Below are 56,880 nucleotides of genomic sequence, written 5' to 3' on the forward strand. Positions count from 1 at the left end.
GCATGGCCCCGGTGTGGGTCGGCTGATGAATGCCCTGGCGGCGCGGGATGCCGCCAATGTGCGCCTCTACAAGCATGACGCGGTGGAAGTGCTGGAGCAGGAGATTCCGCCCGGCACACTCGCCGAAGCACGTGTCTGGTTTCCCGATCCCTGGCACAAAAAGCGCCACAACAAGCGCCGCATCATTCAGCCGGAGTTCGTCGCCCTGCTAGCCACGCGCATGGCGCCCAACGGCCTGCTGCATCTGGCTACCGATTGGGAGCCTTACGCACAGCACATGCTAGAGGTGATGGAAGCGGCGCCGGATTGGCGCAATGCGGTGGCTCCGGGCCAATACGCCGAAAAGCCGGACTGGCGCATCGAGACGCATTTCGAGCGGCGCGGCCTGAAGCTCGGTCATGGCGTGTGGGACCTGCTTTACCGGAAGGTCTGAGCTTTAGAGCCAGTAATGCGGCAACGGTTCACCAGCTCGCCCGCGCAGACGCTTATACTTTCGCGTCAAACAGGGACGAGTCATAGCGTGAAGCATTCACTGCCCCGCCGTATCCAGCTTTGGCCAGCCCCCGACAGGGACGTTCGATAGTGGCACTCGCCCTCACCCCCGAAATGATCCTGGTACTCGGGCTGGTGTGTTTCACCATGCTCATGCTGGTGCTGGAATGGATTCGCGCCGACATGGTGGCGCTGCTAGTGGTGGTGGTGATCGGCCTGACCGGCCTGATTCCTTCGGACCGTGTATTCAACGGCTTCGCCGGTAACGCCGTGATCGCGATCATCGCGATCATGATCATGGGCGCCGGACTCGACCGCGCCGGCGTGCTCGCCCTGACCGCACAATTCGTGATGCGCATGGCGCGCGGCAAGGAGTCGCGCCTCGGGGTGGTAATCAACGCGGTCACCAGCCTGTTTAGCGCGGTGATCCCCAGCCAGGCACTGGCCGCACTGATGATTCCGGTGACCAGCCGTCTCTCCGCGCGCACCGGCGTGCCGATTTCGCGACTGTTGTTGCCGATGGCGTTCTGCATCCTCACGGCGACCAACACCACGCTGATCGCGAACTCGCCGCTGATCGTGTTGAACGACCTGATCGCCAGCGCCAACGCCAACCTGCCACCGGGCGCGCAGACGGTGCCCAAGTTCGGCCTGTTCAGCGTAACGCCGGTCGGTCTCGCACTGGCGATCACGGGTGTGCTGTTCTTCTATCTGTTCACCAACAAGCTGTTGCCCGAGCGCGAAGACGAACGTCAAAAAGTCACGCCGGGCCGTACCGAAAGCTACTTTGCGGAAACCTACGGCATCGTCGGTGAAACCGCCGAGCTCACCGTCACCGCCGAAAGTCCGCTGGTTGGCATGAGCATCGGCGAAGTGGAGCAGCTGCATGGCGCACCACTGATCCTGGCGATCAAGAGCGGTAACGACGCACGCATGGCGCCGCCTGCGGATCAGGTGATTTGGGTCGGTTCGGTACTCGGCGTGCTGGGTCCGCGCGAAGAACTCAACCGGTTTGCCAACAACCAGCTATGCAAGGTTTCACCGCGCATGCGGCAGCTGGGTGAACTGTTCAATCCGACACGTGCGGGTATTTCCGAAGCGGTGATTCCGCCGAGTTCGCGCTTCCTCAAGCAATCCGTTGGCGACCTGCGTCTGCGCAAGCGCTACGGCATTTCCGTATTGGCCGTTACGCGCGGCGATCATATTTATCGCGACGACTTGCGCACGGTGAGCCTGCGCACCGGCGACACGCTGGTGTTGCATTCCAGCTGGCGCGCGCTGCAGGAAGTGTCCGAGGACAAAGATCTCGTCGTTGTCACCGACATTCCGCGCGAAGAGCAGCGCCCCAACAAGGTCTGGCAGGCAGTGGGCTTCTTTCTGCTCGCAAAGGGACTGGCGCTGTTCACCAATCTCGACCTTTCCATCGCCATGATGACCGGCGCCATCGGCATGCTGCTGAGCGGCGTGCTGAATATGGACGAGGCATACAAAGCGGTGAACTGGAAAACGATCTTCGTTACTGCCTGCCTGATTCCGCTGGGCTGGTCGATGGATTCCACCGGCACCGCTGCGTGGTTGGCGCAGGAAGTGTTGCTGCACTTGGGACATGCTTCGCCATGGATTTTGCAAACGTCGCTGGCCGTGCTCACGCTGTGCTTCTCGCAGGTGATGTCGAACGTGGGCGCCACAGTGATGATGGTGCCGGTGGCCATCAGCGTGGCCGTTGCCACAGGCGGCAATCCTTCGGCGTACGCGCTGATCGTCGCAGTGTCCTCATCCAACACCTTCCTGCTGAGCTCAGGCCATCCTGCCCTGATGATGGTGACCGGCCCCGGCGACTATCGCGCCAAGGATTTTCTACGTGCGGGCTTGCCGCTGACCTTTATCGTGCTGGTGATTACGCTGGTTGCCATTAACCTCATGTTTCGTTAATTCCCCTTATGTTTCATTAATTGCCCGTCCACGCCGAGCGAATCTTCTATGACCACTCATCCGCGCGAACCTCGTCTTGCCATCATCGGGCTCGGCTATGTCGGCCTACCGCTTGCGGCGGAATTCGGTCGATTGTTCGATACGCTCGGTTACGACATCGATGTAGCACGCGTGGACGCTTTGCGGCGCGGTGCGGATGACAATCAGGAAACCTCGGCCGACGAACTGGTCGCTGCACAACATCTGCGCTTCACCACAGACGTAGATGCATTACGGGATCGCAACGTGTTCATCATCACCGTGCCCACACCGGTGGACGAGCACAAACGCCCCGATTTCACGCCGTTGATCCGCGCCAGCCAGATGGTCGGCAGCGTGCTTCACAAGGATGACGTGGTGATCTACGAGTCCACCGTATATCCCGGCGCTACCGAGGAAATCTGCGTGCCCGAGTTGGAACGCGCATCGGGCTTGCGCTTCAATATCGATTTCACGGTGGGCTACAGCCCCGAACGCATCAATCCCGGCGATAGGCAACGTCGGCTCACGACTATTCCGAAGATCACGTCCGGCTCCACACCGGAGACGGCGGATTTCGTCGATGCGTTGTACACACGCATCATCACCGCTGGCACGCACAAGGCACCGAGCCTGAAGGTGGCGGAGGCGGCGAAGGTGATCGAAAACACGCAGCGCGATGCCAACATCGCGCTGATCAACGAATTCGCGCTGATCTTCCATCGGCTCGGCATCGACACGCAGGATGTGCTCGCCGCCGCCGGCACCAAATGGAACTTCCTGCCGTTCAGGCCTGGCCTGGTCGGTGGACATTGCATCGGCGTCGATCCGTACTACCTCATCCAGAAGGCGCAATCGACCGGTTACTACCCGGACATTCTGCTTGCCTGCCGCCGCATCAACGATGCGATGGGTCAGCATGTGGCGAGCGAAGTGATCAAGCTGATGGTGGGACAAGGTCACGCAATTCGTGGCTGCCGTGTGCTGGTGCTGGGCCTGACCTTCAAGGAAAACTGCCCCGACCTGCGCAATACGCGCGTTGTCGATCTTGTACGCGAACTGGAAAGCTACGGCGCATCGGTCGACGTGCACGATCCATGGGCCGATGCAGACGAGGCGCACAAGAGCTACGGTTTGACGTTGCTGCCCAACGTCGAGGCGAATGGCAGTTATGCCGCCGTCGTACTCGCGGTCGCGCACGAACAATTCAATCATGGCGGCAGTTACGACACGCGTGCATTCGCCATGCCTAACGGCGTCGTGTACGACATCAAGGGCGTGCTGCCGAAAGAGCAAGTCCACGGTCGTCTTTAAGACTTCTCCTGAAGGAGAAGGAAAAGAGGCGAATCAGATATCGAGCAGCACGTCGCCGTGTTCGACGCGCACGGGCACGGTGCGCAGGCTTTCACCACGACACGGACCGCCGTTGCATTCGCCGTTGTCGATGTTGAAGGACGCGCCATGCGCCGCACAAACCAGCATGCCGCGCGAGATCAGGAATTTGCCCGGCGCCCAATCCAGGCGACGACCGGCATGTGGACAGATGTTCAGCCATGCATTCACGCGCTCGCCCTGGCGTAGCAGGATCACGCTTTCCTCGCCATAAGGCAGCGTCACATCCAGCGCCATCGCTTCGCCGTCATGCATTTCGTCGAGCCGACATAAACGGCGGGGAGCGGTTGCTGTATCCATCGGCACTTGCCTCGCGGGCCCGAAGGCCTCATTGTTTCACGCGTAAGTCATTGATTTTAACACACGGATTTTTAACATGCGCATCGTACTTCCGCTGATGCATCGCCGCCGCCATCCGCTCGCCCAGGCGCTTTCCCTGGTGTTGGGTTTGTTCGTCATCGCCATTTTGATGGTGTTCGGGCTGGTCGTTGCCGGTGTGCTGATGGTCGGCGGTGCGCTGTGGCTGGTGTGGCGGCAGTGGAAGCGCGCCCATCTCACGAGCCCTTCGCGCAAGACGAGTCAACCCGACGTGCTGGAAGGCGAATACGTCGTTATCCGCAGTTCCCGTCCGGTCGCCCATTAAGCGCAAGATCCGGATGGTTAACGGACCCTACCGATCCTAAGCTGAAGGCATTCGCTATCGGATGCCGCCATGTCTGATCTATCCGCCAACCTCGATCATTCGCTGGAACGCGTCCGCGCGCTGATCGAACGCGCCGACGAAGCCCCCACCCTGGATGCCCTGGCCGACGTCGTGCGGCTCAGCCCTAGCCATCTGCAACGTGCGTTTCGCCGCCGCTATGGCATGAGCCCGGCCGAATACCATCGCGCCCGCCGTTTTGGCCAACTGAAAACGGCGTTGCGCAAAGGCGCCGCTGTGAGCGACGCCGTCTACGACGCAGGCTTCGGTTCCGGCAGCCGCGTATACGAACACAGCGATCGCCTGCTTGGCATGACACCCGCCAGTTACCGCGCAGGCGGTGCCGGTGCCAGCATTCGCTACACCACGACCGATACACCGCTGGGCCGTCTGCTGGTGGCCGCGACCACGCGCGGCATCTGCTCGGTGACGCTGGGCGCGGACGATGCCGAGTTGGAGACACGACTCGCCAACGAGTTCCCCAAAGCCACGCGCGAACGCGTGGATGCGGGCCGGGAGGAATGGCTCGACGCAGTGATTGCGCGCATCGCCAGCGAATTAGGTTGGAGCGATGCTGAAGCTCCCGCATTGCCACCGATCGACGTGGCCGCTACCGCCTTCCAATGGCGCGTGTGGCAAGCGCTCACGCGGATTCCTGCCGGCGAAACGCGCAGCTATAGCGAAGTGGCAGCCGAATTGGGCAGCCCGAAAGCGGCGCGGGCGATCGGGAATGCCTGTGGCAGCAACCGGCTGGCGCTGATCGTGCCCTGCCATCGCGTAGTACGTGAAGATGGCTCGCCCGGGGGCTGGCGCTGGGGGGTGGAGCGCAAGCGCGAACTGCTTGCCCGCGAGCATGGGCAGCTTGTCGATCCGCCACGGCAAGTCCGCGCAGCGCGCGCATGAGCCATTCTGCTGGCGACCATCGCCGCCAGCACTATCTTGACGGCGCCTCAAACCTGTCTTGCAAAAGACTCGCTACTGCATGCAGCCGCCCTCATCTATGTTGCATATACCCGTAGACTATGCCGCGTCTCCTCATGCGACACACTGTCAATCATTGAGCCGTTATGTCGACGCAGGTCGGGATGACGAGCCATTCCGCCCAAACCGTCATTGGCTTCTTCATGACCGATTCGTCCGCCACGCCTGTTGCAACGTTGCCACCCCCCATAGCGAACACGCGCGTGTTTATTCCGCTCAGCCTGTTCGCGCTGTACATCATCTGGGGCTCGACCTATCTCGGCATTCGCTTTGCGCTGGAAAGCTATCCGCCGTTCTTGCTTGCGGGTATGCGCTTCCTGTGCGCCGGCGTGCTGTTGTTCGGCTATTTGTGTTTACGCGGCACACCACTGCCGACGCGGCTGCAGTGGCGCAACGCCGCGTTCACCGGCATCTTGCTGCTGGGCTTCGGCAACGGACTGGTGTGCTTTGCCGAGCAGCACGTGAGTTCGGGTATCTCAGCGGTTGCAGTGGCCAGCGTACCGTTGTTTGCCGCGTTGTTTTCCGGTTTGTACGGCGCATGGCCGAATCGACGTGAAAACATAGGACTGGTGATCGGCTTCATCGGCGTGATCGTGCTTAACCTCGGCAGCAATCTGTCCGGCTCGCGATTGGGTGCGGCGGCCTTGCTGATGGCTTCGTGTTGTTGGGCCTTCGGCTCGATATGGAGCAAACACCAGGACATGCCTGCCGGTCCAATGAACACTGCCGCGCAGATGCTCTGCGCTGGCATCGCACTGCTTGTCGTCGGCTTCGGCGGCGGTGAACAGCTGCCGGTGCATCCGACCCTGCGCGCTACGCTGGCCATCGGTTATCTCGTCGTGTTCGGTTCGCTTATTGCGTTCAGTGCTTACCTTTATGTGCTGAAGCATGCACGCCCGGTACTGGCGACCAGCTATGCCTATGTGAATCCGTCCGTGGCAGTGCTGTTCGGCGTGTTGCTCGCGGGCGAACATGTCGGGCCATTCGATCTCACCGGCATGGCGATCATTGTGCTTGGCGTGATCACCATCACTGTAGTGCGGCAGCGGCAGACGCGCTAAGAAACGGTAGCCTTATCTGATCCATAAGAAACAGGAGCGCAAGCGAATGCCTGCGCTCCTGCCAACGCATTACAGCTCACGCAACGCCGTCGTAACCGGCAATCGCGCGGCTCGCACGGCGGGGAACAATCCGCCGACGAAACCGATGGCAAGTGCCCACTTCAAACCTTCCCACAGCAGCTCTGGCGTCACTTTGAAGGTAAACGCGAGCTGCCCGGTGGAGCCGGTTGCCAAAGTGGAAGCCGTCCAGCCATTGAAGATGAGCCAAGCCAGCAAGCCGCCGACGAGCCCGCCAAGCAGGGCCAGCAGCATGGTTTCCAACATCACGGCCACCACGACCGGTACACCGCGAAAACCGATCGCGCGCAATGTGGCAATTTCCCGAGCGCGTGCAGCGACGGCTGCGAACATCGTGTTGAGCGCACCGAAGATGGCACCGATCGCCATGATCGAACCCACGGTGATGCCCATGATGCGCATCACCTTGCTCATCCCTTCGGATTGCTTGCTGAAGTAGTTGAGCGTGGTGTCCACATCCACTTGCAGACGCGGATCGCCAGTCAGCGCGGCCTTGAACGCATCCATGGCTTTGGCGTCGGTGAGCTTGGCAAACACCGAAGTACGGCTGCTGCCGCGACGATAGGTTTCCGCCACGACGCCTGCATCGCCCCAAATTTCCGAGTCGTACGCATCGCCGGAGGCAAACACACCAACTACGCTCCAGGTTTGCGTGCCGAGTTTTACTTCATGCCCTGGCTCCAGACCCACGAACTGCCGCTGCGCACCCTGCCCTACCACCAGCTCGCGCATGCCGGGTTTGAACGCGCGGCCCGCGATGATCTTGACGTTGGGGCGCAATGCCCACGCCTGATCGTCGACGCCGCGCACCTGCACGCTGCCTTCATCGCCCGGCGCACCACGTTTCACGGGCAGATTGGCCGCCACGACGATCTCACCCGATGCGATCGGCTTGCCCTGCTTATCGTGCGCGATGCCGGGCTCTTGCTCGATGACCAGGATGCTGTCGCGCGTCAGCACCGAACTGACCTCGCTGGCCGAACCGCCGCGCAACACGATCGCGGTATCGTCACTGCCGGTCTTACGCAGGGTTTCGCTATAGCCCTCGCCCATCGCCAACAGCGCCACCAACACACCCACTACGCCAGCGATGCCGATGACGACCACGGACGAGGAACCCAGGCGCTGCCTGAGGGTGCTGACGCCCACGCCGGTCACCGACGCGGCCTGCCGACCACGCCGGCTAAGTGCCATCCATACTGCGAACACCACTACCAGTACCAGCACTGCATACCATGGCAATTGCACCCACACGTACAGTGTGACGACCAGGATCGCCAACACGAGAAGATTGAAAAGAAAGGTCATGATCTCGACTCCTGTCACCGGCCAGCCAGCGCATCGACAATGTTCAGGCGCATGGCCCGCCATGCGGGAATAGCACCTACCACCACACCTATCGCCAGCATCAACACGATGCCCAGCAACCAGCTGTTCGCGCCTACCGTGGGCAGATTCAGCATGCCGCCGCTGTTGGCGCTGACGCCGGGAATCAACACCGTCGCCAAACCGATACCGATCACGCCACCCAGCAACACAAGCAGCACGGATTCGGCCAATACCATCGCCAGCACACCACGATCGGAAAAGCCCAGCGTTTTCAGCACGGCCAATTCCGATGTGCGTTCGCGTACCGCCTGCATCATCGTGTTGCCCGTCAACAGCAGCAACGTGAAGAACACTGCGCCCATGATCGAACCGACGATCAGGCCGATATCGGCCAACTGCTTCATCCAGGACGCTGTCGCTGCCGCTTCGGTCTGCGTGCGGGTTTCATGGTCGGAATTGGCCGATACGGCATCGATGGCCCTCGCCACCTGGTCCGCCTGATTCACGTCGTTGACGCGCGTGACGTACCAGCCCACCTGGCCATTGTTGTAGCCCTTCAATACGGCATCGTCGAAATACTTCCAGTGCATCAGGATGATCTGGCCGTAAAAACTCACACTCTGTTCCATGGGATGCAGAACCCCAACGATGTTGAACGTCCAGTTCTTGCTGCCGTTCTGCTGCGGAAAGATGTTCGATTGCAGCGGAATCTGGTCGCCGATTTTCCAGTGGTATTTCTCCATCAGCTTTTCGCCGACCAGGATGCCGGTGCGCGTGTTCGAGAACGCTTTGCGCGCGTCGTCGCTAACCGCCACCTCTGGATACTGGTCGATGTAGCTATCGCTAACGGCGAAGGTGAACACCTGATTGTGCGGATCCTGATACGCCCCGCCGAACCAGTTGGCATAGGCCACCGATTTGACGCCGGGCACAGTGGCGATCTTCTCGCCCAAGCCCTGCGGCAAGGTATCGATAAACGACAACTTGGAGCCCGTCTGCAAACGTTGCGCGCCGTTGGCGCTTTTGCCCGCCTGATCGAACGACATGCGCACTGCGTCAAGCATGCCGAATAGCAGAAATGCCGCCGCGATCGATACCAGCGTGAGCAGCGTGCGGGTCTTGCGCCGAAACAGCGCAGCCCAAATGAGATGGAAGTATTTCATCACCGTCTCCTCAGGCGATCGCCTGTTCGACCAGAGTGCCCTTGTCCAGATGCAGCGTGTGGTTGGCGTACTCGGCAGCCTTCGGATCATGCGTGACCATCACGATGGTCTTGCCATGCTCGCGATTGAGCTGACGCAGCAGTCCCAGCACTTCTTCGGCCGATTGACGATCCAGGTCACCGGTCGGCTCGTCGCACACCAGCAAGTTGGGATCTGAAACGATGGCGCGCGCGATCGCCACGCGTTGCTGCTGACCACCGGAGAGTTCGGTCGGCTTGTGCGACGCGCGGTCGGCCAATCCAACCAGCTGCAATGCAATGGATGCATTCTTGCGACGCTGCGAACCGGACAACTTGGTCAGAAGCAGCGGCAGCTCGACATTTTTCTGTGCGCTCAACATCGGCATCAGATTGTAGAACTGGAACACGAAGCCCACGTTCGATGCGCGCCAGCGCGCCAAGGCACCCGCGCCGAATTGATCGATGCGTTGTCCGGCAACCGTGATGCTTCCGCCTGTAGGCGTATCGAGGCCACCGACAAGATTCAACAAGGTCGTTTTGCCCGAACCAGAAGGTCCCATCAGCGCAAGGAAATCACCTTCGGCAATGTCGAGATTGATGTGATGCAGTACTTCGACTTTTTGTTTACCGCGCTCGTAGACTTTGGAAAGATCGCGGATCTCAATCAACGTACCCATAGCTACAGCCTCCAGAGTGGAACCAAATAAGGGCCGGCGCATCAGCAGCGCGAGCCGGTTTTCTGTCGTGGTTACTGGGTTTGTACGCTTACGTCCGAACCGTCATGCAAGTCTTCCGGTGGCGACACCACCACGTTATCCCCAGCGTTGACTGACGCGGGGATCAGACGCAGATCGCCAAAATCCTGCGCCGCGGGCTGCACCGACTGGCGATGAGCCTTGCCATCCGTAACGATGAAAACGCTGTCGCCGCCGTCACGTTTGACTATGGCCTTGGCCGGCACCAAAACGCCCTTCGTTGCTCGCGCGGCGGCGACAGGCTTCGCTTCCAGAAACGAGACGCGAACACCCATGTCAGGCACAATGCGCGCATCTTTTTGTTCCATCGCCACACGCACTTTTACCGTGGCCTTGCCGCGATCGGCAGCCGGTACGATCGCGATGACATGTGCGGGGATCTTCCAGTCCGGATAGGCATCGAGCACTGCTTCGGCCGGCATGCTTGGCGTGACCCGCCCGATATAGGCTTCGTTGACGTCCACGTCGACTTCCAGCGAATCCATGTCCACGATGGTGCCGATACCGGTGCGCGTGAAGCCACCGCCTGCCGAGAACGGCGAGATGATTTCGCCGACCTGCGCATCCTTGGTGGTAATCACGCCATCGAACGGTGCGTGTACAACGCAATAGTCGAAGTTCACTTGCGCTTCGACTACTTGGGCATCAGAAGCTACGGCCTGCTTTTGTTGCGACGCCAGTTGGGCGCGAGTGCCATCGGCCAGCGTGTGTGCCTGTTCGGCGGTCTGTTTCGATACCAAACCTTGCTTGGCTAGTGCATCGTCACGCGCCGCATCACGCAGATTCTGAGTCAGCTGCGACTGGTATTGATTCACCAGCGCATGAGCCGCCTTGGCCTGCGCCACAGCGGTATCGAGCGCGGCCTTGTATTCGCTGTCATCCAGCTTTGCCAGCACCTGGCCCTTCTTGACGTGATCGCCCTCTTCGATCAGTACGGCGGTCAGCGTGCCGGTGAGCTGGGCTGAGACGGTTGCCTGGCGGCGCGCCGTGACATAGCCCGTCGCCTGTAAGACGGCGCCGGCGCCGGGATCATTCGCTGCTGGCACGGCCGCGACGGTATGCACCGGTACGGCACGGTGGCCTAGCAGCCACCAGCTGCCGGCGCCGATCGCCAGCAAAATCATTACCGTTGCTCCGACGATCCACGGCCAGCGACTGGGACCGTGGCCGTGGTCCTCGCGCTGATGGCGTTCGATACGTAGTTCCTTCAGAAGATCGGTATTGCTCACCCGTATGCTCCATGGTCCCTGTAGTGGCGCAAGATAGTAGGTTGCCCATGCGGCTACCACGTGCGCCCATCAACCGTTATCGATGACAGCTGTCATGTCTTATGACGTATGAATGGGGGGCGGATCGACAACATGTACGAATCATTGCTGCCGTGCAATGCAATTGGCACTGTCGCCACATGCGATCGCGACTTGGCTTGCGCGTGGCTGACCTTTGACGCGCACCCTTTCTGCAGTCCGCCGCCATACCGATCACGGCTACTGCTTCTGCGGAAAAGAGCATAGCTGCTAACCTTGACCGATGCGCTACGTTATCGATGCCCCCGCCGTCCCCAGCCTTCCGGTTATTGGCCGCGAAGAACGTTTCCCGGTTCGCCGCGTGTTCTGCATCGGCCGCAATTACGCCGAGCACGCGCGCGAGATGGGCGCGACCGTAGACGCCTCGATGCCCATGTTCTTCTGCAAGCCGGCCGATGCCGTGGTTACCGATGGCGCCGATGTGCCTTATCCCCAGGCTACGTCGGATCTGCATCATGAAGTGGAAATGGTAGTGGCGTTGAAAGCCGGCGGCCGCGACCTGGATGCAACTCGGGCCGCTGCCGCGGTATTCGGCTATGGCGTCGGGCTCGACCTGACGCGCCGCGATTTGCAAGCCATCGCCAAAGCGAAGAGTCACCCGTGGGATGTCGCCAAAGGGTTCGATCATTCCGCACCGGTCTCTGCTTTGTGTCCGGCGAACGAGACCTCGCTGAACGCAGACACCGCGATCAACCTGTATGTGAATGATACGTTGCGCCAGCAGGGTCGGCTTGGAGAGATGGTGCACGGTGTCGTTGAGATCATCGTAACCCTGTCCACCTTGTTTGAACTCAAGCCAGGCGACCTGATCTTCACGGGCACGCCGGCCGGCGTGGCTGCGCTTCAGCGTGGCGATCGATTCCATGCCGAACTGCACGGCGTCGCTACGCTGGATGGCCGCATCGTCTGAAGGCAACGTTTGCTGTCTTGCCGCAGCGAAAGCCCTGTCTGCACGCCACCTGCTGCGTTAAAGTCGGAAGCGCCATCCGGCTTACCACCTCGGGGAGATGACAATGAGCATGCTGCAGGAGTTCAAGGAATTTGCCATGCGCGGCAACGTGGTCGACATGGCGGTGGGTATCGTCATCGGTGCTGCGTTCGGCAAGATTGTGACCTCGCTGGTTAGCGACGTGATCATGCCGCCGATCGGCTGGCTCACCGGCGGCATCGATTTCTCGGCCATGAAATGGGTGATCAAACCGGCCGACGACAGTAACCCGGCGCACAAGATTGCTGAGATCGCCATCAACTACGGTAGCTTCGTCAATACGATTATCGCGTTCGTGATCGTTGCATTCGCCATCTTCATCCTGGTCAAGATCATCAATAGGTTCTACACCAAGGCCGCCGCAGCTACGCCGGCGGACGTGGCCTTGCTCACCGAGATTCGCGATCTACTGAAAAATCGGCAGTAACGTCCGCTTGCCGCGCGGGCGTGACTTCCGGCCTAAGCACAGCTTGGCGCGAGCCCCATAATCGGGGCTCGCTACCAGGAGTCGCCCGATGCAACGCCCCGCTTTAACCCTGATTGCCGCCAGCCTGATGCTGGCTAACGGCTTCGCCCATGCTGCCGATGCGCCCACCGCCATACCCGGCACCGCGGTTAAAACCGCGGAACAGTTGCGCGACAAGGCCATGCACGATGACACGGCCTACAAGGTTGTCGAATCGCTGACCACCGAAGTCGGTTCACGTATGGCCGGTAGCGTAAACGACCCGCGCGCCCGCGAATGGGCCATCGCCAAGTTCAAAGCGCTGGGTTTCGACAAGGTCTATACGGAGCCGGTGACCTACCCGTTGTGGGAGCGCCACAGCGAGCATGGCGCGATCGTCGCGCCCTTTCCGCAGCCGCTCACGCTGATCGCCCTGGGCTATTCGCCGGGCACACCCAAGGACGGCCTCACTGCGCAAGTCGTGCAGTTCGTCAGCCTGGATGCCCTGAAGGCAGCCGATCCGGCCAGCGTAAAGGGCAAGATCGTCTACATCGGCGAGCGCATGCAGCGGCACAAGGAGGGGACCGATTACGGCCGAATCGGCTCGCCCATTCGCGTGCAAGGCCCGGTGATCGCGCAGGCGAAGGGGGCGGCTGGCTTCCTGCTGCGTTCGGCCGGTACTGACGCCAACAGCCGCACACCACACACGGGTGTCACGGGCTTCACGGATCCCACCAAGGCGATTCCCGCCGCGGCGCTGTCGAACCCTGATGCGGATCAGCTCGAACGCGTATTGGCGTACGGCAAGCCGGTGACGGTGAAGCTCGATCTGGACTGCGGCATCGTCGGCCAATACACCGGTTACAACGTGATCGGCGAGATCACTGGACGCAAATACCCCGATCAGGTGGTAGCCATCGGCGGCCATCTCGATTCCTGGGATCCGGGCACGGGCGCCATCGACGACGGCGCCGGCGTAGCCATTGCGCTGGGCGCTGCGAAGCTGATTCACGATTTGCCTCAGCGTCCGGATCGCACGGTTCGCGTGATCGCGTTCGCTAACGAGGAAATGGGTCTGTGGGGCGGTCGCGCTTATGCAGACAAACATGCTGCGGAAGTCGGCAAGTTCCAGCTTGGTTCCGAGTCGGATCTGGGCGCTGCCCCCGTATGGCGGATGAGCGCGAGCGTGAAGCCGCAAGCGCGGAAAGCCGTCGAGCAGATCGCCAAGGTGCTCGCGCCGGTCGGCGTTGCCTACGATCCCAAGCGTCCAGGCGGCGGTGGATCGGATCTATCGCAGATGCACCAGAAAGGCATGGCTGCACTGACGCTTGACCAGGATGCCACCTATTACTTCGACTGGCATCACACCGCCAACGACACGCTGGACAAGATCGACCCGCAACAGTTGGCGCAGAACGTGGCGGTGTACGCCGTGTTCACCTACATGGCTGCGCAGGCTGACGGGGATTTCGGCTCCGCACCAGGCGCCTTCGCTGGCGATGGCGCTGGCGACTGAGTAGGCGCGTCCGCCCATGAAGCAAAAAAAAGGCGGCCGATGGCCGCCTTTTTTTGCTGGCATTCTGCGCAACGTTATTCGGCTTCGTCGCTTTCGGCAGGCGTTTCCGTAGTATCCAGCGCCTGCAAATTTTCTTTGAGGCGGGTCATCACGTCCATCGCCTGGGACATTTCTTCGAAGGTGATGCCTGTCGTGCATTCGCGGCGCAATTCGTAGGCGATCTGCTCCATATCGTCGATTACCCCGCTGGCCTGCGTGGTGGTGTACAGACGCCAGGCGCGGCGATCTTTAGGGTCCGGGCGCCGCTCGACGAATCCGGCCGCCTGCAGACGGTCGATGACGCGACCCACTGCGATCGGTTCCATTTCAAGGAATTCGGCCAGCTCCGTCTGGCGCAGACCCTCGCGGTGATACAGCACTTTGGTGGCGCGCCACTGCGCGCGCGTCAACCCGAATTTCACCGCGCGCCGATCAAAATGTTTGCGGAACAGCAGAGTGATGTCGTTGAGCAAGTAGCCGAAGGAAATGTCTTCCGTTTTCGCCATGATGTGTAGCACTCTGGGTATCACGTTAGCCAAGCATAAGCCGAAACGGGCTGAACTTATGTCGTCTATGACCGTCGTTACTGGCGACCTTACCCGACTAACTCTGGACGCCATCGTAAACGCCGCCAATCCAGGCCTGCTGGGCGGTGGCGGGGTGGACGGGGCGATCCATCGCGCTGCCGGCCCCTCGCTATTGGCAGCCTGCCGTGCGCTACCGGAAATAGCGCCCGGCGTGCGCTGCCCTACCGGTGAAGCGCGATTGACGCCGGGTTTCGCATTGCCAGCCCGCTACGTGATTCACACCGTTGGTCCGGTATGGCACGGCGGTCATGATGGAGAGGACGAGCTGCTGGCAAGCTGCTATCGCGCCTGCGTGGTGCTGGCGATTCAGCACGATCTGCACAGCATCGGTTTTCCAGCCATTAGCTGCGGTGTCTACGGCTTTCCAGCGGAACGTGCAGCGAACGTGGCGATCGACACATTGCGCGATCTTTTGGCCAGTCATTCTGATTTGGATGTGCGGCTCTGCTGCTTCGACGATCGCATGTCGGTCATTTGGCAGCGCGCGCTCACTCAAGCTTGAGGGATATCAAGCATCGTTTATAACGAGGAAGGGGCGGCACTGTGGCCGCCCCTTTTCGTCTACTTCGATTTCTCTTTCGCTTACTGCAAGCTGTCGCTCAAGATGCGCGGCGTGACGAAGATCAGCAGCTCGTCCTTGTTGTTGATGCGCGACGTGCTGCGGAAGAGCACACCCAAACCAGGAATATCGCCCAGTCCCGGCACCTTGCTGGTCGTATCGGTCTTGCTGTCCTCATAGATGCCGCCAAGCACGACGGTTTGACCGTTGTCCACGAGTACCGACGTGTTGAGCGACCGCGTGTCGATGACAGGTACCTGGCCGCTGCCCGGCACTGTGATGTACTTGTCGAGCGAGTCTTTGTTCACGTTAATGGCCAGATACACCCGATTGTCAGCGGTGATGGTCGGTGTGACCTTCAGCTCAAGCACGGCATCCTTGAACGCTACCGTTGCTGTACCACTCGCGCCACCTCCGCCAACACTGTTCTGATAGGTGACGTAGCCGATCTCCTGGCCCTGGCGGATATCCGCTTCCTGCTGATTGGCGGTGATCACGCGCGGGCTGGAAACCAGTTCGCTACGCCCTTCCAGCTGCGCAGCCTGGAGTTCCAAGTCCAATGCGTAGTTCTTGCCAAGGATGGCAGCAGCGAGCGTCGAAGGATTGCCTGACGTAGGGGTAATGGGCATGTTCACGTTCAAATTGCCTGAACCCAACTGGCTCGAACCTGGCGAGGTGTTATTACCCTGTGTAGCACCCAGGGCACCGCCGATCTGCAGAACCTGCCCGCTTGGATTGGTGCGATTCCCGTTGACACCCCACTGCACACCAAGGTCGCGCTCGAAATCATCAGTCGCAATCACGATGCGGGACTCGATCAGCACCTGCTGAACCGGGCGGTCGAGTTGCGCGACGATCCCACGCAGCTCCAACGTTTTTTCGGCTGTGTCATTGATCAACAGCGTATTGGTACGTATGTCGAAGCTAACGCTGCCGCGGGGCGAAAGGAATCCGCGATGCGACGACGCGGTGCTGGCTCCACCGGCACCACCGGCGATACTCTGCATGCTGCCACTCGTCAACAGCTTGGCAATATCCTGCGCCTTGCCATAGCTGATCGGAACATAGGTCGTAACCAGCGGCGCGGTGTCTTCTGCCTTGAAACGTGCATCAGCCACATTCTGTTCGTAATCCGCCAATTCCTTCTGCGGCGCGATCCAAATCACGTTGCCGTCACGACGCTTGTCCAGATCCTTGGCACGCAGGATCACATCCAGCGCCTGATCCCAAGGGACATTGACCAATCGCAGCGTAACGCTACCGCCAACCGTATCCGAAGCCACCAGATTCAGTCCTGAAACATCCGCCAGCAACTGCAATGCAGAACGCACCGGAATATCTTGGAAGTTGAACGTCACTCGGTTACCGGTGTAGACAGGCTCCGGACCCACGCCCAGCTTGTCGGACTTGGGATCGTGCTTCTTGGGCGTGACTTCGACGACATACTGGTCGGCCGTCTGGTAGGACGAGGTTTCCACATCGCCGCTGAAGGCGATATCGAGATGTACGCCGTTAGACGTAGAACGCGGCGTGATCGATTGCACTGGTGTGGCGAAATCGAGCACGTTCAAGCGCTGCGCCTGGCCGGCCGGCAACTTCACATTGTCGATGTCGACCGCAACATTGTCGCTCGAGCGATGCATGTTGGCGTTCGCACCCGAGCCGTTGAAGTTGACCAAGACGCGACCAGAACCATTGTTGCCACGCTGGAAATCGATATTGGTGATCGCCGGACCGTTCATCGCCGACGGCAGCGCCTTGGACGGATCGATGGTCGATGCCGTAGTGACCGGCTGCGTCTGAGTGCCGTTATTGACGACCATCACCAGGCTGTTGCCCTCGACATGAGACCGATACGTCGAGGCTTGCATCAGCTCAACCACTACGCGCGTGCGTCCGCCGGCCGAGACGGCTGAAACGCCCGTAGTGGTACCGACGCCGATATCCTGATGGCGCGCCGCATCGTTGGCGGTATCCGGAAAATCGACCGCAATGCGCGGTGGGTTGTCCGTGGTGAAGACCTTCGGCTCGGGCACCTGCCCGTTGTCGAAGTTCATGCGCAACTCGACGCTACCACCCGGCAAGGTCTTGTAGGTGATGTTTTGAAGTGTGCTGGTCGCCGAAGCGGCGTTTGCCCAAGTGGCGGCTCCCAGCATCACGACGGTCATCAGGCAACGGCTTGCCAGGCTCATGGCTCGGCTCCGGACTGGTTTGATTGGATTGGTCATTGCATCAGCCCCTGTCATCCTATTTCGCGCCGAGCGCGATGCTGGCTGGACGTTCCATCCAGCCGCCATTGCCGTTGGAAACCAATTCGACCAGATCGACCTTGTCGCCGCTGATGGCGGTGATGCGACCGTAGTTCTGGCCCATGTATTCGTTGTTGTGCACGCGATGGATGACTCCGCCCGGATCCTTGATCAGGGCCTCCATCGACGCGCCGTTGCCGATCGTGCCTACCATCTTGAGGCTATCCAGCGAGTAGGCCTCAAGCGGTTGCCGGGCACGGCCCTCATCCGGTCGGGGGCCGTTGTTTTGGTTCAGCTCGTCCGGACTTGGGCTGAACGGGTCGCGCTTGTCTTGATCGCTGTAGGTGAACGTCTCGAACGTCTTGATCACCGGCAGCGGAGGAATGGGCGCACCGCGCTTGGCTTTTTCCTGCGCGACCCAGTCGCGCAGGTCGGACATGCCGCGAGTGCAGCCTCCGAGGACCAACGCCGTACCAACCAGCAACACTAGTTTGGCTAAGCGCATAGACTTGACCAGACTAGTCGGCTTCATGGCAGTCATGGTTCTCATTTCTGCCCCCCTGCTTTCTTGTTCTTCGCCTTGCCGCTCGTTTCGCCAGTTTCAGAATCGTCCATATAGCGGTAGGTCTTCACTGTGCCCTGCAACACCAGCAACTGGTTCGGACCGGGCTCGGCGCCCTTGGCAGGGGCATTGAGTGGCGTCAAGGAAACATCGTGCATGGTGAGAATCACCACTCGCGGAAGCGACGCAACGCCACTGATGAAGGAACCGAATTGATGATAGGTGCCGATCATCTTCAGTTGGATCGGCTTCTCCGCGTAGAAGTCTTTCGATACCTCGGTGCCCGGCTGGAACAGCTCCTGCTGCAGGCCGGCGGACAAGGCCGTCTGCGATACGTCGACCAGCAATTCCGGCATTTCCGTCTTGCTGGGCAACTGACGCAGCAGCTGGCGCAGCATGTCTTTCATCTCGTCCAACTGTTGTTGCAGAGCTTCGAGATTGACTGACTTGGCCTGCTTTTGCGAAAACTCTGTCTTTAGCTGCTCTTCCTTGCCGGCAAGAGTCTGCAGATCGTTCTGCTGGTCGTTGATAAACGTGTACCAGCCAATGAGCACGATCACCGCAAACAACAATACGGTGAAGAACGTCTTGACCGATTTCGGCCAGCCACCGATGTTGTTGCGATCCAAACTGCGCAGATCGTCGAGGAGTTTCATTACTTGGCCCCTCCCTTGACTGGCGCTGCACTGGGTTGAATCGGTGCTTGTACAGATGCCGGAGGTGTCGCGGTCGGCTTGGTGGCTTGAGGAATTCCCGTTGCCATCGGTGCAACGATGGCCCCGCTGCTGCTCGATGCAGCAGGATTGGTGGAACCCTGTGCTGCGCCGTCATCCTGCTTGGGCCGCTGCAGCGCAACCGTCAATCCAAAGCTGTACGGCATGCGCGATGCATCGTGACTGTTTTCAGTCTTGCTAAGGTCAGCCTGCCCCATCCACTGCGAAGCCTCGATGTTGCGCATGTAGTCGGCGACGCTGGCGTTCGATTGTGCGACGCCGCCCAGCACCATCTGATCGCCGTTCTGCTTGATCGAGGTCAACCGTGCGCTGCCAGGAATCGTCTTAACCAGCTCGTCGAACAGATGCACCATCTGGGAACGGTTAGCCTGCAGCTGCTCAATGATCTGCTTGCGTGCCAGCAATTGCGCACGAACCTTTTCTAGATCGCTGATCTTGGCAAGCCGCGCGTCTACCTGCTTGATCTGATCCTGCAGATAGGAGTTGCGGTCGTTTTGGTTATCGATGCGCATGCCCATCCAGAAGCCCCATAGCAGCAGGCATCCGATAGCGGCCAGGAGAGCAGCACCGAGTTGCATGAAGAACTCACGCTGGCGCAGTTTGCGGCGTTCGGCACGCCAAGGAAGTAGGTTGATGCGTGCCATCAGTCGAAACTCCTCATGGCGAGTCCGACCGCGATCATCAGTGCAGGCGCATCCTGGGTCAGCGACTGGGCTTGTACCCGGCTGGACAGCGACATGCGTGCCAGCGGATTGGCCACCACGCAAGGCAGGCCGAGCTGCTCTTCCATCATCGAACTGATGCCGTCGATCGAAGCACAACCGCCGGCCAGCACAACCTGATCGACCTTGCTGTACTCGCTACCGGCGTAGAAGAACTGCAGCAGGCGGCTGATCTGCTGCACCAACGATTCCTTGAACGGTTGCAAGGCTTCGGTCTCGTAGGATTCCGGCAGACCGCCCTTGCGCTTGGCACGACCCGCTTCCTCGTAGGAAAGGCCATAGCGACGCATGATTTCATCGGTCAGCTGCTTGCCACCGAAGACCTGTTCACGCGAATAGATAGTGCGCTGGTTCTTCAGTACGGAGAGCGTCGTCATCGTGGCACCGATGTCGACCACGGCCACTAACGCCTCGCGACCGACATTCAGCTGGTCGGCGATCAACGCAAAAGCGTTCTCCAGTGCGAAGGCTTCGACATCGACCACCTGTGCAGTGAGGCCGCCGAGATCCAGCGCAGCCACGCGCATATCCACGTTTTCCGTGCGCGATGCCGCCAGCAGCACGTTGTTCATTTCGGGGTTGTCGCGCACCGGGCCGAGTACCTCGAAATCGAGGCTTACTTCGTCGATCGGATACGGAATGTACTGATTGGCCTCGACCTGGATCTGGCCTTCCAGATCTTCGTCGGAAAGCTCGGCAGCCATCGGCACGATGCGCGTGATGACCGCAGAACCTGCCACGGCAGCCGCGGCGTGCTTGATCTTCGCGCCCGAACGCGCAAGCGCTCGGCGAACGGCTTCGCCAACAGCTTCGACCTCGACGATATTCTTTTCGACGACGGCGTTGGGGGGCAGCGGCTCAATCGCGTAGTGCTCCACGCGATAGCGGCCTCCGGTCTGACTGAGCTGCAGCAGCTTGACGGCAGTCGAACTGATGTCGACACCGACGAGCGGCGGCTTCTTGGGTGTGAAGAGCCCCACGATGATTCCCCCTTGACCCCTGGTGCTTCCGCCAGTAGCTGGCAGGATTGCCGGGCCATTAGATCCAAAAATTAACGCAATAGCAACGGTCTACGCGATCTTCTTCGAGACTTTTGACGTGATGGCCTGCACATTTGGACCAACCCGTCGGGTGCCGCGATTAAGGTTTTGCTAATTCGTCGCTCATGTCGAACATACTGCTACATCTATACTCTGAACTGTTTTGACTCAGGTCTCGCTACACTCACATGACGCGAATTCTGAAAGCCCTCCTGCGCTGGTTCCTTATCCTGGGCTTCAGCGGCCTCCTGCTGATCGCCGCAGCCGCCGGAGTGGCCTACTGGCTACTCGCCCCCCGACTCCCCTCGGTGGCGGTGCTCAAGGATTACCACATGCAGGTGCCGCTGCGGGTATTGACCGCCGATGGCAAGCTGATCGCCACCTTTGGCGAGACCCGCCGCATCCCGGTCGCCATCGACCAGGTGCCGGATATGGTCAAACATGCGGTCCTGTCGGCCGAAGACGCCGATTTCTACACCCATCCCGGCGTCGACTGGCGCGGCGTGATGCGCGCGGGTTTCCACGTGGTCGCCTCTGGCGGCAACAAAACCCAGGGTGGCTCGACCATCACCCAGCAGGTGGCTCGTAACTTCTTCCTGAGCCCGCAAAAGCTGTATTCGCGCAAATTGATCGAAATGTTCATCGCCCTGCGGATGGAAAACGAGCTCAGCAAGGACCAGATCCTGGAGCTTTATCTCAACAAGATGTTCCTGGGGCACCGTTCCTATGGCGTGGCGGCCGCCGCGGAGTACTACTACGGCAAGCGGCTGGACCAGCTCACCGTGGCCCAATGCGCGGCATTGGCCTCCACGTTCCAGCTGCCCTCGGCGGTCAACCCGCTGACCAACACCCAGCGATTGATCGCGCGGCGCAACTGGGTGCTCGGCCAGATGCTTGAGCACAAATACATCAACCGGGCCCAGTACGACCAGGCCATGCAAGCGCCGGACGATGCCGCCCCGCACGAGCAGCCGATCCAGGTGGATGCCCCCTATCTTGCCGAAATGGCTCGTGTCCAGGCACTGGACCGCCTCGGCAACGATGCCCTCACCGAAGGCTATGTGGTTAAAACCACCTTGGTAAGCACGCGTCAGCAAGCCGCCGTGGCCGCCGTGCGTGATGGACTGGCCATCTACGACCATCGCCACGGCTGGCGCGGACCCGAAACCCATGAGGAACTCCCCCCCGCCGCCAGCGAGGCCGACTACAGCAACTTGCTTTCCAGCTATAACGATGTCGCCGGCCTGACTCCTGGCCTGGTTATCGCGTCCGCTGCCACCGAAGCCTCGGTTTACCTGCCCGATCGCAAGACCGTGAAGCTCGATCTCGCTGCCGTGAGCTGGGCTCGTCCTTATATCAACGAGACGCGCGTCGGTGCCGAGCCCAAGACGGTAAACACCGTACTCAAGCCCGGCGACATCATCCGCCTGATTCAGGACGACAAGGGCAACTGGCAGCTCACACAGATACCCAAGGCACAAGCCGCCTTGGTATCGCTCAACCCCGAGGATGGCGCCATTCAATCGCTGGTGGGCGGCTTCAACTTCCAGCGCAGCAAGTTCAACCGCGCCGTGATGGCAGCGCGTCAGCCGGGGTCCAGCTTCAAGCCGTTTATCTACTCGGCGGCTTTTGAGCGCGGCTTTACGGCAGCCTCGATCATCAATGACGCGCCGCTGGCCCTGCCCGATCCGTCCCAGCCGAATGGCTTGTGGACCCCCAGCAACGACGACAACAAATTCTCTGGCCCCATGCGGCTGCGCGAAGCGCTGGTGGAATCGAAGAACCTGGTCTCCGTGCGTCTGCTCGATGCGATCGGCGTGCGCTACGCCCGCGATTACGTCACCCGCTTCGGTTTCCCACTCGACGCGCTGCCGAATAACTTGTCGATGGCGCTGGGTACGGCGTCCGTGTCGCCGCTGAGCATGGCGCGCGGTTTTGCCGTGTTCGCCAACGGCGGCTATCTCGTCACGCCATATTTCATCGGCGAAATCGACGACCGCGATGGCAAAGCCGTCTATGTGGCCAATCCGGCGCGCGCCTGCGCCGATTGCCAGGCACGTCTGCTGCAAAACAGCCCACCCGCTCCGCCGCCGGCCAGCATGTTGACGAATGGCGTTGCGGCAAGTTCATCGAGCACTCCCGCACCTGCAACCAGCGCGGCCCTAACTGCCGAAACTGTGCTCCCTGCCGACGCGCACAACGGTGCCGCCCCACCTGTGCTGGCGCCGCACGTGATCGATATTCGCAACGACTACCTCGTCACCTCCCTAATGAAGGACGTGATTCAGTCGCCGCTGGGCACGGGGTACGCTGCAAAAGTGCTCAATCGCCCGGATCTGGCCGGCAAGACCGGCTCTACCAACGACCATCGTGACGCCTGGTTTGTGGGTTTCAATGGCGACCTGTCGGCGGCGGTGTGGGTTGGCTTTGACGATTTCACTTCGCTAGGCAAAGGTGAATTTGGCGCCAAGGCCGCACTACCGATCTGGATCGACTATATGGGCGAGGCGGTCAAGAGCCTGCCTGAAAACGCCATTCCGATGCCGCCTGGTATTACCACCGTACAGATCAACCGTGAAAACGGCCTGCCGACCGCAGCGGGCGATCCTGATGCCATGTCGGAAATCTTCAAGGTCGAAGATGTCGATCGCTTGCATAACCAAGCCCTGCAGCAACAGCAGCAAAACCAGGATCAACAGCAAGCTAACGACATTTTCTAATTTTCCGGTAGTCTTGCCCCGGACGCTGCAATTGGAGGGCCGGGGCATGGCACGAGGCGAGCACCATCGCATCCACGCACACGACCGTGTGCAGCGCAACCGGCTTCGCGTCGCCCAGGAGGCGGCGCGGCTGATGAGCGAACACGGTATCCGCGACTTCCACCACGCCAAACGCAAGGCCGCCGAACGACTGGGCGTGCTCGACGAGCAGGCGCTCCCACGCAATCATGAGATCGAAGAGGCGCTGCGCGAACACCAGCGCCTGTTCCAGGCAGACAGTCAGCCGCAGTTGTTACGAGCGAGGCGCGAGGCAGCCGTTGAGGCGATGCGCTTCTTACAACGCTTCGAACCGCGACTGGTCGGCACCGTGCTGGACGGCACCGCGGATTCACATTCCGCAGTCTGCTTGCATGTTTTTAGCGACGATCCCGAAGCCATCGGCATCTATCTGCGTGAACACGGCGTGCCGTTCGAAACGCAAACCCGTCGCCTGCGTGTCAGTCGTGACGAACAAGTCGAATACCCGGTGTTGTTATTCGCAGCCGACAATCTTCCGTTCGACTTGACTGTGCTTCCGCACAACGCTCTGCGACAGGCGCCGCTCAATCGCATCGACGAGAAGCCGATGCGACGCGCTTCGCTGGCATCGATCGAGATCATGCTCGCAGAAGAAGATAACGAGCAGGAAGAGTTCGAACGCAAGGTGACAGCTGCGTTGCGCTAGCCGTCACATCGTTCCAAAAGAAAAACGCCCGGCCAATGCCGGGCGTTTTTGCACGAACACGGGCGCGCCTGCGATCAGCGCTTATCAATGCCTAAGTAGTCACGCTTATCGGAGCCCACGTACAACTGACGCGGACGACCAATGCGCGAGCCAGGTGTTTCATGCTGCTCGATCCAGTGCGCGATCCAACCAGCGGTGCGCGCGATGGCGAACATCACCGTGAACATTTCGGTAGGAATACCAAGCGCCTTGTAAATGATGCCGGAGTAGAAGTCGACATTCGGGTATAGCTTGCGCTCGACGAAGTAATCGTCCTTCAGCGCTGCCTCTTCCAGCTTCATGGCCACATCGAGCAACGGATCGTTGACGCCCAGCTCGGCCAGCACTTTGTGGCACATCTCGCGAATGATCTTGGCGCGCGGATCGAAGTTCTTGTACACGCGATGGCCGAAGCCCATCAGACGGAAGTTGTCGTTCTTGTCTTTGGCGCGCTTGACGGCGGTTTCTACCTTATCCGGCGTGCCGATCTCTTCAAGCATCTTCAGCACCGCCTCGTTGGCGCCACCGTGCGCAGGACCCCACAATGCGGTGATGCCCGCAGCAATCGATGCGTAGGGATTGGCGCCCGTAGAACCCACCAGACGTACCGTGGACGTAGATGCGTTCTGCTCGTGGTCGGCATGCAGGATAAACAGCAGATCCAACGCCTTCGCCGCCACCGGGCTCATTTCCAGCGGCTCGCTCGGCACTTCGAACATCATGTGCAGGAAGCGATTGACGTACTCGAGATTGTTGCGCGGATAACGGAACGGCCAGCCGATCGAGTAGCGATAGCAGGCCGCCGCGATGGTCGGCATTTTGGCAATCAGGCGGATTGCCGCGAGCTTACGGTCGGCGGGGTTATCGACATCCAGCGACTCGTGATAGAAGGCCGACAGCGAAGCCACCGACGCGGCCAGCATGGCCATCGGGTGCGCATCGTGATGGAAGCCCTGGAAAAAATTCCTTTGCGACTCATGCATCATCGTGTGATGCGTGATGTCATTTTCGAAGCCGGCGAACTGGGTCTTGTTCGGCAGCTCGCCGTTGAGCAGGAGGTAAGCCACTTCGAGGAAGCTGGACTTCTCGGCCAACTGCTCGATCGGATAACCGCGGTACATCAGCACGCCCAGATCGCCGTCGATATAGGTGATGGCGCTCTTGGTGCTGGCAGTGCTGCCGTAGCCCGGATCGTAGGTGAAGTGCCCGGTGTCCTTGTAGAGCGGGGCAATGTCGATGCAAGCAGGGCCAATCGTGCCGGTCAGCAACGGGAGCTCGCTGCTACGGCCGTTGGACTCATCTACCAGCTTGACGGATTTGGAATCGGACACGGAAACCTCCTACGCATGGGTCGCCGCCGAGGCGACCGCGGAACGGCACCAGCCGGCAGGGGGAAAGGCGCATCACCGTGGGGAAGCGGCAATGCATCCCGTCCATTATCGCACATCGTCCTATAACATCCGAGGGCGCACGGTCTGATGATCGACGCACAAAAAAATACAGGGCAGGCGCTGGGCCTACCCTGTATTCAATGACGGATCTGCCTATAACGGCAGGTAAGCAGAACGATTACTTCTGCGCGTAACGGCGGCGGAACTTGTCCACGCGACCGCCCACGTCGAGGGTCTTCTGCTTGCCGGTGTAGAAAGGATGCGAATGGCTGGAGATATCCACCTTGATCAGCGGGTACTCGTTGCCGTCTTCCCACTTGACGGTTTCCTTGGTCGCAATCGTCGAACGCGTCAGAAACGCGAAGTCGGACGACAGGTCCTGGAACACCACCTGGCGGTAACTCGGATGGATATCGGGCTTCATGACGGACTCAAAGCGGTGGGTGAAAAGAGCGGCATTATATTGAGCACCCAAGGGTTTAGTCAACTGACGTACCGCTCTGCTGCCTATTATTGAGCCCCGAGTGCCTTGCGCACCATGGCTTCGAACCGCGGCTGATCCAGCTCCAGCACGACATTGGCCCGGGCCGGCAACTTTAGCCGATTACCCCAGTCCACGACCGTTGCTCCGCGGGTGAGGCGGCCATCCAGCTCCACTCCGACGTGGCGACGCTCGCTGCGCAGGATCACGGACGGATCGATCGCCACCGCCATGGCCAGTGCGTCGGCCGCAATGATTCCACGACGTCCACGCTGACGATTGGTCTCACGCGCCACCTGAAACACACGCCCGAAAAACGCGGCGCGCCGATCGCCCACGGCCAGCCACCGATCGAATTCGGCCTCATCGAAGCTGTGCCGCAATGTCAGCTCCCAATCGACGAGATCAAAGTCTGGGAAACCGTCGAACACGATATGCGCCGCTTCCGGATCGAAACCGACGTTGAACTCCGCCGGTACACGCCCGGTATTGCCATGACCGGTTACGGCGCCACCCATCACGACCAACCGCTTCACGCGCTGCGGCAGCGTCGGATCGAGCCTTAGCGCCAACGCCAGATTGGTCAACGGCGCCAGCGCCACGACAGTTAGTTCACCCGGACGCTCGCGGGTCAACCGCAGCAGAGCGAGAGCAGCATGCTCGCCTGCCACCGGAGCCTGAGGCTCAGGAAATCCTACGTCGCCCAAACCGTCTCGACCATGCACGAACGCTGCATCTTCCTCCGGCAAACGCACCAGTGGTGTCGGACAGCCGGCGAAGACAGGCGTCGAGGCACCTGTCAGATCCACCAACGTGCGCGCATTGCGCACGGTATGCGCAAGACCGACATTGCCGGCGGCGACACTCAAACCAAGCACATCGGCATGCGCATGCGCCATGAGAATCGCCAGGGCATCGTCTACGCCGGGGTCGGTGTCGATCAGCAGTTGCGGTTTACTCATGGCATTTCCTTAGATGGGCAACAGAAGCCAGCAACTTCCATCTTTGCCTGCTTCTCACGCGTGCGCATAGCGTGCTGCGCCGCCGATCCACCGCTCGATCAGTTGCCCCGCCTGCTCCGCATACTGCGTCAGCATCTGTTCGCCGACGCGCTGCACGGCAGGCAGCAAATGCGCATCGCGCGCGAGGTCGGCGATGCGAAAACTCAATTGACCCGTTTGGCGAGTTCCGAGTACTTCACCGGGCCCGCGCAACTCCAGATCTTTTTCGGCGATGCGAAAGCCGTCGTTGGTTTCGCGCATCACCTGTAATCGCTCGCGCGCAAGTTGCCCCAGCGGCGGTTGATAGAGCAACACGCAGTTGGAAGCCACCGCACCGCGCCCTACGCGTCCGCGCAATTGATGCAATTGGGCCAGTCCCAGACGCTCGCTATTTTCGATCACCATCAAGCTGGCATTCGGCACATCCACGCCCACTTCAATCACCGTAGTGGCGACAAGCACGGCCAACTCGCCCGCCTTGAACGCATCCATCACGGCCTGTTTTTCTTTTGGCTTCATGCGGCCGTGAATCAGGCCGACACGGCAATCGACAAGTGCATGGGTGAGTTCCGCATGCGCCGCCTCGGCCGCCTGTGCCCGCAACTGCTCGGATTCCTCGATGAGGGTACAAACCCAGTACACCTGACGTCCTTCCATGCAAGCCGCGTGAATCCGCTCGATAACCTCTACGCGTCGTGCATTGGAAATGGCGATGGTTTGTACCGGTGTGCGGCCAGGCGGCAGCTCATCAATGGCAGAGATATCCAGATCGGCATAGGCGCTCATCGCAAGCGTGCGCGGAATCGGTGTCGCCGTGAGCACCAACTGATGTGGCACCAGCTCGCCCTCCAAGCCCTTATCGCGCAATGCCAGGCGTTGCTGCACACCGAATCGATGTTGCTCATCGACGATGACCAGTCCAAGACGCGCGAACTCGACACCTTCCTGCATCAGGGCATGCGTGCCGATCACCACCGGCGAGCCCCCCGCAACGCGACGCATCGCCTGCAAACGCGCCTTGCCTTGCTGCTTCCCTGCCAGCCACTCGACTGCAATGTCCAGCGGTTCCAGCCAGTGCTTGAAATTGCGCAGATGCTGTTCGGCCAGCAATTCCGTAGGCGCCATCAATGCCACCTGATAGCCGGCCTCCACTGCAGCTAACGCCGCAGCACACGCCACAGCCGTCTTGCCGGAACCGACATCGCCCTGCACCAAACGAAGCATCGGGCTCGGTTGTGCCGTATCGGCGGCTACTTCTTTCGTGACACGTTGCTGGGCAGCGGTAAGTTGAAACGGTAAGTTTTCCAGCCAGCTTTTCCGCAATCTGCCGTTACCGCCAAGCACGGGGGCGCGCCGCTCGCGTACCGCTGCGCGCAATCGCTTCAGACTCATATGCTGGGTGAGCAATTCTTCGAATGCCAGACGTTGCTGCGCGGGATGTCTCCCCTGTGTCAGCTGATCGATCTGCGCATCGGGAGGCGGACGATGCACATACAGCAGCGCTTCGCGCAGCGATGTAAGTCCATATTCGGCGCACAGAGACGGCGGAATCAGTTCAAGCTGTGTTTCGGCCGGCAACAGCTGCAAGGCCTTGGCAATGACGCCCGCCAATCTTTTTTGCCCCAGCCCCTCAGTTGTGGGATAGACCGGGCTAAGGCGATCATCCACAACGACTTCCGCGTTCTCTGTCAGGCGCTGATACTGGGGGTGCACCATTTCCAGACTGGCCGCCCCCTGGCGCACCTCACCGTAGCAAAGCAGGCGGACACCGGCTCGCAATTGCTCCGCCTGGGCACGATTGAAGTGAAAGAAGCGCAGCAATAACGTTTCCATGACGCCATCGCCGATCGCCACTTTTAGTTGCGGACGATAACGATAAGCCTTGTCGACGGCTTCGACCGTACCCACCACTTGCACCCGCATGCCCGGGCGCAAATCCGCCAACGGCGTGATGCGCGTGCGATCTTCGTAACGCAGCGGCAGGTGAAACCACAGATCCTGCACCCGATGGAGCCCGAGGCGAGCCAGCGCTTCGACCAAAGCAGGCCCGACGCCGCTGAGTGTCGCCACAGGCAAGCTACCCGGGTCGGCTGTCGTATCGGATATCGGCTGAGGTCTGAAAGCGGCCATCGATGCAAGACTAACCGAGCCTGCTCATGTCGGGGGACTGACTGCCGACGGGAACTGTCGGCAGCCTCCGCATCATTCGATCAGTCCAACACCATCACGGCATCGACTTCGACCTGCGCGCCTTTGGGCAAGCCGGAAACTTCGATCGTGGAGCGCGCCGGATACGGTTGCTTAAAGTATTCGCCCATCACCGCGTTGACCGCGGCGAAGTTCGCCAGATCGGTCACGTAAATGCCTACGCGCACAATCTGTGCGAGCGAACCACCGGCGGCTTCGGCCACTGCCACCAGATTGTCGAACACGCGGCGGGTTTGCGCGCTGATATCGCCTTCGACCAACACGCCGGTAGCGGGGTCGAGCGGAATCTGCCCCGAAAAGTACACGGTGTTACCGGCGCGCACGGCTTGGGAGTACGGACCAATGGCGGCGGGAGCCTTGTCGGTGGCGATGATGGTGCGGGTCATAGGGATTGATCCGTGCGAGGGAAAGCGGAAGTTTAAAGCGGGTGAGGTGATATGCGTAACGGGCGCGCGACCACGCCGCTGTCACAGCGGATATCGATACGCCCCGCTCACCACGCCGGTGCGCCGCACGCGCCGAATCACTTCGGCCAGATGCTTGCGGTTCTTCACTTCAATAGTGAACAACAGCGTGGCCGCGGCCATGTCACGTTCGACATATTCCACATTCTCGATATTGGAATCCGCCGCGGCGATCGCCGCCGCCACCGTAGCAAGCACACCCGGACGGTTGATGACTTCGATGCGCAATTCGGCACGATAATCACCCTGCACGTCGCGATCCCATTCGATGGCCACGCAACGTTCCGGCGATTTGCGCAGTTCGGCGACATTGGGGCATTCGGTGCGATGCACCACGATGCCTTTACCCGGCGAGAGGTAACCAATGATCTGGTCACCCGGCAGCGGATGGCAGCAGTTGGCGAAACTAAGCACACCGCGCTCGGCGCCCGTAATGCGGATGTTTTCGGCCACATGCTGGGCGGGAGCACCACGTGCCGTCGTGCCGCGCGAAGCAACCAGCTGGCTGGCGACCTGATCGGGCATGCGATTGCCCAGCGCGATTTCCGCGAGCAATTCTTCCAGGCGCTTGAGCTTGGATTTGTGCAGGAACCGCTCCAGTACGGCCGGCTGGATGGCGTCGAGATTGGTGCCCAATGCATCGAGTGCGCGGTCTAGCATGCGGTGGCCGAAATCCACCGCATCCTCGTGTTGCAAATGTTTCAGGTATTGCCGGATCGCCGTGCGCGCCTTGCCGGTAACCACAAACTCCAGCCACGCCGGATTCGGCACGGCCGATGGCGCGGTGATGATCTCCACCAACTGGCCCGACTCGAGCCGCGTGCGCAAGGGCAACAGTTTCTTGTCGACGCGTGCCGCCACGGCGTGATCGCCCACGTCGGTATGCACCGCATACGCGAAGTCGAGCGCGGTGGCATTGCGCGGCAGCGAGAGAATGTCGCCGCGCGGGGTGAACAGATAGGTTTCATCGGGAAACAGGTCGATCTTGACGTTCTCGATGAACTCCGCCGCGGAGGGCGTGTTTGCCTGACTGTCGGCTAGCGCGGAAAGCCACTCGCGCGCACGCGCTTGCGCGCTGTTGGCAGGGCCGCTGTCGGTCTTGTAGGCCCAGTGCGCCGCCACACCGCGCTCCGCGACCGAATCCATCTCTTCGGTGCGAACCTGCACTTCGATCGGCGCGCCAAAGGGCCCCAGCAGCACGGTATGCAGAGACTGATAACCGTTGGCCTTGGGAATGGCGATAAAGTCTTTGAAGCGACGATCGACCGGCTTGTACAACGCATGCACCACACCCAACGCCATGTAACAGCTCATCGCGCTATCGGTTACCACGCGAAAACCGTATACATCCATCAGCTGCGCAAAACTTTTGTGCTCGCTTCGCATCTTCGAATAGATGCTCCACGGCGACTTGATGCGTCCGACCACGCGCACCGGAATGCGCTCTTCAATCAAGCGCGCGGAAAGCGAACCCTCGATGCGACCCATCGCTTCGCGGCGATTGCCGAGTGCGGCGCGGATGCGTTCGCTGATGACGCGGTAACGGTCGGGATAGAGTGCACGGAAGCCAAGATCCTGCAACTCCGCCTTGATCTTGTTCATGCCCAAACGCTGCGCAATCGGCGCATAGATTTCCAGCGTCTCGCTCGCGATGCGGCGGCGCGATTCGGCGTCCTTGGCCCCCAGCGTGCGCATGTTGTGCAGACGGTCGGCGAGCTTGATCAGGATCACGCGCAAATCGCGCGCCATCGCCAGCAGCATTTTGCGGAAGCTTTCGGCATCCGCTTCCTGACGGCTACTGAAGCGCATCTTGTCCAGCTTGGTGACACCGTCGACCAGCTCGGCCACGGGTTCGCCGAACTCACCGGCCAGGGCGGTGCGGCTCAGCGCGGTGTCTTCCAGCGTGTCGTGCAGAATCGCCGCGATGATCGTTTCCGCATCCATACCGAACTCGGCCAGGATGCCGGCCACGGCAATCGGATGGGTGATGTACGGCTCGCCGCTCTTGCGCAGCTGCCCTTCGTGCGCCACCGCGCCCACTTGGTAAGCGCGCAGCACACGCGCTACGTGTTGCTCCGGGAGATAGGCAATGCGCTCTTTCAGCGCCAGCACGTAAGGCGGCAGTGCAGACGTATCCTCAGGGGAGGGATGCGTAGCCGCGGGCATGGATTCACGACGCCCCTTCAGGCAGTCGCCTCGCTGAGTGGGTGGGACTGGGACGATGGGGACAAGCCGGGACGCTGAGCGCGGCCTGCTTGCCCGGTGCTACCGGTGCGACGACTGCACTGTCGACAGCCGCCGCCGTCCATCAATCATCCCCGCCCTTGGACAGGTCGTCATCGACTTCCTGCGCAGCCCATTCCAGGGCTTCACGTTCGGCGCGCTCGCGCTCGGAGCGGTCGATCTCGTCGATGGTGGCCTGATCGATGCGGCGGTCTGCGATCTCGCGCAGCGCCAGCACGGTCGGCTTGTCGTTGTCGGGATTGACCGCCGGTTCGGCACCGTTGGCGAGCTGGCGGGCGCGCTTGGTCGCCATGAGTACCAGTTCGAAACGGTTGTCGACGACTTCTAGGCAGTCTTCCACGGTAATACGGGCCATGGGGGAAATCCTTGAGCAATAAATAACTTATGCGGCCTTACAGTTTATCGAACAGCCACTTGGCTGGCAATGCGATTGACTCTTATCATGTCAGGCTGCCGCGCGCCAGCTCGAAAAGCCCTCGCCAGTCATGCACAATATAAAACCAGCAAGTACAATTTTGTAACACCTCCCCCTTTTAGAGCGGATTTCCAGTCGATGCCCTCCCTGCCCCGCCTCGCCGTACTGAGCCGTCTCCTCCCCCTGGTTGCCGTCACCCTGCTGGCCGGCTGCGCCATCGCCAAGCCGCGTACCGACGACCCGCTGGAGAAATTCAACCGCAAGAGCTACGCCTTCAACATGGCGCTGGACAAGGCTGTACTGCGTCCGGTCGCGGTGGGCTACACCAAGATCACCCCGAAGCCGGTGCAGACCTCGGTCAGCAACTTCTTCACCAATATCAAGCTGCCGATCAGCATCGCCAACAACATGCTGCAGGCGCGGCCGAGCGATGCGATCACGGATACCGGTCGCTTCCTGATCAACATGACGGTGGGCCTTGCCGGCTTCTTCGATCCGGCCACGAGCATGCAGATTCCGCTCAAGGAAACCGATTTCGGTATCACCCTGGCCCGCTGGGGGGTGCCGGAAGGCGATTTCCTGATGATCCCGCTGCTTGGCCCATCGACCATGCGCGACGTCTGGCAGTTTCCCGTCGATGGTTACCTATTCGATCCGATCAGCTATTTCGAACGCAATCACCGTTTCCACTACGGCCAGTACTACATTCCCGAAGTGGTTTATTTCATCCAGATGCGTGCCCAGCTGCTTGATGCCGATAGCTACCTGAAATCGGCCTACGATCCTTACGCATTCGTGCGCGATGCCTGGCGCCAGACACGCATCAACAAGCTCTACGACGGCAATCCGCCCGCCGACGTGATGCTGCAGCTTCAGCAGGGTTCGAACAATCAGAAGAACTTTGACCCCGACGAGTTGCTCAAGGAGCAGCAGCAATGGGAGCAAAAGCAGAAACAGCAGAACAATTCGGGCAAGCCCACCAGCAACGAATAACGCTGCCGATCGAACCCATAAAAAACGGGGCCAATGGCCCCGTTTTTTTATTGCTCTTCGATGAGACTTACAGGCTTACTGCAACAAAGGTTCTACACCGCAGACCTGCGCAAGACTACGCATGCCATCGGGCATGTGCCGCGTCGCGACGCGATGGCCATGACAGTCCGCCTCAGAAAGCGCAGCCAGCACGCAGGCGAGTCCGGCACTATCGCAGCTGGTCACCGCAGACAGATCCAGCGTGTGACGATCGCCGCGCTCGAATGCCGTTCGCAAGGCAATCAGCGCATGTGCCGCATTGTCGAAATTCAACGCGCCGGACACGGATACCGTGTCCGGCGTATCGGCAGCGACCCGGAAGCCGGCGTTGGCGGAATTACTTGGCGCCATTGGCCTTGTTGTCCTGTTCCATCGCCTTCAGCGCCTGATCGCCCTGGGTTTCCAGGTCCTGGGTCAACTTGTCGAGACCTTCCTTCTTGATCTGCGCATCGACCTGGTTGCGGTAGTTGGTGATGTAGGAAATGCCTTCGATGATCACGTCATACGCCTTCCACTGGCCATCGCCGGTTTTGTGGAAGACATAGTTGACCGAAATGGTCTTGTTGTCGCTGGTACTCACTTGCGTCCGCACGACGGTGTACTTGTCGTTGAGATCGCCGGTGAACGGCAGCACCTTCACCGTGCCCTTGGTATAGCTGAGCAAGCCTTCTGCATAGCGGTTGGTCAGCGAGTTGTAGAACGCCTTGGCGAAGCGCGAACGCTGCTCAGGACTCGCTGTGCGCGCATTCATGCCCAACACCAGGATCGACGCCCAGTCCGTGTCGAAATGCGGCAGGAAGATCTGGTTGATCAGTGCGACCAGCTTCGGCTTGTTGTTCTGCAGCTCGGCTTTGTGGTCGGCGATCTGCGTGTCGAGATCGTGGGTGATTTGGGCCACCACGTCCTGCGGCGTCGCCGCGTTGGACGCCTGCGCGCTCGATGAAGCCTGCGCGAAGGCCGGCGCGGCGATCACGACGCTGCCCAGGGCGATGGCGGTGGCAATAGCCAGGTGACGCAACATGTGAAACTCCTCGGATTGAGCCAGCTTTAGTGCTTGCCGGCAGGGGTATTGGATGAACCGTTACTGCCAGCGTTGCTACTGTTGCTGGACGAACCGTTGACCAGGAACTTGCCGATCAGATCTTCCAGCTGCATCGCCGACTGCGTCAGGACCAACTGGTCGCCTTCCTTGAGCGAATTCGGCGAGCCGCCGGGCTGGATCGCAACATACTGGCCGCCAATCAAACCACTGGTGAATATCGCGGCGGCCGAATCGTCGGGAATCTGGTCGTACTTCTTGTCGATGTCCATGGTGACCAGTGCATCCAACTTGACCGGATCGGCCTTCACGGAAGCCACGCTGCCGATCGCCACGCCCGCCATCTTCACGGGAGCACCCACGCTTAGCGTGCCCACATTGGTGAAGTTCGCCTTAACCGAGTAGGTACCGCCGATGGCATCGGCCGCGCTGCCGCCGCCGAGGAACTTGCCGAGCATGTCTTCCAGCGGCTGGGTGGACTTGGTCAGACCAAAGTGACCACCTTCGGCGACGTACGTTTTGGCGTTGCCGAACTGGATGCCCACGTACTGGTCGCCAAGCAAGCCACTGGTGTAGATAGTCGCCACCGAATCCACCGGAATCTGTGCGAATTTCTTATCGATGGACAGCGTCACGTCCGCCACATCCTTGCCCGGCTCCAGCGTGATCGATTGCACCTGCCCCACACGCACACCCGCGACCTTCACCGGTGCGCGCTCTTTCAGCTGACCGATGTTGGCGAACTGTGCATCGACTGAGTAGCTAGCGCCCTGATGGCTGTTGGCGATCGAGGTGGTCTGAGTGGCGAGATAAGCCAGTGCGGCGAAGCCCAGCACAATAAACAGGCCGGTGCCGACGGCATAGGATTTTCTCTGGCTCACGGCGAAGTCCTTGGATAGAAGCAGTTAGTCATATCGGTCACATCAAGAAGGCGGTGAGTACGAAGTCCAGCGCGAGAATCGCGATCGACGAGGCCACCACGGTGCGCGTCGTGGCATACGCCACGCCTTCGCTGGTCGGTGCGGTGGTGTAGCCCTGGAACACGGCGATCAGCGAAATCACCGCGCCGAACGCGGCGCTCTTCCAGATCACACTGTTGATCACGTCCTTCCACATATCCACGTTGGCGGTCATGTTCGACCAGAACGTGCCGTTGTCCACGCCCAGCCAGCTCACGCCCACCAGGTGGCCACCGAAGATGCCCATGGCGCAGAACACGCAGCACAGCAGCGGCATCGCGATCAGGCCGGCCAGGAAGCGCGGCGCGGCGACGTAAGCGATCGGATCGACCGCCATCATCTCCATCGCGGCGATCTGATCGGTCGCTCGCATCAGGCCGATTTCGGCCGTTATCGAGGTGCCGGCACGTCCCGCGAATAGCAAACCGGTCACTACCGGCCCCAGTTCGCGGTAGATCGCCAACGCGACCACCGAGCCACTGGCCGAGGTACCGCCGAAAATGGCCAGCACGTAGTAAAGCTGCAAGCCCAGCACCAGGCCTACGAACAGGCCGCAGGTCATGATGATGATCAGGCTCATCGCGCCGACGAACCACAACTGGCGCACGGTCTCGCCCGCGTGGCGCATGCTGCGCGGAATGGAAGCGAGAATTCGCAGCAGGAACAGGCCGCAGGCGCCGATCTGGGCAAGCGACTGTAGGACGACATTTTCGCGGCCGACTTGCGCGCTCATGCAGCACCTTGCTTGAAACCGAGGGCCTCTGCGTAATCATCGGCCGGATATTGAAAGGGCACCGGACCATCCGCGTCGCCGCCGAAGAACTGGCGGGTCCACGGTGAGCCGTCGTCGGCGATCGTCTTGGGGTCGCCCTGAGCCACGACTTTGCCGTTAGCGATCAAGTAGATATGGTCGGCGACCTGTTTGATCGCATCCAGCTCATGCGCCACCAGCACACTGGTGATGCACAGCGTTTCATTGAGCGTGCGGATCAGCTTGAGCACCTGATTGAGTGCAATCGGATCCAGGCCCACGAACGGTTCGTCGTACAGAATCAGCATCGGATCGAACACGATCGCACGCGCCAGTGCGACACGCCGCGCCATACCGCCGGACAGCTCGCTGGGCATCAGCGATGCGGCGCCACGCAGACCCACGGCTTGCAACTTGGTCAGCACGATATTGCGAATCAGCACTTCCGGCAGCTTCGTATGCTGGCGCAACGGGAAAGCCACATTTTCGAATACGTCGAAATCGGTCAGCAGTGCGGAGTTCTGGAACAGGTATCCGATACGTTCGCGCAACTCGAACAGCTGATCGCGCGCCAGCTCCGGCACATTCAGCCCATCGACCTTCACTTCGCCCACCTTGCCGCGCATCTGCCCGGTAATGTGCTTCAGCAGCGTCGTTTTACCGGTCCCGCTGGGGCCCATGATGGCCGTCACCTTGCCGCGCGGGATATCCATATCCAGCTTATCGAACACGGTCTTGCCGTTGAGCACCGTGGTGAGGCCACGGATGCGCACCAGGGTGCGATCGTCGGGCTTGGCGTGGACGGGATCGGTCATGGGCAACTAGGTAGGGGGAAAGTGTTCAAGTTAGCTGAAGTGGGCGTGTAATGCTATGCTGATCAGTACAGTAATCGTACGGACTCAGGCTTCCGCCAACAGTTCCTTTATTAGAGCCTCGTGCCGCTGGCACTGCAGGTCGCTGCGCTGGCGCACCGCCCGCACGATCGCCTGAAGGCCATCCAGCGCCTCCTCGAAGCGGTCATTGACGATGACATAGTCGAACTCGTGGGCGTGGGCGATCTCGCCACGCGAATTGCGCAGACGGCGCTCGATGACCTCGTCGCTATCAGACCCGCGTCCACGCAGGCGACGCTCCAGCTCAACCCGCGACGGCGGCAGGATAAACACGCTGACGCAATCAGGCTTGGCCTTGCGGATCTGGGCGGCGCCCTGCCAGTCGATTTCCAGCAATACGTCGCGGCTCTGCTGCAAGAGATGCTGCACGGTCTTGCGCGACGTGCCGTAGAAATTGCCGTGCACTTCAGCGTGTTCGAGAAAGACGCCCTCGGCTACCTCGCGCTCGAATTCCGTGCGTTCGACGAAATAGTAGTGCCGTCCGTATTGCTCGCCCGGCCGCGGCGGCCGCGTGGTATGCGATACCGACAACGAGATGCCCGGCTCGCGTTCGAGCAGCGCGTTGACCAGTGTGGACTTACCTGCACCGGATGGCGCGGCAACGATGAAGAGCGTGCCGCTCGTATCAGTCATGTCGCAAAGCTCCGTCGCCCCCTCTCCCCACCGGGGAGAGGGTTGGGGTGAGGGGCCACGGCTTGCGCAGGACTACCATAGTGCGCTGACGTCTTTGCATGCTCGCACTCATTCGATGTTCTGCACCTGCTCGCGCATCTGCTCGATCAGCACTTTCAACTCCACCGCCGCATTGGTGCTGCGCGCATCGACTGATTTGGAACCCAACGTGTTCGCTTCGCGGTTGAACTCCTGCATCAGGAAATCCAGCCGGCGTCCGACCGGTTCCTTCAGGCCCAATACCCGGCGCGTTTCAGAAATATGCGTGCTGAGGCGATCCAATTCCTCGTCGACGTCGGAGCGGGTGACCTGCAGCAACAGCTCTTGTTCGAGCCGGCCCGGGTCGACCGGTTGCTTGAGATCCGCCAGGCGCGATTCGAGGCGCGCCCGCAACGCGGTGCGGATCTCCGGCATCCATCCACGCACATCCGCAACGATGCGTTCGATAGCATCCAGCCGCTCGCGCAGCATCTCGGTGAGCTTGGCGCCTTCGCGCTCACGGGTTGCGGTGAGTGCATCCAGCGCACGGTCGAGCACACCAAGCAACGCCGACTGCTGGGCGTCCTGATCGATCTCCGCGTGTTGCAGCACGCCGGGGAAACGCAGCAGTTCCGTAAACTCGATGCGCATGCGCGGAAAACGGGTCTCAAGATCCAGTGCCAGCTCGGACAGTCGCCCCACCATGGTGCTATCGACCTGCAGCGATTCACCGCGCGACTCGCCACGACGGACGATCACGTCCACCTTGCCACGCGAAAGCCGGGCGGCAATCCGCTCGCGCAAAGCCGGCTCGAAACTGCGCAATTCCTCAGGCAGGCGTGGACTAAGCTCCAGATAGCGATGATTGACCGTGCGCAATTCGCAGGTCAGCGCCCCGGCCGGAGTGACGGCCTCGGCAGAGGCATAGGCGGTCATGCTGCGAATCATCGGAGCCAGTCCTGGGCGGTGCTGAAAGGGGGCAATGGTAAACTGTCCTGCCCTTACCTGCCTAACCGAGCCCATGACCACAGTGACAGTGTCCCGCCCGAGCGGCCGCGCCAGCGACCAGTTGCGCGCCATCACCATCGAGCGCCATTACACCCGTCACGCCGAAGGTTCGGTGCTGATTTCCTTTGGCGACACGCGCGTGCTGTGCACCGCCAGCGTCGAAGACCGCTTGCCGCCCTGGCTGCGCGGTAAAGGCGAAGGTTGGGTAACGGCCGAGTACGGCATGCTCCCGCGCGCCACGTCCAGCCGCACCCAGCGCGAGGCCACCCGTGGCAGCCAAGGGGGCCGCACCATGGAAATCCAGCGACTGATCGGCCGCAGCCTGCGCGCCTGTGTCGATCGTCAGGCGCTGGGCGAACGCGTCATCACCCTCGATTGCGACGTGCTGCAAGCCGACGGCGGCACACGTACGGCAGCGATCACCGGCTCTTACGTCGCACTGGTCGACGCGGTGAACGTGTTGATGAAGCGCGAGAGCCTGCGCCGCAATCCGATCATCGGCGCAGTTGCCGCCGTGTCAGTCGGCGTCTATCAGGGACTGCCGGTGCTGGACCTCGATTACGCCGAAGATGCCAACTGCGACACCGACATGAACGTGGTGATGAACGACGGCGGCGGTTTTATCGAAGTGCAAGGGACCGCCGAAGGCCACGCCTTCCGCCGCGGCGAAATGGACGCGATGCTCGACCTGGCCGAAAAAGGCATCGCTGAACTGGTGAAGCTGCAGCGCGCGGCGCTGGAAGCATGAGCAAGGCATCCGCTACGCAACGCATCGTGTTGGCCAGCAGCAACCGCGGCAAGCTAGCCGAATTCAACGCTTTGCTCGCCGATAGCCATTTCGAAGTGGTGCCACAAGCCGAACTGGGTGTCGAAGATGCCGAGGAGACCGGGCTCACTTTCGTCGAAAACGCGCTGCTCAAAGCTCGCCACGCCGCCCGCGTGACAGGCTTGCCCGCCTTGGCCGACGATTCGGGACTTTGCGTACCGCATCTGCACGGCGCGCCCGGTCTCTATTCCGCGCGCTATAGCGGCGCACATGGCGACAACGCCGCCAACAACGCGCGGTTGCTGCGCGAACTCGACGGCGTACCGTCGGAACAGCGCGGCGCGTTCTTTATCAGCGTGCTGGCTCTGCTGTGGCACGCAGACGATCCCGCCCCGCTGATCGCCGAAGGACGCTGGCATGGGCGTATTCTGGAAGCACCGCGCGGCGCCCACGGCTTCGGCTACGACCCGCTGTTTCTGCCGCACGAACAACTGTTGAGCTCTGCCGAACTGGAGCCTGCAGTGAAAAATCGCCTGAGCCATCGCGCGCAAGCCATGGCGCAACTGCACGCGCGCATCGCCGAACTGCATGTTTGAGAGATGATTCGTTGTCGTTAAACGCACCCCCGCTTGCGCTCTACGTCCACATGCCGTGGTGCGTAAAAAAGTGCCCGTACTGCGACTTCAATTCGCACGGCCTGCGCGGCGAGCCGCCTTATGCCGCCTACGTGGAAGCATTGCTGGCTGATCTCGATGCCGACCGCGCCGACTTCGGCCATGCGCTGGAACGTCGCCCCATCGTCAGCGTGTTCTTCGGCGGCGGCACACCCAGCCTGTTTGCACCGGAATTGATCGCGCGCTTTCTTGACGGTGCGCGCGAACGCCTGCCTTTCGCAGACGCTTTCGAGGTCACGTTGGAAACCAACCCGGGCACGGTTGAGCATGGGCGTTTCGACGGCTATCTGGCCGCCGGCGTCAACCGCATTTCCTTCGGTATTCAAAGTTTCGACGACAGCAAGCTCAAGCGCCTCGGTCGTATCCATTCCGCTGTCGAAGCGGAAGCCGCCGTAAAGTCAGCTCAGGATGCCGGCGTCGACAACATCAACCTGGACTTGATGTACGCACTGCCGGAGCAATCGCTATCCGGCGCATTGGCCGATGTCGAGCGCGCCGTAGCACTGGAGCCGACGCACATCTCGCATTACCAGCTCACGCTGGAACCCAATACCGCCTTCGCGGCGCATCCGCCGCCGCTGCCGGATGACGATGCCGCGTGGGCCATGCAGGAAGCGTGCGAATCGAGCCTCGCCGCCGCCGGCTATACGCAATACGAAATCTCCGCCTACGCCCGACCGAACCGGCGTTGCGAACACAACCTCAATTACTGGCGCTTCGGCGATTACCTGGGCATCGGCGCCGGCGCACACGGCAAAATCACGGACGTATCTGGCAGCCAGGTGATCCGGCGCTGGAAGGTCCGCCACCCCAATGCCTATCTCGATGCCGCCGGTAGTGCAGCTCGAGTCGGCGGCCATGCGGCCGTCGTCACCGACGAACTGCCGTTCGAATACATGCTCAACGCATTGCGGCTGATCGACGGCGTCCCCGCCGACGACTTCAGCGCACGGACCGGCCTACCCCTGGAACACATTGCCAATCGCCTCGCCGAAGGCCGCCGCAGGGGCTGGCTGGAAAGCGATCCTGGACGCCTTGGCACCACCCCTCTGGGCCAACGCTTCCTCAACGACGTGATCGCCAGCTTCCTGTAACAAAAAACCCTTCCCCGCCCCATGACGGCGACCTGGCAACCGGCTTACACTCTTTGCCGGGGAATAACTGGGATTTGCGTCATGGATGTCGAACCAAGGGGACGTCCGCCATCTACCGCCCGCGATCAGCTTGGCCGTGTAGAACACGGTCAGATGCCGTCGCGCGCGCGTCGTCTGGTGGATGCGGCCTGCACGTTGTGCGACCACTGGCTCGAACCGACGCTGCGACTGTGCCTGGATCGTTTCGACAAGCGTCTCTATGAGCAAGCCGAAAGCTCACGCAATCATCTCGAACAGCAACGCTGTTTCGACAGCCGCAATCTGGCGCAGCAGGGACGCCTGGCATTCATGCAATCGTTCGCCGCTCGTCTTCGAGACAGTTTCGAGGAGATGGGCAGTGTCGAGGACGATGAAGCATCCCAATCGCTCGGCATGCAGTCGCTGACCTTGCTCGATCGCACCGAACACGAATTGACTGCCGCGCTCGACAAGCTCGCGGCGCGCAGCGAAGCGCACAACGGCCCGATGCTATCGGAGCTGTCCTACCGCTTGGCCGTATTGGTCGGCGCACCGCCGCTGGAAGGCAAGGATTTACCCATAGGCCCGCAAAACCTCGCGCGTATTTTGCGTGTGGCCAGCGAGCCGATGAATCTGCCGATCGAACATCGCCTGATCTTGCTGCAGGTTTTCGAAGGCAGCGTGGGCGGCGCGCTGGTGTCGCTCTACGACGGCATCAACGCCAAGCTGTTGGCCGACGGCATCCTGACGCAGCTTCGTGCGTTTCCCGCCGCGCGGCCAAGTCATGGTCCCGCACATGGAGCTGCGCCCACGCCGACTCCCGGCACACCGGCACCCGCCGCTGCAGCCACATCCGAGCGCAGCGAACCGATCGCCGTACTGGAAACCTTGCGCGACATGCTTTCACGGCAACGGACGGCCATGGCGGGTCCCTCGCCCGCGGCCGGCGGACGCACCGCTTCGCCGGACGAATTGCAGACGGCGCTGTCCGCGTTACAGCAACACATGATCCAGGTCACCGATCACACCAGCCGCGAACTACGCAGCGCGCAGCGCCTGCACGAGGAACTGCTGCTGCAGCTCAATACCGGTTTGCCTGCAGGCACTCCGCACATGCAGCTGAGTACCGAGCAAGGTGACACCGTAGAGCTGGTCGCCATGCTGTTCGAACAACTCGCCGAGCAGCTGCATCACGGCCCCGATGCACGCGCGCTGTTGGGTAGCCTGCAGCTGCCCTTGCTGCGGCTGGCCGTAACCGACCGTGATTTCTTCAACCAGCGCGAGCATCCAGCGCGCCAGATGCTGGGCAAGCTCGCCGAAACCGTCAACGACTGGCTCGGCGGACCCGACGGCGATACCGACCACCAGTTGCTGGGCAAACTCAGTCATCTGGTGGAACGCGCTCAGCAGGAGCCACCTACCGCCGGTCTCTATACCAGCCTGCTGGCGGATATCGAATATCACCTTGGCCAGCTGGCCCGCAAAGCGCAAACCACCGAACGCCGCCAGATCGAAGCCATGCAAGGTCGCGAGCGACTGGAGCAGGCGCGCCACCGTGCGGACGAATTGATGAGCGAACGTTTCGCCATTGCGTCGCCACGTGGCCTGCTGCGAACGCTGCTCGAGCGTGCATGGACCGATGTGCTGGCGCTGAACCTGCTACGTCACGACGAACATAGCGACGCCTTCCGCCATCAACTGCGCGTCACCGATCAATTGCTCGGCCAGTTCCCGGTAACCGATCCCGTGCTGCTACGTCACGAAGTGGAGACGGGCCTGCAGCAGATCGGTATGCCCGCCGACGAAGCCGAACAGGTCGCACAGCGACTGATCGGTACGGACGTTTCTGCGCCGCACGCGCCGGTCGTAACGACACTCGACGTTGCCGCTGCGGACAGCGCTGCGATCGAAGTGCCCGTCATCGAAGTGCCCGTCGATGACAAACCCGTAGAAGCCGCTTCACCCGAGCCAACCCCTGCCATAGCGGCAATAAAACCCAAACCCACCGCTGCGCCGCGTACCGCGGATGTCCCCAGCGCCACCGATCTGGCCGTGCGCCTCAAGCAGCGCCAGCGCCTAGGCGAGCACCGCGGGCAGGAAGCGCAACCCACCAACGCCGCCGTCGTGCCGCCGCTGGGCCTGCGCGAAGCGCGTATCCACAATCGTCTGCGTCAGCTGCCATTCGGCAGCTGGTTCGAATTCACTGACCCCGCCACCGGGGAAACCACGCAACGCAAGCTAGCGTGGTTCTCGCCGGTATCGGGCAACAGTTTGTTCGTCACCCGCCGCGGTCAACGCAGCGACGTCATGAATCTGCAGGAACTGGCGCGCGCGATCGCCAGCGGTCGCGTGCGCGAAATACCGCCACAACAAGAAAATCTGCTCGATCGTGCGTGGAACGCATTGACGAACAGCCTGCTTCGACCCGCATCGTCGCCCTTACCGGAAGCCCGCTCATGAATGGGTCGGAACAACGCCGTGCGCCACGCAAGCAACCGGATTACAGCGTGACCGTTACCGACACGATCACCGGCCACCCGCTTGGACACCTGGGCAACTTGTCCAGCAACGGCATGCTGCTGATCGGCCAGCGCGTGCCGCGCAGCGAAGCGGTCTATCAGGTCAGCCTTGCCTTGCCTCGACGCGATGGCGCAACGACGACGCTCGAAGTCGGCATCCAGGAGCAGTGGCACGAACCGGCCGCGACGCCCGGCCAAACCTGGGCGGGTTATCGGATCATCGCCATCGGCAATGCGGATGCCACGCAGCTGGATCACTGGTTGCAGCACGCCTGATTCCTGGCCCTGAGGCTCATCGCGTTACACTGGCGAACTGATACCCACGCCGGAATCTCGCATGAGCCACGCCCTCGCCCCGCTCTACGCCCAACACATCGCAACCCTGCGCGAACGCGCGGACAAAGCGCTGGCCTTGGGTGGCTTCGATCATCTGCTGATCGCTGCGAGTACGCCGTTGCGCAAATTCCTCGACGACCAGGATTACCCGTTCGTCGCCAATCCGCACTTTCGTCATTGGCTGCCGCTCACTGACGCACCGGGCAGCTGGGTCGTTTACACGCCTGGCCATAAACCGAAGCTGATCTTTGTGCAGCCGCGCGATTACTGGCATGTGGTGCCGGCTGCGCCGAGCGGTTATTGGGTGGATCAATTCGATATCACCATCGTGCGCACCTATGCCGAAGCTGTCGCAGTCTTGCCGAAAGGCAAGCGTGCCGTGATTGCACCGGCCTGCCCGTCTATCGAAGGCGTGGAAGCCAACAATCCGCAGACCGTGGTCGATTATCTGCATTGGCACCGCAGTTATAAGACACCGTACGAATTGGAACTGATGCGCGAAGCCAGCCGCATCGGTATGTGCGCGCACCGCGCCGCCGAAAGAGCGTTCCGTGCGGGCGAGAGCGAATTCGGTATTCACATGGCGTATCTCGCCGCTGCACGGCAGATCGATGCGGAACTGCCTTACGCCAGCATCGTAGGTCTCAATGAACATGGCGCGGTGTTGCATTACACGCACTTCGATCGCACGCCGCCGACGCAAAGCCGTTCTTTCCTGATCGACGCCGGTGCCAGCGCATCCGGTTACGCCAGCGACATTACCCGCACCTACGCCGCGGCAGGCCACAACGATTTTCAGGCGTTGATCGATAGCGTCGAAAAGGCGCAGCTAAGTTTCGTGGCCATGGTGAAGGCCGGCCAGAGTTATCCGGAACTGCACATCCACGCTCACCACGTGTTGGCCGATGTTCTGCGCGAACACGGCGTGATTCGCATGAGTGCCGAAAGCGCGGTGCAATCGGGCGTCAGCGCCACGTTCTTTCCGCATGGATTGGGTCATCCGATCGGTCTGCAGGTGCATGACGTGGCCGGCTTCCAAACCAGCGAACGCGGCGGCAGCATTCCACGACCCGATGGCCATCCTTACCTGCGCATGACACGCGTGCTGGAGCCGGGCATGGTCGTTACCATCGAACCGGGTCTGTACTTCATCGACATGTTGCTGGAAGAACTGCGCGGCAAACCTGCTTCCAAGGACATCGATTGGGCCAAGGTGGCCGCCTTCCGTCCTTACGGCGGCATTCGCATCGAGGATGATGTGGTGTGCACCGAGGGCGCACCGGAAAATCTGACTCGCAATGCTTTCACGGCCAGCTGACACAACATCGACATAATGCGGCAAGTACCCGTGAGAACACTCTGCGTGTATCTCGCCATGCAACGACATTGAAAGTGTAAGCAGGCGTTCGGGCGATTTAGATTAAGTTCGGTTGCTAACACCGCTGCATACTTCTCGGTCTGCGCGCCGCGACAACATGGCGCGCGACAACCGGCCGAGGCCGGCGTATTCTGGCTTTACGTCATGCATGGATGGAAGCCGTCACTATGCTTATGTCGTCAGCAGGGTCCGACCACCACCCTCCGCCTCGCCGGCCGTTGCGCCGGCTGAGCGTTGAACTCATCCTCATCGTACTCGCCAAGATCGCGTTTCTTTCGCTGATCTGGTGGATCGTGGCGTCGCATTACCCGCGCCCGGATACACGCCCTGCCGCCATCGAGCACCTGCTCGCACCGTCTCCGTCAACCACGCCGGAAGCCAAACCATGATCATCGATTCGGATGTCGTCACCCTGTCGCGTGTGCAATTCGCGCTAACTGCGTTGTACCACTTCCTGTTCGTGCCGCTCACGCTGGGGTTGGTGTGGATGCTGGCGATCATGGAAAGCGTCTACGTCATGACCGGACGCGAAGTGTGGAAACGCATGGTGCAGTTCTGGGGCGTGCTGTTCGGCATCAATTTCGCCATGGGCGTAGCCACCGGTATCACCATGGAATTCCAGTTCGGCATGAACTGGGCGTATTACGCGCACTACGTGGGCGATGTATTCGGTACGCCGCTGGCGATCGAGGGACTGATGGCGTTTTTCCTGGAAGCCACGCTGGTCGGCGTGTTTTTCATGGGTTGGACGCGTATATCGCGGGTGAGTCATTTGTTGGTGACCTGGTTCCTCGCGTTGGGCACCAATCTTTCGGCCTTGTGGATTTTGATTGCCAATGCCTGGATGCAGAATCCAGTGGGTGCGAAGTTCAATCCGCAGACGATGCGCATGGAGGTCACGTCGTTCTCCGATGTGCTGTTCAATCCTGTCGCGCAAGCGAAGTTCGTGCACACCGTGAGTGCGGGCTACGTGGTGGGTTCGATGTTCGTGCTATCGATCAGCGCCTGGTACCTGCTGCGCGGACGTAACGTCGATTTCGCCAAGCGATCGATGACGGTAGCGGCCAGCTTCGGTCTCGCCGCGGCGCTTTCAGTGGTGGTGCTGGGCGATGAATCCGGCTATGCCGTCTCCGAAAACCAGAAAATGAAGATGGCCGCCATCGAGGCCATGTGGGAAACGGAACCGCCGCCGGCTTCGTTCACGGTCTTCGGCATTCCGGACGTCCAGAACCGCACGACGCATTTTGCGCTGCACGTACCTTGGGTGATGGGCCTGATCGGCACCCGCTCGCTCGATAAGCCCATACCGGGTATCAACAATCTGGTGGAGGACACCAAGGGCAAGATCGGTGACGGTATCCAAGCCTACGATGCGATGCTGACCCTACGCAAAAACCCGAATGACGCGCAGGCCAACGCCACGCTCTCGCAGTACGACGGTGACATGGGCTATGCGCTGCTGCTCAAGCGTTACGTTGCCGATCCGCGCCAGGCCACGCCGGCGGATATCCAGAAAGCGGCCGACTCCACCATTCCGAATGTGCCGGTGCTGTTCTGGGCGTTCCGCATCATGGTTGCCTGCGGCTTCTACTTCATCGCACTGTTTGCTTATGCGTTCTGGCTCGCCAGCAAGCGGCAGCTCGACAACAAGCGCTGGTTTCTGCGGCTAGCGCTCTGCAGCCTGCCGCTGCCATGGGTCGCTGCCGAGCTGGGCTGGGTCGTGGCCGAATACGGCCGGCAACCGTGGGCGATCGAAGGCATTCTTCCCACCTCGCTGGGCGTGTCGTCGCTGACCGCCGGTCAGGTGTGGACATCGCTTGGCGGCTTCGTGCTGTTTTACACCGCGCTGGCAGTGATCGATGCCACCTTGATGGCCAAGTACGCGCGCAAGGGACCGGATGAATTGGGTCTGTGGCCGGCGCGCGATATCGATCCTGCGTACAGCACAAGCAAAGCTTAGGAGAACGCCATGTTCGATATCACAACATTGCGGGTGATCTGGTGGGCCTTGCTCGGCATTCTGCTGATCGGGTTCGCGATCATGGACGGTTTCGATTTCGGCATCGCCGCACTACTGCGTGTGCTGGGCCGCACCGAACACGAACGCCATGTACTGCTGGAAACCATCGAACCGACCTGGGAAGGCAATCAGGTGTGGTTTGTGCTTGGCGGTGGCGCGAGTTTCGCGGCGTGGCCGATTCTCTACGCCACGGCTTTTTCCGGTCTTTATCTCGCCTTGGCGCTGGTGCTTCTCGCCTTCATCGTGCGACCGGTGGGTTTCAATTTCCGTAACAAGATGCACGATCCGCGCTGGCGTGCAGTGTGGGATGGCGCACTGATCTTTTCCGGCTTTGTGGTGATGCTGATCAGCGGCGTGGCATTCGGCAACCTGTTCCTGGGTTTGCCGTTTCGCTACGACGATGATCTGCATATGACGTGGCAAGGAGGTTTCTTCGACTTGCTACATCCCTACGCGATACTCGCCGGACTGGTGAGCATCGCCATGTTGCTGACGCATGGTGCGTGCTGGGCGGCGTATCGCGCCGATCAAGTGATTGCGCAGCGCGCCGCACGTATGGCGCGCTGGATGGCGTTGGCCTACGCGATTACCTTTGTCGCCGCCGGCATCTGGCTGGCCTATGGCGTGCCCGGCTACGGGGTAGCGGGGCCGGTGGTAACGGATGGCGTGGCCAATCCTTTGTTCAAGCAAGTAACGGTCGGTGGCAGTTGGTTTGCCAGCTACATGATGTATCCGTGGTTTTGGCTCGCGCCTGCACTGGGTTTGCTCGGAGCGGTCGGTGTGCAGTGGACGGTGGGCAAGCTCAGCCTTACCGGCTTCTTGTGCAGCAGTCTGATGGTGGCTGGCACTATCCTCGCAGCCGGCTTCGCGCTGTTTCCGTTCCTGTTGCCATCGAGCCTCGATCCGCACTCCAGCCTGACAGTGTGGGACGCATCCTCCAGCCATGGCACGCTGCTGCTGATGCTTGGAGCGGTGATCATTTTCCTGCCCATCATCATCATCTACACCGCTTGGGTGTATCGGGTGATGCGCGGCCGGGTCATGCTGGAAGACGTTCAGCACTCGCACAACAACTACTGAGAGGCTAGATCGCCATGTGGTATTTCAGCTGGATATTGGGTCTTGGCCTTGCGTGCGCATTCGCTGTGCTCAACGCGATGTGGTACGAGGTGGATGCGACCGACGAAGCGAATCGGGCGAAGGGTGGCAAGGACTGAGCCCCTCTCCCTCCGGGAGAGGGGTTGGGGTGAGGGTACGATGCTTGCGTAAATGTTCGATATTTGGCTCCGACCGAACCCTCATCCGCCTGTCGGCACCTTCTCCCAAAGGGAGAAGGGTCAGGTGTTGAGCTGTAACGCAAGACCGGGATTAGCTCACCGCCGGCCCGCGAGCAACGCTTCGATGGCATCCGGATCCCTGGGCACCGCAGCGGTAAGCACTTCATTACCGTCGCGCATCACGGCTACGTCGTCTTCGATGCGGATACCGATGCCGCGCCACGCCTCGGGCACCGACATATCGTCCGGAGCGATGTAGATACCCGGCTCGACGGTGAGCACCATGCCGGGCTCGAGCAGGCGCGGTTCGCCGTCGACGCGATAGTCGCCCACGTCGTGTACATCCAGGCCAAGCCAATGGCTGGTTTTGGCCGGGAAAAACCGTTTGTAGCTGCCTTCGGCGATCGCTTCGGCCGGTGCGCTTTTGAGTAGACCGAGTGCGCACAAACCCTCGGTGATCACATGCACCGCGACGTCGTGCGGCGTGTTGTAGGACCGACCCGGCTGCACTTCGTCGATGGCCGCCAGTTGCGCGGTGAGCACTACTTCGTACAAGGCGCGTTGTTCGCGACTGAAACGTCCGTTGATCGGAAAACTGCGACTGATATCCGATGCATAGCACTCCAGCTCCGCGCCCGCATCGATCAACAGCATGTCGCCGTTTTTCAGCGATGCGCGATTGGCCTGGTAATGCATGGTGCAGGCGTTGACGCCCCCCGCAACAATCGGCGGAAACGCCGCTACCGCGCCGCGCGTGCGCATGACACGCAACAGTTCAGCCTCCACCTCATATTCATGACGACCTGCGCGCGCCAGCGCCATGGCCGCCAGATGCGCTTCGGCCGCGATCGCGGCGGAGGCACGCATCAATTTCAATTCCGCACGCGATTTGTACAGGCGCAGATCGTGCAGCAGATGACCCAACGCCACGAACTCCTTAGGCACCACGCCGCCGCCACGCAGTTGGCGCAGGCGGCGCATCCAGCCGAGCAGCTGTGCATCGAACTGCGGTTCGCGGCCGAAATGACAGTAGACGCGCCCCCTGCCCTCGATCATGCCGGGCAGGATGTCGTCAATATCGTCGATGGGGAACGCATCATCCATGCCGTAGTCGGCGACCGCACGTTCCGTGCCGATCGATTCGCCATGCCAGCGTTCGCGCTCCGGATCGCGCTCGCGACAGAACAGCACCGTTTCGCCGTGCTGGCGTCCCGGCAACAGCGCCAGTACGGCATCAGGCTCGGGAAAACCGCTGAGATAATGGAAATCCGAATCTTGCCGATACGGCCACGCCGCATCCGCATTGCGCATGCGTTCGGGGGCGGTGGCGATCAGTACCACGGCGTCCGGTCCCGCCATTTTCATCAACTGGCGGCGTCGGCGCGCGAATTCGTCGGGGGCGATGCTCAATGCAGGGTGTTGCTGGATGGTTGGTTGGGAATGTGGCATTCGGTGAACAACAGCATGGCACCCATGCGCACAAATTCGTGCACTTCGATCAGGGCATCTTCGTCCTCGTCTTCATCGCCGAAATCCAGCGAGGACGCAGCGATGGCGCCGAGATCGCGCATCACTTCCTTACTCTCATCCGAAAGCCGACCATGTGCATCGGGGCCACCCAGACCGAACCCGCCAAGGAAACCACGACACCAGTCGACCAAGGCATCGGCGCGTTCGGGCAAGGGACGGTCATCGGCCGGTAGCAGCGGCTCGAAGCCCAGTTCGGGATCGGCCAGCTCGGCTTCGCTTTGGCGGACTAGTTGATCCAGCACGGCCTGATCGGTACCGCCTACCGTGATACCGCCGGCATCCAGATGCAGTACTTCCAGCAACGGCCGCCGGCCCAGCCGGCCGTTGCCGGCCAGAAAACCGCATAAGGATCCATGCACTTCGCTGGCGCTAATGGCTAGCCGCAGGTGCGCTATGACATCGTCCAGTTCGTCGTAACCGATCAGCTCGGGGGCGGCCATCGCGGACTCCTTTTAACAGCTAAAGCACAAGTTTAATGCAGACCTTTACCCCAACGGCTCAGCCAGCAGATTTCTATCGGCGTCCTGATATAGTTCAACGCATGAAGACGCCCGACTCTGCCCAGTTTGAGCTTGCCGCCCTAAGCCAGCAGCTTGATCGGCTGCTCGAGCATGTGCACCGGTTAAACGAAGAAAATCGCAGCCTGCGTCATAGCCAGGAACAGCTGGCGAACGAACGCGCCGGCTTATTGGCACGCAACGAACAGGCGCGTAGCCGGGTGGAGGCCATGATCCAACGACTCAAGGCGCTCGAAAGCAATGGCTGACGTCATCAGCACAACTACCAACGAACCGGTCGCACTGCGACTGATCGATCGCGAATTCCTTATCGCCTGCCCGCCTGAAGAGCGCGAAGGTTTGCTGGAAGCGGCGAATTTTCTCGATCGCAAAATGCGCGAACTGCGTGCACATGCCAGAACGCCGGGTTTCGATCGCCTCGCAGTGCTCGCCGCGATCAGCATCACGCACGAATACCTGAAATTGCAGAAACGACCCGCTGCCAGCGCAGAAAACAACAGCGTGTCTGAACCAGGCATCGCCGAAAGCTTGGCTGCATTGCGTCGCAAGCTTGAAGCGACACTGGATACACAACTAAAATAGTCCTCGGCGTTTTCTGCGGTGTGCGCCAGCACACTCTTACATTTGCCTTGTTCCTAAATACGGCCCCGGGACGGTTACTTAAGTCTGTTGTGCATGTCCGCCGCGTGCGGAAAGCCTCGAAGGCTTGATTTCCCTCCCACCTGATCCCTCTCGGATCAAGGTCGTTTGGTGAGCAGCGGCATCGCGGTTGACGCCACCTCATTCCCAGCCCGGATGCCGCCCAAAGCGGCATCCGGGGAGCGGATCGCCAGCTGCCTTCAGGAGACGCGCGACGTGGATGCCGCCGCACGACGCCGTGAGCTACGCCAGCGCTTGGCCGAACGCCGCCGCGCGCTGACCCCACCCCAGCGCATGGCCGCCGCCCAGGGCCTGCGACGCAGCCTGGAGCACCTTCCCGAATACCATACGGACAGTCGCGTGGCCGGCTACTGGGCCTGCGACGGCGAGTTGCCGCTGAATCTGGTGATCCCGCCCTTGGCAACGCGCGGGCAGCAGTTCCTGTTGCCGCTGATCGGCCAGGACAACCTGTTGCGCTTTGCGCCCTGGACCGCTGGCGACGCCGTGCAGCCCAACCGTTTCGGCATCCCCGAGCCGGTGACGCCGCACGAATGGTTCGCCCCGTTCCAGCTAGATCTGGTCTTGGTGCCCCTGCTTGCCTTCGACCGCCGCGGCAACCGGCTCGGCTACGGCGGCGGCTATTACGACCGCAGCTTCGCCTTTCTCAGGGACCAGCTGCGCCCGACCGAGCCACTGCTGGTAGGCATCGCCTATGATTTCCAGGAATTGTCGGACATCGCGCCCGAACGCTGGGACGTAACGCTGGACTTTGTCGCGACCGACCGGGAACTGATCGATTGCCGCACCGATACCGCGGGAGATGCCAGCGCATGAACTATTGGGTGATGAAATCCGAGCCGGATACGTTTTCCATCGACGATCTCAAGCGCAAGAAACGCGAGGCATGGGACGGTGTGCGCAACTATCAGGCGCGCAATTTCATGCGCGATGGCATGCGCGTGGGTGACGGCGTGTTTTTCTATCATTCCAACTGCGCGGAGCCCGGCATCGCAGGCATCGCCGAAGTGGCGACCGACGCGTATCCCGATCCCAGCCAGTTCGACCCCAAGAGCCAATACTTCGATCCCGGCAGTTCGCGCGACAATCCACGCTGGATGCTGGTGGACGTGAAGTTCGTCAAGAAGCTCACGCGCGTCATCACGCTGAAGGAGTTGCAGGCGCAGCCGAATCTCACCGACATGGCGCTCGTGCGCAAGGGCAATCGGCTTTCGGTGATGCCGGTAACTGCCGCCGAATGGCGCGCGATCCTCGCGCTGGAATGATCCCCTCTCCCATCACGGAATCCCTCCCATGAACAGCAATGCGAATCCTGCCAACGAGAAGCGCCTCGCAGGCGAAGCGGCCATCCGCTACGTCGAGGACGGTGCCGTTGTCGGCGTCGGCACTGGCTCCACGGTGGCGTTTTTCATCGATGCGCTGGCCAGCATCAAGGATCGTATCCAGGGTGCGGTGTCCAGCTCGGAGCAATCCACAGCGCAATTGAAGAAACACGGTATTCCGGTGTTCGATCTCAATGCCACCGGCCCCTTGGCACTGTATGTCGACGGCGCCGACGAATGCGATCCGCACAAGCGTCTGATCAAGGGCGGTGGCGCGGCACTGACACGCGAGAAGATCATCGCGCAGGCTGCGCAGAAGTTTGTTTGCATCATCGATTCGGGCAAGCGCGTGGACCTGCTCGGCAAATTTCCACTACCGATCGAGGTGATTCCGATGGCGCGCAGCTTGATCGGGCGCGAGATCGTGAAGCGTGGAGGTAATCCAGTGTGGCGCGATGGCGTGGTGACCGACAACGGCAACTGGATTATCGACGTGCATGGCTGGCAGATTGCCGATCCGGTGACGCTGGAAAGTGAGCTCAATCAGATTCCGGGGATCGTTTCGGTAGGGTTGTTTGCGCGGCGGCCCGCTGATGTGGTGTTGATCGGCGACAAAGTGATGTGACGAAAGGTTTGTCGAAGCACGCTGTCACTGAATGAAAAAGCCCCGCCAGACGGCGGGGCTTTTTCTTGTTTCATAAGTCCTTGCTTACTTGCTGCTGCTGAACTTGTAGGTCGCTTCGAGGAAGAAGCCACGACCGTTAACGTCGTAGTTCAACTGATTGAACGGCTGGCCGACGTCGCCTCCATAGCTACGATCGAGCGGTGGCATCCTGTTGAAGACGTTGTCGACTTCCAACGAGAGCGCCAAGTTCTTGATCGGGCTATAGCTGACGGTAAGGTTGTAGCGGATCCACGGACCCAGATGCGCCGCACCTGGTGTGGAGTAGTTGTTGGCGATGGTCGCCAGGTAGTTCGGCGAAGCGCCATCGCGAATACCGTAGACCGTCACACCCCACTGTTGCGTCGGCGAGAGCCAGCCGATCGAACCATCGACCTTGCTCTTGAACTCCGTGCTGTAAAACGGTTCGCGGAGCAAATTGATGTAGGGATCACCCGGCAGCAGCTGCTGCCTGTGCGTCATGATGTCACTCCAGGACGTCTTCACATCGATGCTGCCGTAGGAACCGATATGCGTGGTGTAGTCCGCCTCGGTCACCACTGAGTTCAGATACTCGCGCGCGACGTTGACCTTCGGTGTAAGGATCTCGGTAATCGGAGGCAGCAGGCCTGGCGCCAGCGGCGTACCCGAACGAATCACCTGAGCCAAGGCGGATTGGCAGCTCGGCGAGTTGATATCGAAGATGCCCAAACGGCAATTGGCTTCGGTCCGTGCGAGGAAGTCGGAACTCTGCACCTCGACTTCGTTAGCGATGTTGTAGTGGTAGAAATCCGACTTCAAACTGAAGCCAGTGAACGGCGACACCACGAAGCCGTAGCTGAATACCTTGGCGGTGATTGGCTGCAGCTTCGGGTTACCCGACTGCTGACCAAAGAACTGTTCACCACCCAACTGCGTCGGGCAATTGGCAATGTTGCCACCGGTGAAGCCTTCCTTTGCGCAGTTGTAGTAGTCGGTCACGCTGCTGAAGTAGCCGCTCGGACCCTGGAACTCATCAGCCAACGTCGGCGCTTTGAAAGCGGTACCAACCGAACCACGCAGCAACAGAATGTTGCCAAACGGACGGAATTCGAAACCGAAATTGTAGGTCGGATGGCTCACCGTGCCGCCAGCGACGTCATAACTGTCGTATCGGCCGGACGCATCCACGGTTAGCATCGAGAACAACGGTGCGTTGAACTCGAGCGTACCGGCGTAACGCGAGCGGTGGCCTGCGCCCGACACGTCGGTGAACTCATAAGTGTCGCCATCCAGCGTGCGCGGGTCAGGGGAATAGTTCCAGCCCTGGTTACCACCCTCGAATACTGCTGCCACGCCGGCGTCGCCACCGGGCAGAGTGAACAGCGACGCATTGGTGACCTGGCCACGAAGCATGTTGTCCCAGGTCTTGGCATACGTCTCGGTGTAACCGGTAAATCCACGGAAGGCCGCATTCGACACAGGCGTGTAGAAAGCCGGGTAGTTCGGCGTGTAGGTGTTTAAGCCGGCGCCACCTGGATCGGGTCCCAAGCTCGGGCCAAGTATGTTGTCGAAATAACTATTGATCTCGGTAGTCCAGCGCTGGAAGGTGCGCTGTTGCAGGTGATCTTCAGAATGATTGAAGGTCAGGTCATAGTCCCAGTTCGATTGGCCGAAGCTACCCTTCGCACCCATGGTCAGCAGGAACGAGTTTTCGACGTTGTTATCCAGGATGTTCTGGTAACCGCCAGCCTCTTCCGGGCTAAACGCATGCTGCGCAAGGACGTAGTCGCCAAGGTTGGGATCGTAATAGATGGGGCTCTGCCAGAACAGGAAGCTGGACCCTGCGGAGTATTGCTGCTGGTCGTAGCTGTACAGGAAGTTGCCATAAAACTGCACGTCGCTATTCAGATCGTACGTGGCGTGCGTGTAAAGGTTCGCCGAATGCTCTTTGTTGGTTTCGGTTACATAACCAGCACTGTTTTGCGAACCGCAGTATTCGCCGTGATTCAAGCGCGTCTGAAGCTGCTCGGTACCGTTGTACTCACCGGCAACGGCTGCGCATCCAACGCCTGGATTCAACAGATTCGGGCTGTAATACGCGTTCACCAATTGTGTTTCGCTCAGCACCAGGTAGTCGCGCGACGCCGTGGGGGGCGTGGTGCCCTGAGTGAAGTAGTGACTGGTCAAGCTACGATCAAAACCCCAGATCGGCTCAATGCTCTCGAACTGGACGCCCGCGATAACGTTGAGCTTGCCGAAGGTAAAGCCATCGGCGCCGTAGACGCGCCGATCGGCACCGCCGCCGCCTGTACGCCATCCGAAGCGAACGTCGACGACAGGAGCGTCAATGGTTTTCTTCAGCACGATGTTGATAACGCCCGCGATGGCATCCGAACCGTAAATCGATGAATGACCGCCCGGCAGTACGTCGATGTGATCGACCATCTCGATCGGAATGTTGGTCAGGCTGTTGAACGATTCGCTGCCGTTATACAGCGCAGGGAAATCACCCATCGGCAGGCCATCGATCAGGTATTTCGTGAAGCTGGGATCAAGGCCGAAGAAGCTGATTGTTTTCGCACTCTGGGTGAAACCACCCGAGTTATTCGGACCCTGCACGCTACCGGTTGCAAACGTAGCCTGCTGCAGCGCATCGGCAACGGTGGCAAAGCCACGATCCTTCAACTGCTGAGCCGTGATCGTGATCACCGGAGCGCTCGTTTCAACCTCAACCTGCGGAATCAGCGAACCGGTCACTACGACCGCTTGCAGCTTCTTCGCTTTATCGGTCGCCGTGCTGGTGGATTGATCGGAACTTGTCGACTGCGCGGTGTCCTGCGATGAACTCTGCGCGGCAGTTCCCTGTGTCGATGAACCCTGACCTGTTGTGGCCAACGTAGTGTCGGCATTCACGTTGGCAACAAAGACGAGTGATAGCGCAGCCAGAACGGCCGCGGCGATTGGTGTTTTCAGCATGAGAGGCCCCTCAGCCTGTTCTGCGATTAATGATGTCGTTACGCAACATGCCCCTTCCGGCATCTCCCGCAACCAGCACGCCGCAAACGCTTTGTCCCTATCCATCCGGGCAAACCGGACGACGACTCCCCGAGCACAAAACTTACACAGAGTGAGCCACTACCCGTCTTGTGCTGCATGGATATTTACAAAAAGTGAATATTTAGTGCAAATGACTTCTGGCATAGACAAGATAAGAATCTTTCCTATGGGGGAATTGCCTCTGAATTCCGTTTGTGACTCGTGTTAGAGCTCGCTTTGGAGGAAAGTCCCTCGGCTCGAAAGCTAGTCGTGCTCCATGCGGGAATGACGTCGGCGCGATGCCGCGGTTACTGACAACGGTAACTGGATTATCGATGTGCATGGTTGGCAGATTGCTGATCCGGTGGCATTGAAAATGCATGCTCTATCAGCCTCATTTCAT

At 60.6% G+C, this 56,880-nt stretch carries 56 protein-coding genes, 1 other RNA gene and 1 pseudogene (1 of these 58 only partly in view); 30 read left to right on the forward strand and 28 right to left on the reverse strand.

Annotation, left to right across the window (positions count from 1 at the left end):
* From trmB to QQL64_RS14160, 3 genes are all read left to right on the forward strand, one after another.
* Positions 1-433: the 3' portion of a tRNA (guanosine(46)-N7)-methyltransferase TrmB gene (trmB, locus tag QQL64_RS14150; protein ID WP_284400842.1), read on the forward strand. 272 nt of this gene lie to the left of the window's left edge; the window shows 433 of its 705 coding nt (coding positions 273-705); its start codon lies beyond the left edge, outside the window; it ends in the stop codon at positions 431-433.
* Between the two features lie 173 nt (positions 434-606).
* The gene (locus QQL64_RS14155; protein WP_284402195.1) at positions 607-2,424 is read left to right on the forward strand and encodes an SLC13 family permease; all 1,818 of its coding nucleotides are present in this window, start codon (positions 607-609) and stop codon (positions 2,422-2,424) included.
* Between the two features lie 48 nt (positions 2,425-2,472).
* Positions 2,473-3,756 (forward strand): nucleotide sugar dehydrogenase, encoded by a 1,284-nt coding sequence (locus tag QQL64_RS14160; protein ID WP_284400844.1) that lies wholly within the window; start codon positions 2,473-2,475, stop codon positions 3,754-3,756.
* Between the two features lie 33 nt (positions 3,757-3,789).
* On the opposite strand, the gene QQL64_RS14165 is transcribed toward QQL64_RS14160, so the two are convergent.
* Positions 3,790-4,134 (reverse strand): Rieske (2Fe-2S) protein, encoded by a 345-nt coding sequence (locus tag QQL64_RS14165; RefSeq protein ID WP_284400845.1) that lies wholly within the window; start codon positions 4,132-4,134, stop codon positions 3,790-3,792.
* 76 nt (positions 4,135-4,210) lie between these two features.
* Between QQL64_RS14165 and QQL64_RS14170 the strand changes: the two genes are divergently transcribed.
* The 3 genes from QQL64_RS14170 (at position 4,211) to yedA (ending at position 6,576) form a co-directional block, all read left to right on the forward strand.
* Positions 4,211-4,477: a hypothetical protein gene (locus tag QQL64_RS14170; RefSeq protein ID WP_284400846.1), complete on the forward strand. Its 267-nt coding sequence runs from the start codon at positions 4,211-4,213 to the stop codon at positions 4,475-4,477.
* 69 nt (positions 4,478-4,546) lie between these two features.
* A complete protein-coding gene (locus QQL64_RS14175; protein WP_284400847.1) occupies positions 4,547-5,437 on the forward strand; it encodes a methylated-DNA--[protein]-cysteine S-methyltransferase in 891 nt (296 codons plus the stop codon).
* A 221-nt stretch (positions 5,438-5,658) separates the two neighbouring features.
* Positions 5,659-6,576 carry a drug/metabolite exporter YedA gene (yedA, locus tag QQL64_RS14180; protein WP_284402197.1) on the forward strand — a complete coding sequence of 306 codons (918 nt, stop codon included), beginning with the start codon at positions 5,659-5,661 and terminating at the stop codon, positions 6,574-6,576.
* Positions 6,577-6,645: 69 nt separating this feature from the next.
* On the opposite strand, the gene QQL64_RS14185 is transcribed toward yedA, so the two are convergent.
* The 4 genes from QQL64_RS14185 to QQL64_RS14200 all read right to left on the reverse strand — a co-directional run bounded on the left by QQL64_RS14185 (position 6,646) and on the right by QQL64_RS14200 (position 11,150).
* Positions 6,646-7,962, reverse strand: coding sequence for an ABC transporter permease (locus QQL64_RS14185; protein ID WP_284400849.1), 1,317 nt, complete (start codon positions 7,960-7,962; stop codon positions 6,646-6,648).
* Between the two features lie 14 nt (positions 7,963-7,976).
* A complete protein-coding gene (locus QQL64_RS14190) occupies positions 7,977-9,146 on the reverse strand; it encodes an ABC transporter permease (RefSeq protein WP_284400850.1) in 1,170 nt (389 codons plus the stop codon).
* Between the two features lie 10 nt (positions 9,147-9,156).
* Positions 9,157-9,843, reverse strand: coding sequence for an ABC transporter ATP-binding protein (locus QQL64_RS14195; RefSeq protein WP_284400851.1), 687 nt, complete (start codon positions 9,841-9,843; stop codon positions 9,157-9,159).
* 71 nt (positions 9,844-9,914) lie between these two features.
* The gene (locus QQL64_RS14200) at positions 9,915-11,150 is read right to left on the reverse strand and encodes an efflux RND transporter periplasmic adaptor subunit (RefSeq protein ID WP_284400852.1); all 1,236 of its coding nucleotides are present in this window, start codon (positions 11,148-11,150) and stop codon (positions 9,915-9,917) included.
* 301 nt (positions 11,151-11,451) lie between these two features.
* On the opposite strand from QQL64_RS14200, the gene QQL64_RS14205 reads away from it, so the two are divergent.
* From QQL64_RS14205 to QQL64_RS14215, 3 genes are all read left to right on the forward strand, one after another.
* Positions 11,452-12,138 (forward strand): fumarylacetoacetate hydrolase family protein, encoded by a 687-nt coding sequence (locus QQL64_RS14205; RefSeq protein ID WP_284400854.1) that lies wholly within the window; start codon positions 11,452-11,454, stop codon positions 12,136-12,138.
* A 103-nt stretch (positions 12,139-12,241) separates the two neighbouring features.
* Positions 12,242-12,643 carry a large-conductance mechanosensitive channel protein MscL gene (mscL, locus tag QQL64_RS14210; RefSeq protein ID WP_284400855.1) on the forward strand — a complete coding sequence of 134 codons (402 nt, stop codon included), beginning with the start codon at positions 12,242-12,244 and terminating at the stop codon, positions 12,641-12,643.
* Positions 12,644-12,731: 88 nt separating this feature from the next.
* Positions 12,732-14,177, forward strand: coding sequence for a M20/M25/M40 family metallo-hydrolase (locus QQL64_RS14215; protein WP_284400856.1), 1,446 nt, complete (start codon positions 12,732-12,734; stop codon positions 14,175-14,177).
* 74 nt (positions 14,178-14,251) lie between these two features.
* Here QQL64_RS14215 and QQL64_RS14220 read toward each other — a convergent pair whose 3' ends face one another.
* Positions 14,252-14,722, reverse strand: a complete 471-nt coding sequence (locus QQL64_RS14220) for a MarR family winged helix-turn-helix transcriptional regulator (RefSeq protein ID WP_284400858.1) — start codon at positions 14,720-14,722, stop codon at positions 14,252-14,254.
* A 58-nt stretch (positions 14,723-14,780) separates the two neighbouring features.
* Between QQL64_RS14220 and QQL64_RS14225 the strand changes: the two genes are divergently transcribed.
* Complete coding sequence (locus QQL64_RS14225) at positions 14,781-15,305, forward strand: O-acetyl-ADP-ribose deacetylase (RefSeq protein WP_284400859.1); 525 nt, start codon at positions 14,781-14,783, stop codon at positions 15,303-15,305.
* Between the two features lie 80 nt (positions 15,306-15,385).
* On the opposite strand, the gene QQL64_RS14230 is transcribed toward QQL64_RS14225, so the two are convergent.
* Genes QQL64_RS14230 through QQL64_RS14250 form a run of 5 tightly spaced genes read right to left on the reverse strand, consistent with a single transcriptional unit; the run spans position 15,386 to position 20,609 of the window.
* The gene (locus QQL64_RS14230) at positions 15,386-17,554 is read right to left on the reverse strand and encodes a type IV pilus secretin PilQ (RefSeq protein WP_284400861.1); all 2,169 of its coding nucleotides are present in this window, start codon (positions 17,552-17,554) and stop codon (positions 15,386-15,388) included.
* A 55-nt stretch (positions 17,555-17,609) separates the two neighbouring features.
* Positions 17,610-18,116, reverse strand: coding sequence for a pilus assembly protein PilP (locus tag QQL64_RS14235; protein WP_404601067.1), 507 nt, complete (start codon positions 18,114-18,116; stop codon positions 17,610-17,612).
* Between the two features lie 41 nt (positions 18,117-18,157).
* Positions 18,158-18,829 (reverse strand): type IV pilus inner membrane component PilO, encoded by a 672-nt coding sequence (locus QQL64_RS14240; RefSeq protein WP_284400862.1) that lies wholly within the window; start codon positions 18,827-18,829, stop codon positions 18,158-18,160.
* Positions 18,829-19,551 carry a PilN domain-containing protein gene (locus QQL64_RS14245; protein ID WP_284400863.1) on the reverse strand — a complete coding sequence of 241 codons (723 nt, stop codon included), beginning with the start codon at positions 19,549-19,551 and terminating at the stop codon, positions 18,829-18,831. The genes QQL64_RS14240 and QQL64_RS14245 overlap by 1 nt, the downstream gene beginning before the upstream one ends.
* Entirely contained in the window at positions 19,551-20,609 is a 1,059-nt protein-coding gene (locus QQL64_RS14250; protein ID WP_284400864.1) for a pilus assembly protein PilM, read from the reverse strand. The genes QQL64_RS14245 and QQL64_RS14250 overlap by 1 nt, the downstream gene beginning before the upstream one ends.
* A gap of 248 nt (positions 20,610-20,857) precedes the next feature.
* Here QQL64_RS14250 and QQL64_RS14255 point away from each other — a divergent pair, with 248 nt between their 5' ends.
* The gene (locus QQL64_RS14255; RefSeq protein WP_284400866.1) at positions 20,858-23,389 is read left to right on the forward strand and encodes a penicillin-binding protein 1A; all 2,532 of its coding nucleotides are present in this window, start codon (positions 20,858-20,860) and stop codon (positions 23,387-23,389) included.
* A gap of 46 nt (positions 23,390-23,435) precedes the next feature.
* The gene (locus tag QQL64_RS14260; RefSeq protein ID WP_284400867.1) at positions 23,436-24,113 is read left to right on the forward strand and encodes a hypothetical protein; all 678 of its coding nucleotides are present in this window, start codon (positions 23,436-23,438) and stop codon (positions 24,111-24,113) included.
* A 74-nt stretch (positions 24,114-24,187) separates the two neighbouring features.
* On the opposite strand, the gene QQL64_RS14265 is transcribed toward QQL64_RS14260, so the two are convergent.
* From QQL64_RS14265 to rpoZ, 7 genes are all read right to left on the reverse strand, one after another.
* Positions 24,188-25,483 (reverse strand): citrate synthase, encoded by a 1,296-nt coding sequence (locus tag QQL64_RS14265; protein WP_284400869.1) that lies wholly within the window; start codon positions 25,481-25,483, stop codon positions 24,188-24,190.
* Between the two features lie 238 nt (positions 25,484-25,721).
* A complete protein-coding gene (locus tag QQL64_RS14270; RefSeq protein ID WP_284400871.1) occupies positions 25,722-25,967 on the reverse strand; it encodes a type B 50S ribosomal protein L31 in 246 nt (81 codons plus the stop codon).
* A gap of 86 nt (positions 25,968-26,053) precedes the next feature.
* A complete protein-coding gene (locus QQL64_RS14275; protein WP_284400873.1) occupies positions 26,054-26,986 on the reverse strand; it encodes a nucleoside hydrolase in 933 nt (310 codons plus the stop codon).
* A gap of 54 nt (positions 26,987-27,040) precedes the next feature.
* Complete coding sequence (recG, locus tag QQL64_RS14280) at positions 27,041-29,155, reverse strand: ATP-dependent DNA helicase RecG (RefSeq protein ID WP_284400874.1); 2,115 nt, start codon at positions 29,153-29,155, stop codon at positions 27,041-27,043.
* An 80-nt stretch (positions 29,156-29,235) separates the two neighbouring features.
* On the reverse strand, positions 29,236-29,619 hold the full coding sequence (locus QQL64_RS14285; protein ID WP_284400875.1) for a RidA family protein: 384 nt from the start codon (positions 29,617-29,619) through the stop codon (positions 29,236-29,238).
* An 81-nt stretch (positions 29,620-29,700) separates the two neighbouring features.
* Positions 29,701-31,863: a RelA/SpoT family protein gene (locus tag QQL64_RS14290; RefSeq protein ID WP_284400876.1), complete on the reverse strand. Its 2,163-nt coding sequence runs from the start codon at positions 31,861-31,863 to the stop codon at positions 29,701-29,703.
* 142 nt (positions 31,864-32,005) lie between these two features.
* Positions 32,006-32,296, reverse strand: coding sequence for a DNA-directed RNA polymerase subunit omega (gene rpoZ, locus QQL64_RS14295; RefSeq protein WP_284400878.1), 291 nt, complete (start codon positions 32,294-32,296; stop codon positions 32,006-32,008).
* Between the two features lie 198 nt (positions 32,297-32,494).
* On the opposite strand from rpoZ, the gene QQL64_RS14300 reads away from it, so the two are divergent.
* A complete protein-coding gene (locus QQL64_RS14300) occupies positions 32,495-33,349 on the forward strand; it encodes an MlaA family lipoprotein (protein ID WP_284400880.1) in 855 nt (284 codons plus the stop codon).
* A 75-nt stretch (positions 33,350-33,424) separates the two neighbouring features.
* Here the strand turns inward: QQL64_RS14300 and QQL64_RS14305 are convergent, their stop codons facing one another.
* From QQL64_RS14305 to QQL64_RS14335, 7 genes are all read right to left on the reverse strand, one after another.
* Positions 33,425-33,739 carry an STAS domain-containing protein gene (locus QQL64_RS14305; protein WP_284400882.1) on the reverse strand — a complete coding sequence of 105 codons (315 nt, stop codon included), beginning with the start codon at positions 33,737-33,739 and terminating at the stop codon, positions 33,425-33,427.
* Complete coding sequence (locus QQL64_RS14310; protein ID WP_284400883.1) at positions 33,726-34,409, reverse strand: MlaC/ttg2D family ABC transporter substrate-binding protein; 684 nt, start codon at positions 34,407-34,409, stop codon at positions 33,726-33,728. Before QQL64_RS14310 ends, QQL64_RS14305 begins: the two co-directional genes overlap by 14 nt.
* Positions 34,410-34,435: 26 nt before the next feature.
* Positions 34,436-35,308, reverse strand: a complete 873-nt coding sequence (gene mlaD, locus QQL64_RS14315; RefSeq protein WP_284400885.1) for an outer membrane lipid asymmetry maintenance protein MlaD — start codon at positions 35,306-35,308, stop codon at positions 34,436-34,438.
* Between the two features lie 37 nt (positions 35,309-35,345).
* Positions 35,346-36,119, reverse strand: coding sequence for a lipid asymmetry maintenance ABC transporter permease subunit MlaE (gene mlaE / locus QQL64_RS14320; RefSeq protein ID WP_284400886.1), 774 nt, complete (start codon positions 36,117-36,119; stop codon positions 35,346-35,348).
* Positions 36,116-36,952: an ABC transporter ATP-binding protein gene (locus tag QQL64_RS14325; protein WP_284400887.1), complete on the reverse strand. Its 837-nt coding sequence runs from the start codon at positions 36,950-36,952 to the stop codon at positions 36,116-36,118. Before QQL64_RS14325 ends, mlaE begins: the two co-directional genes overlap by 4 nt.
* Positions 36,953-37,036: 84 nt before the next feature.
* Complete coding sequence (gene gmk / locus QQL64_RS14330; protein WP_284400888.1) at positions 37,037-37,663, reverse strand: guanylate kinase; 627 nt, start codon at positions 37,661-37,663, stop codon at positions 37,037-37,039.
* Between the two features lie 108 nt (positions 37,664-37,771).
* A complete protein-coding gene (locus QQL64_RS14335; RefSeq protein ID WP_284400889.1) occupies positions 37,772-38,629 on the reverse strand; it encodes a YicC/YloC family endoribonuclease in 858 nt (285 codons plus the stop codon).
* An 82-nt stretch (positions 38,630-38,711) separates the two neighbouring features.
* Here QQL64_RS14335 and rph point away from each other — a divergent pair, with 82 nt between their 5' ends.
* From rph to cydX, 10 genes are all read left to right on the forward strand, one after another.
* Positions 38,712-39,437 (forward strand): ribonuclease PH, encoded by a 726-nt coding sequence (gene rph / locus QQL64_RS14340; RefSeq protein WP_284402200.1) that lies wholly within the window; start codon positions 38,712-38,714, stop codon positions 39,435-39,437.
* Positions 39,434-40,051, forward strand: a complete 618-nt coding sequence (gene rdgB, locus QQL64_RS14345) for an RdgB/HAM1 family non-canonical purine NTP pyrophosphatase (protein ID WP_284400890.1) — start codon at positions 39,434-39,436, stop codon at positions 40,049-40,051. The genes rph and rdgB overlap by 4 nt, the downstream gene beginning before the upstream one ends.
* A gap of 11 nt (positions 40,052-40,062) precedes the next feature.
* Entirely contained in the window at positions 40,063-41,223 is a 1,161-nt protein-coding gene (gene hemW, locus QQL64_RS14350) for a radical SAM family heme chaperone HemW (RefSeq protein WP_284400892.1), read from the forward strand.
* Positions 41,224-41,304: 81 nt separating this feature from the next.
* Positions 41,305-43,701 carry a DUF1631 family protein gene (locus QQL64_RS14355; protein WP_284400894.1) on the forward strand — a complete coding sequence of 799 codons (2,397 nt, stop codon included), beginning with the start codon at positions 41,305-41,307 and terminating at the stop codon, positions 43,699-43,701.
* Positions 43,698-44,036, forward strand: a complete 339-nt coding sequence (locus tag QQL64_RS14360; protein ID WP_284400896.1) for a PilZ domain-containing protein — start codon at positions 43,698-43,700, stop codon at positions 44,034-44,036. The genes QQL64_RS14355 and QQL64_RS14360 overlap by 4 nt, the downstream gene beginning before the upstream one ends.
* A gap of 61 nt (positions 44,037-44,097) precedes the next feature.
* On the forward strand, positions 44,098-45,414 hold the full coding sequence (gene pepQ, locus QQL64_RS14365) for a Xaa-Pro dipeptidase (RefSeq protein ID WP_284400898.1): 1,317 nt from the start codon (positions 44,098-44,100) through the stop codon (positions 45,412-45,414).
* Positions 45,415-45,641: 227 nt separating this feature from the next.
* Positions 45,642-45,863: a cytochrome oxidase putative small subunit CydP gene (cydP, locus tag QQL64_RS14370; RefSeq protein ID WP_284400900.1), complete on the forward strand. Its 222-nt coding sequence runs from the start codon at positions 45,642-45,644 to the stop codon at positions 45,861-45,863.
* Entirely contained in the window at positions 45,863-47,434 is a 1,572-nt protein-coding gene (locus QQL64_RS14375; RefSeq protein WP_284402202.1) for a cytochrome ubiquinol oxidase subunit I, read from the forward strand. Before cydP ends, QQL64_RS14375 begins: the two co-directional genes overlap by 1 nt.
* 9 nt (positions 47,435-47,443) lie before the next feature.
* On the forward strand, positions 47,444-48,574 hold the full coding sequence (cydB, locus tag QQL64_RS14380) for a cytochrome d ubiquinol oxidase subunit II (protein ID WP_284400901.1): 1,131 nt from the start codon (positions 47,444-47,446) through the stop codon (positions 48,572-48,574).
* Between the two features lie 14 nt (positions 48,575-48,588).
* On the forward strand, positions 48,589-48,711 hold the full coding sequence (gene cydX / locus QQL64_RS14385; protein WP_284400903.1) for a cytochrome bd-I oxidase subunit CydX: 123 nt from the start codon (positions 48,589-48,591) through the stop codon (positions 48,709-48,711).
* A 156-nt stretch (positions 48,712-48,867) separates the two neighbouring features.
* On the opposite strand, the gene QQL64_RS14390 is transcribed toward cydX, so the two are convergent.
* Both QQL64_RS14390 and QQL64_RS14395 read right to left on the reverse strand, forming a co-directional pair.
* Positions 48,868-50,220 (reverse strand): aminopeptidase P N-terminal domain-containing protein, encoded by a 1,353-nt coding sequence (locus tag QQL64_RS14390; RefSeq protein ID WP_284400905.1) that lies wholly within the window; start codon positions 50,218-50,220, stop codon positions 48,868-48,870.
* Complete coding sequence (locus tag QQL64_RS14395; protein WP_284400907.1) at positions 50,178-50,741, reverse strand: UPF0149 family protein; 564 nt, start codon at positions 50,739-50,741, stop codon at positions 50,178-50,180. Before QQL64_RS14395 ends, QQL64_RS14390 begins: the two co-directional genes overlap by 43 nt.
* Positions 50,742-50,842: 101 nt before the next feature.
* Here QQL64_RS14395 and QQL64_RS14400 point away from each other — a divergent pair, with 101 nt between their 5' ends.
* From QQL64_RS14400 to rpiA, 6 genes are all read left to right on the forward strand, one after another.
* Entirely contained in the window at positions 50,843-51,067 is a 225-nt protein-coding gene (locus QQL64_RS14400; RefSeq protein ID WP_284400908.1) for a TIGR02449 family protein, read from the forward strand.
* A complete protein-coding gene (locus QQL64_RS14405) occupies positions 51,060-51,401 on the forward strand; it encodes a cell division protein ZapA (RefSeq protein WP_284400910.1) in 342 nt (113 codons plus the stop codon). The genes QQL64_RS14400 and QQL64_RS14405 overlap by 8 nt, the downstream gene beginning before the upstream one ends.
* Before the next feature lie 7 nt (positions 51,402-51,408).
* Positions 51,409-51,595, forward strand: a non-coding RNA gene (gene ssrS / locus QQL64_RS14410) — 6S RNA.
* 79 nt (positions 51,596-51,674) lie between these two features.
* Entirely contained in the window at positions 51,675-52,292 is a 618-nt protein-coding gene (locus tag QQL64_RS14415) for a 5-formyltetrahydrofolate cyclo-ligase (RefSeq protein ID WP_284400912.1), read from the forward strand.
* Positions 52,289-52,741, forward strand: coding sequence for an EVE domain-containing protein (locus QQL64_RS14420; protein WP_284400914.1), 453 nt, complete (start codon positions 52,289-52,291; stop codon positions 52,739-52,741). Before QQL64_RS14415 ends, QQL64_RS14420 begins: the two co-directional genes overlap by 4 nt.
* 28 nt (positions 52,742-52,769) lie before the next feature.
* On the forward strand, positions 52,770-53,423 hold the full coding sequence (gene rpiA, locus QQL64_RS14425) for a ribose-5-phosphate isomerase RpiA (RefSeq protein ID WP_284400916.1): 654 nt from the start codon (positions 52,770-52,772) through the stop codon (positions 53,421-53,423).
* 84 nt (positions 53,424-53,507) lie between these two features.
* Here the strand turns inward: rpiA and QQL64_RS14430 are convergent, their stop codons facing one another.
* Entirely contained in the window at positions 53,508-56,417 is a 2,910-nt protein-coding gene (locus QQL64_RS14430; protein WP_284400918.1) for a TonB-dependent receptor domain-containing protein, read from the reverse strand.
* Positions 56,418-56,772: 355 nt separating this feature from the next.
* On the opposite strand from QQL64_RS14430, the pseudogene QQL64_RS14435 reads away from it, so the two are divergent.
* Positions 56,773-56,853, forward strand: a pseudogene (locus QQL64_RS14435) (ribose-5-phosphate isomerase RpiA); the annotation flags it as partial.
* Positions 56,854-56,880: the final 27 nt, after the last annotated feature.

This window comes from Dyella lipolytica, from assembly GCF_030160075.1.
GTDB classification, from domain to species: Bacteria; Pseudomonadota; Gammaproteobacteria; order Xanthomonadales; family Rhodanobacteraceae; genus Dyella_B; species Dyella_B lipolytica.

Bases quoted from the DNA above. Each gene is read 5' to 3' on its own strand.
- QQL64_RS14155 (WP_284402195.1), top strand. From the start codon at position 607: ATGATCCTGGTACTCGGGCTGGTGTGTTTCACCATGCTCATGCTGGTG.
- QQL64_RS14160 (WP_284400844.1), top strand. From the start codon at position 2,473: ATGACCACTCATCCGCGCGAACCTCGTCTTGCCATCATCGGGCTCGGC.
- QQL64_RS14165 (WP_284400845.1), bottom strand. From the start codon at position 4,134: ATGGATACAGCAACCGCTCCCCGCCGTTTATGTCGGCTCGACGAAATG.
- QQL64_RS14170 (WP_284400846.1), top strand. From the start codon at position 4,211: ATGCGCATCGTACTTCCGCTGATGCATCGCCGCCGCCATCCGCTCGCC.
- QQL64_RS14175 (WP_284400847.1), top strand. From the start codon at position 4,547: ATGTCTGATCTATCCGCCAACCTCGATCATTCGCTGGAACGCGTCCGC.
- yedA (WP_284402197.1), top strand. From the start codon at position 5,659: ATGACCGATTCGTCCGCCACGCCTGTTGCAACGTTGCCACCCCCCATA.
- QQL64_RS14185 (WP_284400849.1), bottom strand. From the start codon at position 7,962: ATGACCTTTCTTTTCAATCTTCTCGTGTTGGCGATCCTGGTCGTCACA.
- QQL64_RS14190 (WP_284400850.1), bottom strand. From the start codon at position 9,146: ATGAAATACTTCCATCTCATTTGGGCTGCGCTGTTTCGGCGCAAGACC.
- QQL64_RS14195 (WP_284400851.1), bottom strand. From the start codon at position 9,843: ATGGGTACGTTGATTGAGATCCGCGATCTTTCCAAAGTCTACGAGCGC.
- QQL64_RS14205 (WP_284400854.1), top strand. From the start codon at position 11,452: ATGCGCTACGTTATCGATGCCCCCGCCGTCCCCAGCCTTCCGGTTATT.
- mscL (WP_284400855.1), top strand. From the start codon at position 12,242: ATGAGCATGCTGCAGGAGTTCAAGGAATTTGCCATGCGCGGCAACGTG.
- QQL64_RS14215 (WP_284400856.1), top strand. From the start codon at position 12,732: ATGCAACGCCCCGCTTTAACCCTGATTGCCGCCAGCCTGATGCTGGCT.
- QQL64_RS14220 (WP_284400858.1), bottom strand. From the start codon at position 14,722: ATGGCGAAAACGGAAGACATTTCCTTCGGCTACTTGCTCAACGACATC.
- QQL64_RS14225 (WP_284400859.1), top strand. From the start codon at position 14,781: ATGTCGTCTATGACCGTCGTTACTGGCGACCTTACCCGACTAACTCTG.
- QQL64_RS14230 (WP_284400861.1), bottom strand. From the start codon at position 17,554: ATGAGCCTGGCAAGCCGTTGCCTGATGACCGTCGTGATGCTGGGAGCC.
- QQL64_RS14235 (WP_404601067.1), bottom strand. From the start codon at position 18,116: ATGCGCTTAGCCAAACTAGTGTTGCTGGTTGGTACGGCGTTGGTCCTC.
- QQL64_RS14240 (WP_284400862.1), bottom strand. From the start codon at position 18,829: ATGAAACTCCTCGACGATCTGCGCAGTTTGGATCGCAACAACATCGGT.
- QQL64_RS14245 (WP_284400863.1), bottom strand. From the start codon at position 19,551: ATGGCACGCATCAACCTACTTCCTTGGCGTGCCGAACGCCGCAAACTG.
- QQL64_RS14255 (WP_284400866.1), top strand. From the start codon at position 20,858: ATGACGCGAATTCTGAAAGCCCTCCTGCGCTGGTTCCTTATCCTGGGC.
- QQL64_RS14260 (WP_284400867.1), top strand. From the start codon at position 23,436: ATGGCACGAGGCGAGCACCATCGCATCCACGCACACGACCGTGTGCAG.
- QQL64_RS14270 (WP_284400871.1), bottom strand. From the start codon at position 25,967: ATGAAGCCCGATATCCATCCGAGTTACCGCCAGGTGGTGTTCCAGGAC.
- QQL64_RS14275 (WP_284400873.1), bottom strand. From the start codon at position 26,986: ATGAGTAAACCGCAACTGCTGATCGACACCGACCCCGGCGTAGACGAT.
- recG (WP_284400874.1), bottom strand. From the start codon at position 29,155: ATGGCCGCTTTCAGACCTCAGCCGATATCCGATACGACAGCCGACCCG.
- QQL64_RS14285 (WP_284400875.1), bottom strand. From the start codon at position 29,619: ATGACCCGCACCATCATCGCCACCGACAAGGCTCCCGCCGCCATTGGT.
- QQL64_RS14290 (WP_284400876.1), bottom strand. From the start codon at position 31,863: ATGCCCGCGGCTACGCATCCCTCCCCTGAGGATACGTCTGCACTGCCG.
- rpoZ (WP_284400878.1), bottom strand. From the start codon at position 32,296: ATGGCCCGTATTACCGTGGAAGACTGCCTAGAAGTCGTCGACAACCGT.
- QQL64_RS14300 (WP_284400880.1), top strand. From the start codon at position 32,495: ATGCCCTCCCTGCCCCGCCTCGCCGTACTGAGCCGTCTCCTCCCCCTG.
- QQL64_RS14305 (WP_284400882.1), bottom strand. From the start codon at position 33,739: ATGGCGCCAAGTAATTCCGCCAACGCCGGCTTCCGGGTCGCTGCCGAT.
- QQL64_RS14310 (WP_284400883.1), bottom strand. From the start codon at position 34,409: ATGTTGCGTCACCTGGCTATTGCCACCGCCATCGCCCTGGGCAGCGTC.
- mlaE (WP_284400886.1), bottom strand. From the start codon at position 36,119: ATGAGCGCGCAAGTCGGCCGCGAAAATGTCGTCCTACAGTCGCTTGCC.
- QQL64_RS14325 (WP_284400887.1), bottom strand. From the start codon at position 36,952: ATGACCGATCCCGTCCACGCCAAGCCCGACGATCGCACCCTGGTGCGC.
- gmk (WP_284400888.1), bottom strand. From the start codon at position 37,663: ATGACTGATACGAGCGGCACGCTCTTCATCGTTGCCGCGCCATCCGGT.
- QQL64_RS14335 (WP_284400889.1), bottom strand. From the start codon at position 38,629: ATGATTCGCAGCATGACCGCCTATGCCTCTGCCGAGGCCGTCACTCCG.
- rdgB (WP_284400890.1), top strand. From the start codon at position 39,434: ATGAGCAAGGCATCCGCTACGCAACGCATCGTGTTGGCCAGCAGCAAC.
- QQL64_RS14355 (WP_284400894.1), top strand. From the start codon at position 41,305: ATGGATGTCGAACCAAGGGGACGTCCGCCATCTACCGCCCGCGATCAG.
- QQL64_RS14360 (WP_284400896.1), top strand. From the start codon at position 43,698: ATGAATGGGTCGGAACAACGCCGTGCGCCACGCAAGCAACCGGATTAC.
- pepQ (WP_284400898.1), top strand. From the start codon at position 44,098: ATGAGCCACGCCCTCGCCCCGCTCTACGCCCAACACATCGCAACCCTG.
- cydP (WP_284400900.1), top strand. From the start codon at position 45,642: ATGCTTATGTCGTCAGCAGGGTCCGACCACCACCCTCCGCCTCGCCGG.
- cydB (WP_284400901.1), top strand. From the start codon at position 47,444: ATGTTCGATATCACAACATTGCGGGTGATCTGGTGGGCCTTGCTCGGC.
- cydX (WP_284400903.1), top strand. From the start codon at position 48,589: ATGTGGTATTTCAGCTGGATATTGGGTCTTGGCCTTGCGTGCGCATTC.
- QQL64_RS14390 (WP_284400905.1), bottom strand. From the start codon at position 50,220: ATGCCACATTCCCAACCAACCATCCAGCAACACCCTGCATTGAGCATC.
- QQL64_RS14395 (WP_284400907.1), bottom strand. From the start codon at position 50,741: ATGGCCGCCCCCGAGCTGATCGGTTACGACGAACTGGACGATGTCATA.
- QQL64_RS14400 (WP_284400908.1), top strand. From the start codon at position 50,843: ATGAAGACGCCCGACTCTGCCCAGTTTGAGCTTGCCGCCCTAAGCCAG.
- QQL64_RS14405 (WP_284400910.1), top strand. From the start codon at position 51,060: ATGGCTGACGTCATCAGCACAACTACCAACGAACCGGTCGCACTGCGA.
- QQL64_RS14420 (WP_284400914.1), top strand. From the start codon at position 52,289: ATGAACTATTGGGTGATGAAATCCGAGCCGGATACGTTTTCCATCGAC.
- rpiA (WP_284400916.1), top strand. From the start codon at position 52,770: ATGAACAGCAATGCGAATCCTGCCAACGAGAAGCGCCTCGCAGGCGAA.
- QQL64_RS14430 (WP_284400918.1), bottom strand. From the start codon at position 56,417: ATGCTGAAAACACCAATCGCCGCGGCCGTTCTGGCTGCGCTATCACTC.